General features: G+C 67.1%; 55 protein-coding genes (1 of these 55 running past the window's edge). 32 read left to right on the top strand and 23 right to left on the bottom strand.

All coding sequences use genetic code 11. The annotated features are described in order from the left end of the window. A protein-coding gene (locus QNJ67_16675; protein MDJ0610611.1) for an AsmA family protein crosses the window boundary here: on the top strand, positions 1–91 show its 3' portion. It extends 3,875 nt beyond the left edge of the window; the window shows 91 of its 3,966 coding nt (coding positions 3,876–3,966); its start codon lies off the left edge, out of view; it ends in the stop codon at positions 89–91. 113 nt (positions 92–204) lie between these two features. Here QNJ67_16675 and QNJ67_16670 read toward each other — a convergent pair whose 3' ends face one another. The 10 genes from QNJ67_16670 to QNJ67_16625 form a co-directional block, all read right to left on the bottom strand. Continuing rightward, on the bottom strand, positions 205–795 hold the full coding sequence (locus QNJ67_16670) for a PA14 domain-containing protein (protein MDJ0610610.1): 591 nt from the start codon (positions 793–795) through the stop codon (positions 205–207). Continuing rightward, entirely contained in the window at positions 792–1,502 is a 711-nt protein-coding gene (locus tag QNJ67_16665) for a YqiA/YcfP family alpha/beta fold hydrolase (GenBank protein MDJ0610609.1), read from the bottom strand. Before QNJ67_16665 ends, QNJ67_16670 begins: the two co-directional genes overlap by 4 nt. A 73-nt stretch (positions 1,503–1,575) precedes the next feature. Then, a complete protein-coding gene (locus QNJ67_16660) occupies positions 1,576–2,829 on the bottom strand; it encodes an acyltransferase family protein (protein MDJ0610608.1) in 1,254 nt (417 codons plus the stop codon). 18 nt (positions 2,830–2,847) lie between these two features. Beyond that, positions 2,848–3,708, bottom strand: a complete 861-nt coding sequence (locus QNJ67_16655) for a TAXI family TRAP transporter solute-binding subunit (protein ID MDJ0610607.1) — start codon at positions 3,706–3,708, stop codon at positions 2,848–2,850. A 187-nt stretch (positions 3,709–3,895) separates the two neighbouring features. Then, positions 3,896–4,210, bottom strand: a complete 315-nt coding sequence (locus QNJ67_16650) for a hypothetical protein (GenBank protein ID MDJ0610606.1) — start codon at positions 4,208–4,210, stop codon at positions 3,896–3,898. 88 nt (positions 4,211–4,298) lie between these two features. Continuing rightward, on the bottom strand, positions 4,299–5,162 hold the full coding sequence (locus QNJ67_16645; GenBank protein ID MDJ0610605.1) for a MipA/OmpV family protein: 864 nt from the start codon (positions 5,160–5,162) through the stop codon (positions 4,299–4,301). Positions 5,163–5,350: 188 nt separating this feature from the next. After that, positions 5,351–5,728 (bottom strand): hypothetical protein, encoded by a 378-nt coding sequence (locus QNJ67_16640; GenBank protein MDJ0610604.1) that lies wholly within the window; start codon positions 5,726–5,728, stop codon positions 5,351–5,353. 164 nt (positions 5,729–5,892) lie between these two features. Then, positions 5,893–6,324, bottom strand: a complete 432-nt coding sequence (locus QNJ67_16635; GenBank protein MDJ0610603.1) for a hypothetical protein — start codon at positions 6,322–6,324, stop codon at positions 5,893–5,895. A gap of 7 nt (positions 6,325–6,331) precedes the next feature. Continuing rightward, positions 6,332–8,149: an adenylate/guanylate cyclase domain-containing protein gene (locus QNJ67_16630; GenBank protein ID MDJ0610602.1), complete on the bottom strand. Its 1,818-nt coding sequence runs from the start codon at positions 8,147–8,149 to the stop codon at positions 6,332–6,334. A gap of 114 nt (positions 8,150–8,263) precedes the next feature. After that, positions 8,264–8,740, bottom strand: coding sequence for a DUF3568 family protein (locus QNJ67_16625; GenBank protein ID MDJ0610601.1), 477 nt, complete (start codon positions 8,738–8,740; stop codon positions 8,264–8,266). Between the two features lie 384 nt (positions 8,741–9,124). Here QNJ67_16625 and QNJ67_16620 point away from each other — a divergent pair, with 384 nt between their 5' ends. From QNJ67_16620 to QNJ67_16605, 4 genes are all read left to right on the top strand, one after another. Next, positions 9,125–10,114, top strand: a complete 990-nt coding sequence (locus QNJ67_16620; protein MDJ0610600.1) for a tripartite tricarboxylate transporter substrate-binding protein — start codon at positions 9,125–9,127, stop codon at positions 10,112–10,114. Positions 10,115–10,364: 250 nt separating this feature from the next. Next, complete coding sequence (locus tag QNJ67_16615) at positions 10,365–11,054, top strand: GntR family transcriptional regulator (protein ID MDJ0610599.1); 690 nt, start codon at positions 10,365–10,367, stop codon at positions 11,052–11,054. 31 nt (positions 11,055–11,085) lie between these two features. After that, positions 11,086–12,810 (top strand): thiamine pyrophosphate-binding protein, encoded by a 1,725-nt coding sequence (locus QNJ67_16610; GenBank protein MDJ0610598.1) that lies wholly within the window; start codon positions 11,086–11,088, stop codon positions 12,808–12,810. A 59-nt stretch (positions 12,811–12,869) separates the two neighbouring features. Then, a complete protein-coding gene (locus QNJ67_16605) occupies positions 12,870–13,841 on the top strand; it encodes a D-glycerate dehydrogenase (protein ID MDJ0610597.1) in 972 nt (323 codons plus the stop codon). Positions 13,842–13,950: 109 nt separating this feature from the next. Here QNJ67_16605 and QNJ67_16600 read toward each other — a convergent pair whose 3' ends face one another. Then, the gene (locus QNJ67_16600) at positions 13,951–14,235 is read right to left on the bottom strand and encodes a hypothetical protein (protein MDJ0610596.1); all 285 of its coding nucleotides are present in this window, start codon (positions 14,233–14,235) and stop codon (positions 13,951–13,953) included. A 163-nt stretch (positions 14,236–14,398) separates the two neighbouring features. On the opposite strand from QNJ67_16600, the gene QNJ67_16595 reads away from it, so the two are divergent. The 3 genes from QNJ67_16595 to QNJ67_16585 are packed head-to-tail and all read left to right on the top strand — an operon-like array spanning position 14,399 to position 15,475. Beyond that, the gene (locus QNJ67_16595; protein MDJ0610595.1) at positions 14,399–14,755 is read left to right on the top strand and encodes a hypothetical protein; all 357 of its coding nucleotides are present in this window, start codon (positions 14,399–14,401) and stop codon (positions 14,753–14,755) included. A 10-nt stretch (positions 14,756–14,765) separates the two neighbouring features. Further along, complete coding sequence (locus tag QNJ67_16590; GenBank protein MDJ0610594.1) at positions 14,766–15,224, top strand: TspO/MBR family protein; 459 nt, start codon at positions 14,766–14,768, stop codon at positions 15,222–15,224. Beyond that, positions 15,224–15,475 (top strand): hypothetical protein, encoded by a 252-nt coding sequence (locus tag QNJ67_16585; protein MDJ0610593.1) that lies wholly within the window; start codon positions 15,224–15,226, stop codon positions 15,473–15,475. Before QNJ67_16590 ends, QNJ67_16585 begins: the two co-directional genes overlap by 1 nt. On the opposite strand, the gene QNJ67_16580 is transcribed toward QNJ67_16585, so the two are convergent. From QNJ67_16580 to QNJ67_16560, 5 genes are all read right to left on the bottom strand, one after another. Further along, positions 15,456–16,691 (bottom strand): geranylgeranyl diphosphate reductase, encoded by a 1,236-nt coding sequence (locus tag QNJ67_16580; protein ID MDJ0610592.1) that lies wholly within the window; start codon positions 16,689–16,691, stop codon positions 15,456–15,458. The genes QNJ67_16585 and QNJ67_16580 overlap by 20 nt on opposite strands. 9 nt (positions 16,692–16,700) lie before the next feature. After that, the gene (locus QNJ67_16575; protein ID MDJ0610591.1) at positions 16,701–18,068 is read right to left on the bottom strand and encodes a BCD family MFS transporter; all 1,368 of its coding nucleotides are present in this window, start codon (positions 18,066–18,068) and stop codon (positions 16,701–16,703) included. Beyond that, the gene (gene chlG / locus QNJ67_16570; GenBank protein MDJ0610590.1) at positions 18,065–18,925 is read right to left on the bottom strand and encodes a chlorophyll synthase ChlG; all 861 of its coding nucleotides are present in this window, start codon (positions 18,923–18,925) and stop codon (positions 18,065–18,067) included. The genes QNJ67_16575 and chlG overlap by 4 nt, the downstream gene beginning before the upstream one ends. Positions 18,926–19,086: 161 nt before the next feature. Continuing rightward, positions 19,087–20,532 (bottom strand): transcriptional regulator PpsR, encoded by a 1,446-nt coding sequence (gene ppsR / locus QNJ67_16565; protein MDJ0610589.1) that lies wholly within the window; start codon positions 20,530–20,532, stop codon positions 19,087–19,089. Positions 20,533–20,618: 86 nt separating this feature from the next. Beyond that, a complete protein-coding gene (locus tag QNJ67_16560; protein MDJ0610588.1) occupies positions 20,619–21,539 on the bottom strand; it encodes a cobalamin-dependent protein in 921 nt (306 codons plus the stop codon). A 458-nt stretch (positions 21,540–21,997) separates the two neighbouring features. Here QNJ67_16560 and bchF point away from each other — a divergent pair, with 458 nt between their 5' ends. Beyond that, positions 21,998–22,597, top strand: coding sequence for a 2-vinyl bacteriochlorophyllide hydratase (gene bchF / locus QNJ67_16555; protein MDJ0610587.1), 600 nt, complete (start codon positions 21,998–22,000; stop codon positions 22,595–22,597). 27 nt (positions 22,598–22,624) lie between these two features. Here bchF and QNJ67_16550 read toward each other — a convergent pair whose 3' ends face one another. Both QNJ67_16550 and QNJ67_16545 read right to left on the bottom strand, forming a co-directional pair. Continuing rightward, positions 22,625–24,007: a cytochrome P450 gene (locus QNJ67_16550; protein MDJ0610586.1), complete on the bottom strand. Its 1,383-nt coding sequence runs from the start codon at positions 24,005–24,007 to the stop codon at positions 22,625–22,627. A 4-nt stretch (positions 24,008–24,011) separates the two neighbouring features. After that, positions 24,012–24,692 carry a spheroidene monooxygenase gene (locus tag QNJ67_16545; GenBank protein MDJ0610585.1) on the bottom strand — a complete coding sequence of 227 codons (681 nt, stop codon included), beginning with the start codon at positions 24,690–24,692 and terminating at the stop codon, positions 24,012–24,014. A gap of 204 nt (positions 24,693–24,896) precedes the next feature. Here QNJ67_16545 and bchI point away from each other — a divergent pair, with 204 nt between their 5' ends. The 6 genes from bchI to QNJ67_16515 are packed head-to-tail and all read left to right on the top strand — an operon-like array spanning position 24,897 to position 31,458. Then, positions 24,897–26,000 (top strand): magnesium chelatase ATPase subunit I, encoded by a 1,104-nt coding sequence (gene bchI / locus QNJ67_16540; GenBank protein ID MDJ0610584.1) that lies wholly within the window; start codon positions 24,897–24,899, stop codon positions 25,998–26,000. Positions 26,001–26,002: 2 nt separating this feature from the next. After that, positions 26,003–27,793, top strand: a complete 1,791-nt coding sequence (locus QNJ67_16535) for a magnesium chelatase subunit D (protein MDJ0610583.1) — start codon at positions 26,003–26,005, stop codon at positions 27,791–27,793. Further along, positions 27,790–28,680, top strand: coding sequence for an alpha/beta fold hydrolase (locus tag QNJ67_16530; protein MDJ0610582.1), 891 nt, complete (start codon positions 27,790–27,792; stop codon positions 28,678–28,680). The genes QNJ67_16535 and QNJ67_16530 overlap by 4 nt, the downstream gene beginning before the upstream one ends. Before the next feature lie 46 nt (positions 28,681–28,726). Continuing rightward, on the top strand, positions 28,727–30,259 hold the full coding sequence (locus tag QNJ67_16525; protein ID MDJ0610581.1) for a phytoene desaturase: 1,533 nt from the start codon (positions 28,727–28,729) through the stop codon (positions 30,257–30,259). Further along, on the top strand, positions 30,240–31,289 hold the full coding sequence (locus tag QNJ67_16520; protein MDJ0610580.1) for a phytoene/squalene synthase family protein: 1,050 nt from the start codon (positions 30,240–30,242) through the stop codon (positions 31,287–31,289). The genes QNJ67_16525 and QNJ67_16520 overlap by 20 nt, the downstream gene beginning before the upstream one ends. A gap of 28 nt (positions 31,290–31,317) precedes the next feature. Beyond that, positions 31,318–31,458 (top strand): hypothetical protein, encoded by a 141-nt coding sequence (locus QNJ67_16515; GenBank protein ID MDJ0610579.1) that lies wholly within the window; start codon positions 31,318–31,320, stop codon positions 31,456–31,458. 16 nt (positions 31,459–31,474) lie between these two features. Here the strand turns inward: QNJ67_16515 and QNJ67_16510 are convergent, their stop codons facing one another. Then, complete coding sequence (locus QNJ67_16510) at positions 31,475–32,182, bottom strand: carotenoid 1,2-hydratase (GenBank protein MDJ0610578.1); 708 nt, start codon at positions 32,180–32,182, stop codon at positions 31,475–31,477. A gap of 131 nt (positions 32,183–32,313) precedes the next feature. Further along, positions 32,314–33,879, bottom strand: a complete 1,566-nt coding sequence (gene crtI / locus QNJ67_16505) for a phytoene desaturase family protein (protein MDJ0610577.1) — start codon at positions 33,877–33,879, stop codon at positions 32,314–32,316. Positions 33,880–34,004: 125 nt separating this feature from the next. On the opposite strand from crtI, the gene QNJ67_16500 reads away from it, so the two are divergent. The 14 genes from QNJ67_16500 (at position 34,005) to QNJ67_16435 (ending at position 48,520) form a co-directional block, all read left to right on the top strand. Beyond that, complete coding sequence (locus QNJ67_16500) at positions 34,005–34,874, top strand: polyprenyl synthetase family protein (GenBank protein MDJ0610576.1); 870 nt, start codon at positions 34,005–34,007, stop codon at positions 34,872–34,874. A gap of 11 nt (positions 34,875–34,885) precedes the next feature. Continuing rightward, positions 34,886–36,037 (top strand): methyltransferase, encoded by a 1,152-nt coding sequence (locus tag QNJ67_16495; protein MDJ0610575.1) that lies wholly within the window; start codon positions 34,886–34,888, stop codon positions 36,035–36,037. 120 nt (positions 36,038–36,157) lie between these two features. After that, on the top strand, positions 36,158–37,096 hold the full coding sequence (gene bchC, locus QNJ67_16490) for a chlorophyll synthesis pathway protein BchC (GenBank protein ID MDJ0610574.1): 939 nt from the start codon (positions 36,158–36,160) through the stop codon (positions 37,094–37,096). Next, on the top strand, positions 37,093–38,106 hold the full coding sequence (locus QNJ67_16485; protein MDJ0610573.1) for a chlorophyllide a reductase iron protein subunit X: 1,014 nt from the start codon (positions 37,093–37,095) through the stop codon (positions 38,104–38,106). Before bchC ends, QNJ67_16485 begins: the two co-directional genes overlap by 4 nt. Before the next feature lie 59 nt (positions 38,107–38,165). After that, positions 38,166–39,698 carry a chlorophyllide a reductase subunit Y gene (gene bchY, locus QNJ67_16480; GenBank protein ID MDJ0610572.1) on the top strand — a complete coding sequence of 511 codons (1,533 nt, stop codon included), beginning with the start codon at positions 38,166–38,168 and terminating at the stop codon, positions 39,696–39,698. Then, a complete protein-coding gene (bchZ, locus tag QNJ67_16475; protein MDJ0610571.1) occupies positions 39,692–41,149 on the top strand; it encodes a chlorophyllide a reductase subunit Z in 1,458 nt (485 codons plus the stop codon). Before bchY ends, bchZ begins: the two co-directional genes overlap by 7 nt. Before the next feature lie 136 nt (positions 41,150–41,285). Continuing rightward, on the top strand, positions 41,286–41,498 hold the full coding sequence (pufB, locus tag QNJ67_16470; protein MDJ0610570.1) for a light-harvesting antenna LH1, beta subunit: 213 nt from the start codon (positions 41,286–41,288) through the stop codon (positions 41,496–41,498). A 12-nt stretch (positions 41,499–41,510) separates the two neighbouring features. Beyond that, positions 41,511–41,645, top strand: a complete 135-nt coding sequence (gene pufA / locus QNJ67_16465; GenBank protein MDJ0610569.1) for a light-harvesting antenna LH1, alpha subunit — start codon at positions 41,511–41,513, stop codon at positions 41,643–41,645. A gap of 180 nt (positions 41,646–41,825) precedes the next feature. Beyond that, entirely contained in the window at positions 41,826–42,650 is an 825-nt protein-coding gene (pufL, locus tag QNJ67_16460; GenBank protein ID MDJ0610568.1) for a photosynthetic reaction center subunit L, read from the top strand. 11 nt (positions 42,651–42,661) lie between these two features. Beyond that, the gene (gene pufM, locus QNJ67_16455) at positions 42,662–43,633 is read left to right on the top strand and encodes a photosynthetic reaction center subunit M (protein MDJ0610567.1); all 972 of its coding nucleotides are present in this window, start codon (positions 42,662–42,664) and stop codon (positions 43,631–43,633) included. Positions 43,634–43,635: 2 nt separating this feature from the next. Then, positions 43,636–44,661 carry a photosynthetic reaction center cytochrome PufC gene (gene pufC, locus QNJ67_16450; protein ID MDJ0610566.1) on the top strand — a complete coding sequence of 342 codons (1,026 nt, stop codon included), beginning with the start codon at positions 43,636–43,638 and terminating at the stop codon, positions 44,659–44,661. A 176-nt stretch (positions 44,662–44,837) separates the two neighbouring features. Then, a complete protein-coding gene (locus tag QNJ67_16445; protein ID MDJ0610565.1) occupies positions 44,838–45,365 on the top strand; it encodes a DUF3124 domain-containing protein in 528 nt (175 codons plus the stop codon). 232 nt (positions 45,366–45,597) lie between these two features. Then, positions 45,598–47,121, top strand: coding sequence for a hypothetical protein (locus QNJ67_16440; GenBank protein MDJ0610564.1), 1,524 nt, complete (start codon positions 45,598–45,600; stop codon positions 47,119–47,121). A 397-nt stretch (positions 47,122–47,518) separates the two neighbouring features. Further along, a complete protein-coding gene (locus QNJ67_16435) occupies positions 47,519–48,520 on the top strand; it encodes an MBL fold metallo-hydrolase (GenBank protein ID MDJ0610563.1) in 1,002 nt (333 codons plus the stop codon). A 208-nt stretch (positions 48,521–48,728) separates the two neighbouring features. Here QNJ67_16435 and QNJ67_16430 read toward each other — a convergent pair whose 3' ends face one another. After that, positions 48,729–50,615 (bottom strand): adenylate/guanylate cyclase domain-containing protein, encoded by a 1,887-nt coding sequence (locus tag QNJ67_16430; GenBank protein ID MDJ0610562.1) that lies wholly within the window; start codon positions 50,613–50,615, stop codon positions 48,729–48,731. A gap of 124 nt (positions 50,616–50,739) precedes the next feature. Next, complete coding sequence (locus tag QNJ67_16425) at positions 50,740–51,606, bottom strand: homocysteine S-methyltransferase family protein (GenBank protein MDJ0610561.1); 867 nt, start codon at positions 51,604–51,606, stop codon at positions 50,740–50,742. 216 nt (positions 51,607–51,822) lie between these two features. On the opposite strand from QNJ67_16425, the gene QNJ67_16420 reads away from it, so the two are divergent. From QNJ67_16420 to QNJ67_16410, 3 genes are all read left to right on the top strand, one after another. Next, on the top strand, positions 51,823–52,464 hold the full coding sequence (locus QNJ67_16420; protein MDJ0610560.1) for a glutathione S-transferase family protein: 642 nt from the start codon (positions 51,823–51,825) through the stop codon (positions 52,462–52,464). Between the two features lie 166 nt (positions 52,465–52,630). Continuing rightward, positions 52,631–53,398: a 3-oxoacyl-ACP reductase family protein gene (locus QNJ67_16415; protein MDJ0610559.1), complete on the top strand. Its 768-nt coding sequence runs from the start codon at positions 52,631–52,633 to the stop codon at positions 53,396–53,398. 73 nt (positions 53,399–53,471) lie between these two features. Continuing rightward, positions 53,472–54,464: a CmcJ/NvfI family oxidoreductase gene (locus QNJ67_16410; protein MDJ0610558.1), complete on the top strand. Its 993-nt coding sequence runs from the start codon at positions 53,472–53,474 to the stop codon at positions 54,462–54,464. Between the two features lie 406 nt (positions 54,465–54,870). Here the strand turns inward: QNJ67_16410 and QNJ67_16405 are convergent, their stop codons facing one another. Continuing rightward, a complete protein-coding gene (locus tag QNJ67_16405; protein MDJ0610557.1) occupies positions 54,871–55,899 on the bottom strand; it encodes an IS110 family transposase in 1,029 nt (342 codons plus the stop codon). Positions 55,900–55,988 lie beyond the last annotated feature (89 nt).

Below are 55,988 nucleotides of genomic sequence, written 5' to 3'. Positions count from 1 at the left end.
GCCCTTCTCGAGCCGCCGCCGCGGCGAACAGGACCCCTGTCTCGAACTCGCGAAGGGCTTGCAGCGCGGGGAGGAGGTGGGCACGGAGTGAAGGGCGTCGCTTCCGGCGGGGCGCGACCGGACGATCGCCCGGCCTTTACGATTGAGCCGCGGTCTTCGCTTCGTCCTGCTCGCTCACGTTCGACCGCTAAACAAGCTCTGGTTTCAGTGCCAGAAAGCGCTCGCTGGCACGGGCTCGAACCCTGACGAGCCCGGCGGGCTCCAGTAGAGCTGGATCGTCGACGTGTTCTTCTTCTCGAAGTAGAGAACCTCGATCGGATAGTAGCCGGCCTGGGCGATTTCGACCGGGATCGGGTCGGAAGTCCGGTCCGGGTGAACGTCGGGATCTTCGTAGATCTTTTCGCCCCCCAGGATGACCCGGATCCCGTCGTTCGAGGTCACCTGGAAGCGGTGAGTGCCCGCCTGGTCGAAACGCAGGAATCCCTTGATGTGCGCCCCAACCAGATCCGCGGAGCCGCTGGTCAGAACCTTGCCGGTGCCCGCCTTCGCGTCCAGCAGCGCGATCGGTTCGCCCGGCTTGCCGTCCTTGTACTTCATCCAGGTTTCCAGTTCCCGGATGTGGTTGTACTTGGCGTAGTAGTAGAGCACGGAGAGCCCCGGCTTCAGCGCGCCGCTGTCGGGCTGCGGATCGACCCGGACCGGATTCGCCGACCACGCGAGGCCGCCCTGCACCAGTACCAAGGCCAGTACCGCGAAAGCGAAGTGTAGGAGGCTCCTGCCTGATCTGCTTGTCATTTTTCTGCCCGTCTTTGATCGATGAAGTTTCGGATCTCGGCCATAACCTCCGGCCGGCTCAGATCCAGATTGTGGCCGCCTTCGTCGAATACAACGACTTTGGTGTTGGCGTGGCCCGCGAAGGCCTCGGCGGCGACCCGGTAGTCGAGGATCTCGTCGTCCCTGGAAAGCAGCACCAGGCGCCGCGCCGCCTCGCGCGCCGGCGTTTCCAGGGCGCCGTAGGCGGCAACCGCCGCCTCGGTCACCGTGAACTTCTCCTGCCGTTTCTTGCTGTACTGCTCACCGAGGGCCCGGCGCATGGTCTCCTCGGGCCTGACCGAAGGATTGACCAGGACGGCCCCCTCGAGCTCGAAGCGGTTGACCAGGTAGTCGGCCCAGAAGCCACCGAGCGAGGTGCCGATGACAACGACCGACCGATCGCGGAGCAGGGTCTCGAAAAGCTCGCCGAACTCCTCCACGTTCTCCTTCACGTCGGTGTAGTCGTAGTTAAAGCCGGCCACGGTGCGGTCGGCCGCGAAAGCCTTGTGGATGACCCCGTAGTCGTAATTGGGCATGGCCGACTTGAAACCATGCAGCAGCAGGAGAACCCGGGGCTTGAAAGCCTCGGCCGGCTCGCCTTCCTCTGTATAGAGCGTGAATTCGAAGAAGCCGCCGAGCTCGGCCGCATGGCCGCGTCCGGTGACAAGCGCGAGGAGCGCGGCGGCCATCAAGGCCGCCCGAAAACGCCGGTGTTTTCTCATTGCCTGCACCCTGATCTCTCCGTTCCAGGGCCCCCCGAGGTCATATCTGTTTGTGGATAAGATAGGCCAGGCAGCCAGAGAAGAACAGCGGCGCCAGCAGGAGGATGGGCGGCCCGAAAAAGACCGCGAGGATCGCCAGCCAGAGGTACTTGCGCCAGCCGCTCACCTTGATCATGACGGCCAGCATGGCCGTGAAGGGCATGAGATAGCAGAGGAACCAGAAGGAATCGTTGCTGAAGCTGCGCATGCCGCCCAGTTCCGTGCCGAAGCCCAGCAAGTCGTAGAGAAAGATCTCATTCAGGTAGAGGGCGCTGTTGACGAACGTCCAGACCAGGGTCCCGAGGTCCGACCTCAGCCCATCGTCGGGCGAGATGTACTTCTCGTGCAGGAAGTAGAGCAGGGGGTCCGCCTGGAAGCCGATGTAGTCGATGATCGGAATCACCAGCAGCATAGGGACGACCATGAACCAGAGGCTGCTGTAACGGTTGAAGATGAGCACAAACACGCTGCCCTGCCTCCGTTCCAGAGCGCGCAGCGCGAAGTAGCCCGAGGTCATGAAGAAGAAGGGCACGGCCCAGCGGCGCCAAAGATCGAATCCGGGCAGGCCAGCGTCGCTGAATTGGGCGAAGGTAAAGTGGCCGAAGAAGATCGAGAGCGTGGCGACCATGCGGATCAGGTTCAGCATGTTGCTGAACGAGCGCGTCAGCTTGGCGCCGGGGAGTGGCGGGCTGTCCTCCGCCCCGGGGAACCAGCGCGACAGGTATCTTTCGCCGCCCTTCTGCAGGCGGTCGAAGGCCGGCTTGGCCATGAAGCACAGCTTGCCGCAGACGATGCAGGCCGCCAGAACCGCGAAAAACAGGAAGACTTGGTCGAGGGGGTCGAAGGGATCGTGGTCGGTGATCGCGGTGAAGAAGTAGAGCAGCGGGAAGTGGAAGATGAAGATCGGCAGCGTGTAGCGCACGGTCGCGCGAATGAACTTTGAAAGACGCTCGTTCTTCGCGTCGCTGACGAAGATGTACTTGGACATGACCAGGAAGACGAAGAGAAAAACGATGTGACCGTACTGGATGGCCCAGCGCTTGCTCATACCCAGGTATTGACGATAGTCGTAACTGGCGAGCGTCTTCGACCAGTCGTACAGCTCGTCGCCGACCCGAAAGTAGTTGAACAGGATGTAGAAGAAGAATGTGCCGCCGACAATGGCGAGCGCAAGCCCGGGAGAAGGCCCCTGCGCCGCGGAGCCCCGTGGCAAGGCATCGGCGGTGCTGCTTGATCCGGGTCCAATCACCGTCACGGAAGTCCGCTCCTCGCTTCAGTTCTCCATGCGCTCCCACAGCAGCGGCTTCACCTCGGTGACCGCCTTCCTCAAGGTCGCGTAGGGCTTTGGGTTGGCCTTGGCCCAGGCCTTGGCAATCACCAGGGTCGCCCAGACGCCAAGGGTCTCGACCGCGGGGTCTTCCAAACCGGTCTGCAGGTTCGCGTAGGTGCCTTCCGGGATAACCGCCGAACGGTAGATCCGGTTTTCGACCAACTCGGCGTCGCGCAGCTCGTACAGGTCGAAGGAGACGAGCCTGAGATCCTCGCCCCGCGCGTCGGCATCGCGCATGAACGGCGCTTTCGGATTGACCACGGTTGCCATGCAATCGGCCGGCCCGCCGGCCAGGAGCTCTTCGAGCGCTTGTCTGCCGCCGAGCGGTCGCGTGGCGATCCTCTCGAGGTCCTCGTCCAGGTCGGAAAGCGCGCGCCAGGTCGTCGCGCTCCCGCTGCCCGGCTCGCCGGTCAGCACCACCGTCCCTTCCGGTTCGTTCATCATGTCCCCCACGTCCTCGAAGCCCGATCCGCGGCGACAGATCAAGTGCAGCAACTCCTCAAAGAGAAGCAATGGCGGCGCGATCACCAAGCGCCTGACTCCGCCCTCCATGGAGTAAACCATGAGCGCGTCGAACTGCACTATGGCCGCGTCGCAATCTCGCTCCGCCATGCGCTTGAGATTGTTCATGGAGCCTTTGGTGCCGAGGAACTCCAGCCGTAGGCTGGCGTCCTTGACCGACTGTTTGACGCGCTCGGCGATGAAGCGGGAGCCGTCAGCCTCTTGCGTGTTGCACAAGGTCAGCTTGGTGTCTTCAGCCCATGCGGTGGGCGCGGCCGGAATCAGCAGGACCATCCAAACCATCAGCAAGGACCAGCCTCCCAACAAGCCGTGTCTCCGCTGTCTTAGCTCTAACAGAGTTGTGACCATGATGCTTGTGGCTTCAACCGAACTCTACGCGAGGATAAGGGTGTGAGCCGTGAGTGCGACTTCCCTGGCACTCGCTGCGATCCGGCTCATAGCCGTGCCGTTTCTTCTACCGCGGCGGCAGCTAGCGGAAGCGTATGTTGACATTGGAGCCGTTGTGCAGACCCCTGAACTTTAAGCTGCGTCCTCGGGCGTCGTAAATCACGATGTTGCCTCTGCCGCGAGTGTCGGCGCAAACGCTTACCGAGGTCGTGGCGTTGTCGTCGAGGACGGCTTCAAACACTCTGATTCTGCAAGTCGGATCGTAGGCAATGATGTAAAGGGTCTGTTGGCTGCGGTTGAAGATATCGATCCGCATCAGCTGTTCTTTGGCGTTCGCGGCGGTCACCGCCGACACCACGAGGCCGAAGGCGGACAAGACGTACAGCAGATATTTCACCACTGACCTCCTGTTCCCGCACACCCGTCACGGTCCCCGCCGCGCCTCGGCCCTGGTCTGCCTTTGATTGGCCCCCGGGGACCCGCCGCTAGAAGGTGAAGCTGACCAGAATCCCGCCGAACAACTGGTGTTCGGAGCCTTCGTCGTCGGTGACCGGGCTGTCCTTCGCGTCGTCGAGCAGCAGCGTGTAGCTGCCCAGCAGCCCGACATTCCAGCTCTGCGTGATTGCGTAATTCACCCCGAGGCTAAGGCCCCAATCCTTGAAGCCAGCATCGGCGTCGAATTCGTCGAGCCCGCTCCGCCTCGCGTCGTCGGAGTCGATGCCGAAATAGGTTTCCATGTAGCCGCTGGTCGCAAAGGTCGAGAAGGTCCGGCTGGTGAAACGGAAATCGCCTAAGGGGTACACGAAATCGATGCCCGGCTGCAGGAGCCAGCCGTCGTGCTCGTCCGTCACGTCGGCGGCGAACTGGAAATTGGCGCCGAGCGTTGGGCCCTTCGCGCCCTGGAATTCGTGCACGTAGCCGACGAAGGCGCCCATCTCGAACGCCGGATCGACGTCTTCCAGGTCGTCGACCCGGTCGTTGTCGACATCGTCGCGCTCCATCCGGAAGTTCGCCAGCGGTCCGGCTTCGATCCGGCCCCCCGAGATCAGGTCGTTCGGCACCGCGTTGCCGCGTATCTGCAAGGCGCGCAGGGTGGAGCCGCTGACGCTGACGTTGTAGCCTCTGCCCCAATCCGCCCGCAGCAGGGGGATCGGGACGACTTCGTAGTCGTCCGAGCCTTCATAATCTGGCGCCCCGCCGACTCCCGCGCCCAACGTCCATTTGACCCCGCCGTCGGAGTCGTCCTGCGCGGCCGCCATTCCCGGCGCTGCAACGGCGACCAGGGCGACGAACGCGCAGGCGCGAACGGCCGCTAGGCCGGAATCCTTGTTTTCTCTTTTCGAGACCATGACCTCGACTCCCTCATAGAGACTACTCAGGTTTTTTCTGACCGGCGGAGGTGCCGCAGGCGACCGTGCCCCACATTCGCGCTGACAACCCCAGGTCTACCGCGTCGCCGTTTCAGTTTTTGGTCCCTGTCAGACTACGAACGGCGACGCTCGCACCTTGTGTGGCAACCGAAGGCTTGTCAACCGTGCTAACGCCGATGCCGCCGCACGTGCCTGTAGAACACCTGGGTCTCGCCCTCGCCCTCGTCGGCCTGGAACTGGAAAGACGCGCCGTGGCTGTCGTGGCAGTCGCCATTGTCCATGGCGACTTCCTTCTCCCCGTCCACGATCAGCCGCCCCCGCCGGCCGACGACGCAGACCCTATAGGTCGTCCCGTCCTCGAGGTCGGCGAAGGTATAGGTCTCTCCCGCATTCACGTCGAAGCTGCCGTGCGGACCGAGACCCGCGCGCATCGCGGCGCCGGATGGATAGCTGGTCTGTGCCAGCGCCAGCGCCGATGGCAAGATCGCCGCGGCGAGAACGCACGAGGCTGAAAGCAACGCGCGGCGCAAAAGATTCGAAGACATCGTGACCTCTCCCTGGCTTCGTCAACTCCCGGACACGCCCTTAGCAGGCGCGCCCTGATCCCTCTTTGACGGAGATCAACCGCCCTCTCCCGCCACTCGAGCGCAACAGCATTTCAGCAAGTTTGTATGAAAGTTTGAAGGCGGGTCTCGGGGCGCCCCTGTGCTTATTGGAAGCGACTGATGAATTCCTCGGGCGGCTCGAGGACATTGCGGCCGTTGCGGTCGATAACCTGGCATTCGCACACGGCCTCGTTCCGACTTTTTCCGCGCTGGCAGCGGTCGAGCGCGTTGCTCGCGAGGCGCCCTACGGAAATGCTGCCCACGCCGCCTCGACCGCGCGTGGCGACGGCGAGGAAGCGGACCCGAGGCTCGTCGGGCGTAGAGTTCTGCCAGTCGAAGCAGCCGGCCAGCGCTTTCGGGACCTGGTATTGCGGATAGCGGGGATGGGCGCGCATGAGGCTGTCGTGCACGCGGTCTGCGATGGAACTCGAGGCCCCCGCGTCCTGGGCGCCCAGCGAAGCGAAGAGGATGCCGGCCGCGACCAGCGAAGAGAGTGCTCGGCCGGTCGACGGGACGCGCGTCGTTGCTTCGGTCATGGGCGCGTCATGACGGCGGGACTATCCGGAAGACCTGGATCGGCTCGGTCTTGCCCTTGACCGTGAAGGCGCCCGCCGCTTCGTGCTGGATGTCGATCGAGAGAGCGCCGATCACGCTCTCGCTGGCCAGGATCACGATCTCGGCGTCGGGCGCGACCTCTTTGCCCAGCCCCTCCATGCGCTGGGCCGTATTCACCGTATCACCGACCACCGTGTAGTTCATCCGTTCGGGCGCCCCGATGTTGCCGACGATGGCTGGCCCGCTGTGCAGGCCGAGGCGCATCCTGACCGGCGGGAGGCCCTGGCTCCGGCGCAGGGCATTGTTGTCCTCGACCGCGCGCGCCATGGCGCACACGGCCCGTACGGCCCGGTCCGCCTGATCGGGCTGGCGGTCCGGCGCACCCCAGAAGGCCATGAGGGCGTCGCCAATGAACTTGTCGATCGTTCCTTCCTCGCGTTCGACGCAGGCGGCAAGAAGGGCGAAGTGATCGTTCAGAAGGTCGGCGGTCTGTCGTGCCGTCATGGCCTCCGAGGCGGCGGTGAAGCTGACCAGATCGGTGAATAGGATAGTCAAGGCGCGTTCTTCCGACGCGATCTCCGCTTCGCCACGACGGATCAGGCGGCGTACCAGCGAGCGCGGAACGTAGGTCTGGAACCAGCCCAGGGCGCCGAGCATGGCGTTGAACGAACGTGCCTGGGTATCGAGCTCGGCGATCACGCTGCGCGGCAGCGGCTTCACCTCGGAGATTTCCAGCTCGGCAATGTGCGCGGCTCCCGCGCTCGCCGTCTTGATCGGCCGGGAGATCGCGCGGCCCAGCACGATTGCGAGACCGACGCTGAGCAGCAACATGGCGAGGCCGATGAAAGCGCCGTGCTGGACCGCGCGAAAGGCGGCCTCCGCTGATTCTGCGTCTTGGTGGCTGCCGATGATCAGAGGGCTCTCGCCGTAGCCCTCGACCTCGGTGTGGGCGAAGACGTAGCGCTCGCCGGCGATCGCCGTTTGCCTCAGCGTCAGGTCAGGCAGGCTCAGTTCGATCTCGAGCGGATGGGTTTCTGCCGACCAAAATTGCCTGAGAACCAGGTCGCCGACGCGATCGATGCCGACCGTCGGCGACTCCTTGGACAGTTCCGGATGGTTAGAGGTCAGATTGGGATGGGCGATCACCTGATCCCTGTCGGCGAGGACAAAGATGGTGTTGTCGTCGGTCTCGCTGACCTCAAGTGTAAGGTCCGAGAGCTGGTTCAGCGACACCCCGGCCAGGACCACGCCGAGGAACGCGCCGTCGCGCCGAACCGGCCGGACGAAGTTGATGTAGGATTTCCGGGACTGCTCGCTGAACAGGACTTCGTTCCAGAAGCCCGCTGCACGCTGCCGGGCGGCTTCCAGCGTTCGCTCCTTGAAGGCCGGTTCGCTCGTCGGGGTGGTGTCCACCCGCCAGCCCTCGGGCCCGTTTCGGTAGGCCCTGACGGATTTCTTGTCGGCGGAGAAGTAGATGAGCCCCGTCACGTGGGGAGTGGCGGCGAGGGCGCCCAGGAGCAGGCGTCCGATCTCCCGGTCATCGGCCAGGTCGACTGCGCCGGCCGCGAGCAGGTCGGCCGTCCAGTTGACCTGTTCCACCACGGGGTCGAGGTGGTCGCGCAGCTCGTCGACGACGAAGCGGCCGGACTCGGCAGCCGACTCGCCGACCAGGTTGATGGTGTTCTGCTTGGTGGTGATGTAGCTGATCGCCAGCACGGACCCGAGCGCGAGAACGATCAGGGCGACGATGGAGGTCACGACCGTAAGGGTGATTGGCAGCCGGCCCCTGCCGGGGAGGATCCTCATCAGCATCACCATGGCCGAAGAATCGGGTGTCCGATCTTAGGAGGCGGCTGCGGCTCTGGAAACCCCACTACCGGGGCGGTCGGCGGGGAGCTGGCCTGGCGCGGTAGCGCCGGGCTATTCGGTCCGAGGGGCCCGGGGAACCTTCGCGTCCGACCAGTCGACCAGGAAGGCATCGGCCTCCTCGAGTTCCTCGATGATCTGCCGCCCCAGTAGGGCGCCGAGGCCGGAATTGCGGCTCGATCCGAAGAACACGCGAATCTGGGTCACGGTCTCGGTGCGGCGTTCTATGCGGAGCGTTATGAGAGCGTCCCGCTCATCCATAAAGCGCAGCCGGGTGCTGTCCTCGCCGATCTGCTCTTCCGTAAGCTCGAGCGACAGCACCTCACCGGCGCGCAGCGCCGCCTCAACCACGTCGTCGTAGCGCGCCATCCAGAAGCTGTCGCCCCGGCCCGAGCCCAGGTTCTCGACCACGACCGGCGAAGCGCCCACGGCGGAGGGCGCGATGGCGGCTGCCGCTACACAGCCGCCGGTCAGGGCCGAGGCCGTCAATAGCGCGGCAGCGGTTAGAAGCCTGGAGCGCCGTGGAGTCATGCCGTCCTGTCCGTCCCTCTTTCCGCGCGGCCAGCCGACCACCGTGAGACACAGAGCTCTTGCCGTCGCAGTGCGCGCTGCCGCAACAACCCGCCTTCCCGGAGGCGGTGCATCATTCCACAGAGGGCGACCGCGCGCCAAGCAGAGACCTGGCGGTTGACAGGCGCTAGGAAAATCCCCTACCTACTGGTATACCAAATGCCATGGGCCCTGCGGCTACGCGCGCAGGATGCAGTCGGTCCGGCTGGACGTCATGGGGCGCTTAACCAAACATCAAGGTTTTCTTTACCATGGCCTCTCGCTAGACTCGGACTATGGGTTGAATACCCGAACAGACTCTCAGCCCTCGGCGAAACATATCGAAATCGATCAGGGAGGATCGAAATGACGCCAATCGGAAGACGACTCTTTAGTTTCGGGCTCGTTGCAGGCCTCGGTTTGAGCTTCACGGTCGGTGCGCAGGACGCGCTGGCCGCTTGGGAGCCGAAGAAGCCTGTCGAGTTCGTCATCATGGCAGGCAAGGGCGGCGGCGCCGACAAGATGGCCCGGCTCATGCAGACGGTCATCGAGAAGAACGGCTGGTCCGCCAAGCCGCTGACGCCGATCAACAAGCCCGGCGGCTCGGGCGCGGAAGCGCTGGTGCATCTGCAGCAGAAGTCCAAGTCGGATCCCAACCACACCATCATGGTGACCTTGAACAGCTTCTACACGACGCCGCTGCGTCAGCCGAAGCTGGGCATCGACATCATGACCTTCACGCCGATCGCCCGGATGGCCGAGGATACCTTCCTCCTGTGGGTGCATAAGGACTCGGGGATCAAGTCGGTCGAGGACTTCGTCGCCGCGGCCAAGGCCAAGGGCGGTGACTGGGTCATGGCGGGCACCGGCAAGCTGCAGGAAGATCAGCTTCTGACCGACTTCCTCAACGCGGCCTACGGCCTCGACATGAAGTACGTGCCGTACAAGGGCGGCGGCAAGGTGGCCAAGCAGCTGGCAGGCCAGCACGCCAACTCCACGGTCAACAATCCCTCGGAGCAGGAAGGCTTCTACGCGGCGGGCGACACCGTGCCGCTGGCGGCCTTCACCAACGACCGCCTGGACATGTTCCCCGACGCCCCGACCTTCAAGGAGCTCGGCAAGGACTTCGTTTACTACATGCAGCGGAGCGTCGTTGGCGCGCCGGGCATGAGCGAAGAGGCGGCCGCGTACTACCAGGATCTCTTCGCCAAGGTGTTCAATTCGCCGGAGTGGCAGGAATACCGCAAGAAGAAGAGCCTCTACGGCGACTTCCTCACCGGTAAGGATCTGGTCAGCTACTGGGAAAACGAGCGCAATATCCACGAGGCTATGCTGAAGAAGATGGGCGCGATCTAAAGCCACGCCTATTCAGCACCCTTACTTTTAGGTAAAGGGCCGCCATCGGTGATGGCGGCCCTTTTCCTTTCCTTGCTTCCCGAACCCCTGATCTGCCTCGCGCGGCGCTCGTCTCCCGTTATAGGAAAGTAGGCCTAAAATCCGTCGTCGTTTTGCGCTTTGCGGTTTCTGGTATCTGGTATACAATAAACCAGAACGTCGGGGAGGGGTCGCGAAGCGGCCTCCATGAACGGCAGTCGAGGGACAGGGAATGCCTCCGGCCGAACTAGCCATAGCGCCGATCCAGCAGGACGCGAGCCTCAAGGACAAGATCTACGACTCCTTGAAGCAGGCGATCACAACGATGAACATCTACGCCGAGGACGCGAACCTTCGGCTGGACGAGCGCGAGCTGTCCGAGCGCCTGGAGATCAGCCGGACACCGATCCGCGAGGCCCTGGCGAGGCTGGAGCAAGAGGGTCTGGTGCGCATCGTGCCGCGACGCGGCGTGTTCATCGTGCGCAAGACAAAGCGAGAAATCCTCGAGATGATCACGGTCTGGGCCGCTCTCGAGAGCATGGCCGCGCGGCTCGCCACCGAGCGCGCCAGCGACGAGGAGATCGCTGACCTAAGGCGCATGTTCACGACCTTCGCGGGTAAGCAGATCCAGGCGCAGATCGACGAATACTCGGAAAGCAACATCAGCTTCCACCAGACCATTCTCGGCCTCGCCAAGTGCGACCTGCTAAAGGCCACGGCCGACAATCTCTTCGTCCACATGCGCTCGATCCGGGCGCGGACCATCGCGGAGGATGATCGCGCCAAGCGCTCGATCGTCGATCACCTGCACATCATCGAGGCCCTCGAGAAGCGCGACCCCGACCTGGCCGAGCGGCTGGTCCGCGAGCACACGCTCAATCTGGCGGATCACGTCGGGCGTCACGTGGACTATCTCGACTGAGCCTCACACCTGGTAAGGAGAGCTTGAGCCCATGTCGGATACAGCGAGCGATACCCTGGCGCGGAAGGATCGTTCCGGCGATGTTTTTTCTGGCGGTCATCTTGTTGCGAAGTCGCTTAAGAACGAGGGCGTGGACACAGTTTTCACGCTTTGCGGCGGGCACATCATCGACATTTACGACGGCTGCATCGACGAGGGGATCCGGATTGTCGACGTTCGCCACGAGCAGGTGGCGGCGCACGCTGCGGACGGCTACGCGCGTCAGACCGGCAAGCTTGGCTGCGTTGTGACGACGGCGGGTCCCGGCTGCACCAACGCGGTGACCGGGATTGCGACGGCGTTCCGCTCTGAGACGCCGGTTCTTCACATTGGCGGCCAGGGGGCGCTGACGCAGCACAAGATGGGCTCGCTGCAGGATCTGCCGCACGTCGACATGATGGCGCCGATCACCAAGTTCTCGGCCGGCATCCGCTCGACCGAGCGGATCGCGGACATGGTCTCGATGGCGGCGCGGGAGTGCTTCAACGGGGCGCCGGGTCCGGCCTACCTGGAGATCCCGCGCGACGTTCTGGACCGGGAGGTGCCGGCCGACCAGGCGGTGATCCCTCAGGCCGGGCGCTACCGGGCGTCGGTCAAGTCGATCGGCGACCCGGCGGACATCGAGAAGCTGGCCGACCTTCTGGTGGCGGCCGAGCGGCCGTGCGTCCTGCTCGGCACCCAGGTTTGGAACTGCCGCGGCCACGAGGCGGCGATCGGGCTGGTGCGGGCGCTCGACATCCCGGCCTACTTCAACGGCTCGGGCCGGGGCCTGCTGCCGCCGGGCGATCCCCACCACTTCCACCGGACCCGGCGCCTGGCGTTCGACAAGGCCGACGTGATCGTGATCGTCGGCACGCCGTTCGACTTCCGCATGGGCTACGGCAAGCGGCTGCGGGCCGACGCCACGGTGGTGCAGATCGACCAGGACTACCGCACGGTGGGCAAGAACCGGGACGTGTCGCTGGGGCTGGTCGGCGATCCCGGGGCGATCCTCAAGGCGGTGCACGACGCGGCCACGGGGCGCACCGACAAGGGCGGGGCGAAGCGCAAGGCGTGGCTGCAGGAGCTGCGCGCGGCCGAGGGCAAGGCGACCGACAAGCTGATGCCGCTGTTCCTGTCCGACCGGTCGCCGATCCACCCCTACCGGGTGGCCTGGGAGATCAACGAGTTCCTGACCGAGGACACGGTCTACATCGGCGACGGCGGCGACGTGGTGACGATCTCGGCCCAGGCGGTGCAGCCGCGCGCGCCCGGCAACTGGATGGACCCGGGGGCGCTGGGCTCGCTCGGGGTCGGCACCGGCTTCGCCATGGCGGCCAAGCTGGCCCACCCCCAGAAGGAGGTGCTGTGCTACTACGGCGACGGCTCCTTCGGCATGACCGCCTTCGACATGGAGACCGCCAACCGCTTCGGCGCGCCCTACATCGCCGTGATCGGCAACAACTCCCACATGAACCAGATCCGCTACGGCCAGATCGCCAAGTACGGCGAGCAGCGCGGCAACGTCGGCAACCAGCTGGGCGACATTCCCTTCGGCAAGTTCGCCGAGATGCTCGGCGGCCACGGCGAGGAGGTGCGCGACCCCAACGACATCGGACCCGCCCTGCGCCGCGCCAGAGAAGCCGTCAACCGAGACGGAAGATCCGCCGTCGTCAACATTTGGGTCGACCCCAACGAGTACGCGCCGGGCACAAAAGCACAGACAATGTACAAGTAGGTGCCGCAAGGCGCCGAGCGTCAGCCACGAACGCTGAACAACGAAAAGCGAGGAGAGCCATGAGCAAGCCCAAAGTCATCGTCACCCGGCGATGGCCGGAAGCCGTCGAGACGCAGCTGAGAGAGCACTTCGACGTCCAGTTGAACGAAGACGACCGCCCCCTGAGCAAGCAGGCGCTGAAGGACGCGTTGGGTTCCGCAGACGCGCTGTTTCCGACGGTCACGGACCCGATCGACGCGGAAGTGCTCTCCGCCGAACCGCTCCAGGCCCGGCTGATCGGCAACTACGGCGTCGGCTTCAACAACATCGATACCCAGGCGGCCAAGGCCCGCGGCCTGGTGGTCACCAACACGCCCGAGGTGCTGACCGACGCGACGGCGGACCTCGCGATTACCCTGATGCTCGCCGCGGCGCGGCGGATCGGCGAAGGCGAACGCCATGTGCGCAGCCGTAGCTGGACGGGCTGGCGCCCGACCCACATGCTGGGCACCCAGGTGACGGGCAAGACCCTGGGCCTGATCGGCTTTGGCAGGATCGGCCAGGCGGTCGCGCGGCGCGCCAGGTTCGGCTTCGATATGCGGGTGCTGTTCTTCGATCCCTATCCGCCCAACGACGAGACGGTGCGGGCGCTGCAGGCAGAACGCCGCGACAGCGTCGAAGCCATCCTGGAGGAATCCGACTTCGTCTCCCTGCATTGCCCGGCGACGCCCGAGAACCGCCACCTGATCAACGCCGAGCGGCTTCAGACGATGAAACCCGAGGGCCTGCTCATCAACACGGCACGCGGCGACGTCGTGGACGAGGCCGCCCTGGACCACGCCCTCGGGACGGGCGTTATCGCCGGCGCCGGCCTTGACGTCTTCGAGCGTGAGCCCGACGTGGTCGACGGCCTGCTGAGCCGCGAGAACGTCGTGCTATTGCCGCACCTTGGCAGCGCGACCCGGGAGACCCGGGTCGCCATGGGCCTGAAGGTCCTGGAGAACGCGGTCGCGTTCTTCAAGGGCGAGGAGCCGCCCAACCGGGTCGCCTGACCGAGGAATCGGGCCGGCGCGGGCCGTCTGCCACCGGCCGGCCCGCTTGGTCCCGCCTGCTCGCTGACAGCTTAACCGAGGCGGGCGACGCGCGCGCCTATGCGCCCGGCTACTTGAAGCGCGACCAGGCGCGCGTGAAGCCGTCCGCGATGTCAGTCCAGGCCTTCTCGAAGCTTTCCCTTTGCTTCTCCCAGTCCTCGGCCTGGCTCTTGGCGAAGGCCTGGAACTGCTCTTCCGCGACCGCGGCGTGCTGCTTCATCTCCGCGAGCTGTTCCTGATAGTTCGCCTGGGCCTCTGCCGTGGCCTCCTTGATCTGCTGCTCGGTCTTCTGGATCTGCTCGTTCCACTCGTCGAGCTTCCCTTTGAGCATCTCAATGTACTGATCGCGGTCCATGATGGTGAATCTCCTCCCCTGGCCTTGTTCGTTCCGAACAACAGGATACCCTGCCCCGGGGGTTGTTCCAGGCGAAAAATTCCTTCCAGGCCTGGGATCGGCCGGAAAGGCGGAGGCTCCCCGAAAAAAACCGATTGTCTTGATGCGACGTAGGAGAGAGGTCATGTCCGATCGCCAACCAACGCAGAACCAGGCCGGCCCGCAGCGGCTCAGCGGCAGATCGTCCATGCTGGCGCCGTTCCTGCGCGGCGGCGGGATCGTCGTCCTGCTGTTATGGAGCCTGCTCTCCTTCGCGCCGATCTTCACACTGATCTACGGCGACACGACGACCGCATCGGCGATCGTCAACTGGCTCTTCGCGCTCACCGGCATCGCGGCCCTGGGGCCGGCCTACTGCGTGCTGCTGCTGCTGGCGGCGCCGAAAGCCCGGCACCTGTTCTATCCCCAGGGCACCCGCGCGTGGTCGGCCTTGGCGGTCTACGCCGCCGTCTGGATCGTTCTCTACACCTTCCTCCGCTGAGGAACAGCCCATGTCGATCGCCGTCTTCCTCCTCGCCGTCGTCCTGGCCGCCTCTTCGGGGGCAATCTTCAAGCCCGGCGACTGGTATCGGAAGATGACGAAACCGTCCTGGACCCCGCCAGACTGGGTCTTCGGCGCTGGCTGGAGCGTGCTCTACATCGCGATCGCCATCGCGGGCTGGCGGGTCTGGGAGCGGGCCGACGGGGACGCCGTCGTGCTGCCCATGGCTGTCTACGCAATCCAGCTCGCACTCAACGCGGGCTGGTCGGCGATCTTTTTCGGTCTGAAACGGCCGGACTGGGCCTTCGCCGAGGTCGCCGCCCTCTGGACGGCGATCGTCGCCAATATCGCCGTGTTCTATCCGGTCGATCCGCTCGCGGCCTTCCTTCTGCTGCCCTACCTCGCCTGGGTCACCTTTGCGGCGGCGCTCAACCTAGCGGTCTGGCGCCTGAACAGCGGCCACGGCTGATGGCCCGCCGAACGCGGCCGCTTCGCCGGCCCGGGCTCGTTGCGTGGGGCCTCGGCCTCACGCTCCTGGGCGGCGCGGCGACCCTGGCCATCTCCCTGGGCTTCGACCCGGCGGACGCGGCGGCGACCACCCACAATGTCATGATGCTAGCGTTCGGAACGGCGCAGCTCGGGCTCGCCCTGCTGGCCCTGAGGGTGTTCCAGAGCCTCTACCGGCGCGCCGCCGTTCTGGCTACCCGCCGTCGCCGGTAGCCGGCCGCCGGTTTGCGCCTCCAGTGGGGGCCACCAGTCCGCAGAGATGGGCCAGATCCTTGAAGAAGATCCGCACGTGAGCCAGCGGCCGGGCCCGGACGAGGCGCTTGTTCATGTAGGCCTCCCAGGTCAGGCGCTGCACGTCGGGATCGCGGCAGATCGACACGAAGCGCTCCCGGCGCCGATCGTCGGTGTACCAGAACTTCTGCATCATCCCGAGGATCCAGAACACGCGTCCGTGCGCCTTCATGAACCTCTGGCGCGCCCGGGCCAGGGCACGGGCCTCGCCGGTCGCCAGAAACTCGCCGGCCGCCTCGGCCGCCAGACGCCCGCCGACCATGGCGTAGTAGATCCCCTCGCCCGAGGCCGGCGCGACCACACCGGCCGCATCGCCGGCCAGGATCACGTCCTTGCCGTTGTCCCATTTCTTCAGCGGCTTCAGTGGGATCGGCGCCCCCTCGCGGCGCAGGGTCTCTGTCGAGTCCAGGCCTGAGGCCTGCCTGAGCGCGCCGACCGCGCCGCGCAGCGAGAAGCCCTTCTGCGCCGAGCCGACGCCGACGCTCGCCGTGTCGCCGTGGGGAAACACCCAGGCGTAGAAGTCCGGCGACAGCCGGCCCTGGTAGTACACGTCGCAGCGCCGGCCGTCGAAGCGCAGGCCGTCGGACGGCGGCGACTTGATGACCTCGTGGTAGGCGAAGACGCAGGGCACGTCGTCGGCGCCCGCGACCGACTGCCGGGCCACGGTCGAGCGGGCGCCGTCGGCCCCGATCACGACGCGCGCGCGGACGCTCTCCAGCTGCCCCTTCTTGAGGCCCTCGCCGGGCACCCTAAAGACGACGGTGGGATCCTCGCCGTCGTTCCGCAGGATCGAGACGAAGCTGCCGGTCCTTCGCTCCGCCCCGGCCGCCGCGGCGCGCCGCCGCAGGTACTCGTCGAAGACGTCGCGGTCGACCATGCCCACGAAGCCGCCCTCGATCGGCATGTCGACCTCACGGTCGGACGGCGAGATCATGCGCGCCGATCGCGCCCGGGCGACCAGCAGCGAGTCCGGGATGTCGAAATCTTGGATCAGCCGTGGCGGAATCGCGCCGCCGCAGGGCTTGATCCGCCCCGCCCGGTCGAGCAGCAGGACATCGTGACCCGACCGGGCCAAGTCCATGGCCGCCGTCGCACCCGCCGGACCGCCGCCAACAACCACCGCGTCGTAGCACCGCATGGCTCGCTCCTATCTTCCACCGATTTCCGCCAGGCCGGGCTCTGGCACCGGCGCCGGCCGCGCCGCCGGCTCGCCCGCCGGCTGGGTTACCTGCGTCGCCAGGTAGGCGGCGAGCAGGAAGAGCAGTCCCTCGGCCATGAAGACCACGCCATAGGCGAGAGCCGGCTGGTCGAACAGCGCCCGCGTCACGTCGATCGCGACCGTTCCGGCGAACCCGCCAAGCCCGAAGGCGATCGCCTGGGCCGCCCCCCAGAGGCCCATGCGCGTGCCCTCGCGGGACCGCCGCCCCTCGCTGACCAGCCCCATCATCGAGCCGATCGCCGCGACCGCGAAGGCGCCGTTGGCCACGCCGAGGGCGAAGACCGCCGCTTCCAGCGGGAAGCCGATCCCGACGAAGCCGCCGGACGCGAGGGTGAAGAGCGCCGCCGCCGACAGGACGCAGCCGGCCATGGCCCAGGCCCGCAGCGAGCCGAAGCGCCGCCCGCGGCACGCCCGGCCGAGCACGGCGATCAGGATCATGCCGAGCAGCACGCCGCCATGCTGCACGCCGGCGAGCTGGGTCGATTCCCCGGGCGTCTTGCCGAAGACCGCCCCGGCGAAGGGTTCCAGGATGAGGTCCTGGGCGCTGTAGGCCAGCATGGAGACGAAGATGAAGACGGAGAAGCGGCGCGCCGTCGGCTCGGCCCAAACCTGGGCGAGCGCCTCTCTGAACGAGGGTTGCGGCTCCGCGGCCACGGGTTCCGCCGGGCGCGGCGCCGCGCCGGCGCAGGCCTCGATGCCCCAGACCGCGGCCACGGTAAGCGCGAAGGCGCTACCGGCGACGACGGCGGCGACCAGGATCAGCCGGCTCAGGGAGAAGGGATCGAGAAAGTGCCCGGCCACGCCGGCCGTCACGATCATGCCGGAGATCATCATCAGCCAGACGATGGTCGCCGCCGGGGCGCGGCGCTCCGGGTCTACCAGCTTGGCGAGCAGCACCAGTAGCGAGGTGCCCGACGCCCCGACCCCGCCGCCGATCAAAGCGAAGGCGACGGTCGCCAGCACAACGCCGAGCGCCAGGGAGACCGACATGGCGGCGGTAGCGGCGGCCGCCAGAACCCCGCCGAGGGCGAGCACGGCCATACCGCCGACGATCCAGGGCGTGCGCCGGCCGCCGATGTCGGATCCGTAGCCCCAGCGCGGGCGGAGCACCTGGATCGCGTAGTGAAATGCGACCAGCGCCCCCGGCAACATGGCGGGCAGCGCCAGCTCGACCACCATGACCCGGTTCATCGTCGAGGTCGTCAGCACGACGATCGCGCCGAGCGCGCTCTGCGCCAGTCCAAGCCGGACGATCTGCAGCCAGGACAGCGAAACCCTCGGAGCCTTGACCGTCATGCCGATGCTCCCAGCAGAGCCAGCGCGCTGACCAGCATGCCGAGCACGTAGAGCGTGGTGCCCGTGGCGTTGTACCAGGGCGCCTGCGCCTTAGGGTCCTTAAGCAGGCGGCCCATCAGGGCGACCTGCACGGCGAGCAGCAGGGCGACACCGATTGCGTAGAGGCTGTGCCCCCAGGCGAAGAGAAAGCCGATCACCGCGAACTGGGGAACGATCATGACGCTGCAGGCGAGCCGGGCCGCCCGGTCGACGCCGAGCTGCACCGGCAAAGAGCGGACCCCGGTGCGCCGGTCCCCGCCGACCGACTTGAAGTCGTTCAGGGTCATGATGCCGTGGGCCCCGATACTGTAGAGCCCGGCGAGCACGAGGATGCGCCAGTCCGGCAGCGCGGCGGCCATGACTGCGGCGCCGGTGAACCAGGGCAGGCCCTCGTAGCAGACCGCCACCGCGGTGTTGCCCCACCAGCCGTTTCGCTTCAGGCGCAGCGGCGGCGCGCTGTAGGCCCAGGCCAGCGCGAGGCCGACCACGGCCGCGGCGAAGCCCCAGGGCCCGAGCAGGGTGGCGACCAGGAGCGACACGACCGTCCAGAAGATGGCAATGTAGAGACCCCAGCGCCCGGGAATGCGGCCGGAGGGAATCGGTCGTTCGGGCTGGTTGATCGCGTCCACGTGGCGGTCGAACCAGTCGTTGACCGCCTGGCTGGTGCCGCAGACCAGCGGGCCGGCGAGCAGGACGCCGGCGAAGAGAAGCAGCCAGCGGTCATCGGCCGGCAATCCGGAGGACACCACCCCGCAGCCATAGGCCCACATAGGCGCAAACCAGGTGATTGGCTTGAGCAGCTCGAGGACGGATGTCATCGCCGGTCTCATGGCTGTATACTAAGCTTGACACAAGAAATCGTCAATCTTAATTGACAGCCTCACTCCCGACGCCGATCAGGGCGAGCGGCCAGATCCTCTCTTTATGGCGTTGGGTAGGCCTTGCGGCCGCGGCGTGGCCGGCGTGGCGCCCGCCGGCGCTAACTGCGGCGGTCGCTGTTGTTGTTGTCGGGCTGCAGATCGCCGAGGCCGTAGCGGTGCAATTTGGCGTAGAGACTCTGCCGACTGAGGCCGAGGAGCTCCGCCGCCGAGGCCCGGTTGTCGCCGCTCAGCTCGAGCGCCGCCTCGATCGACAGGCGCTCGATCATGTCGGTCGTTTCGCGCACGAGATCCTTCAGCGAGACATGACCGACCAGCTCGGTCAGCTGCTCGACCGACTTGGGCAAGGGATGACGTCCCGCGTCCTCCTTGAACTGACGGCTGCCGATCGCCCGGATCGAGAACCCAAGACAGGATTCCTCGCCGTTCATGACGGAGACCCCGGAGACCTCGACCTCTTCCTTGGAACCCAGCTCGCCCTGCACCGTGGTCACGAAGAGCCGCACGACGCCGTGCTCGCGCAGGTTCGCCGTCAGCACGCCGAGGTCGATCTCGAGGCGGCCGAGCCAGCGCCCGAGCGACTGGCCCATGGCATGGTCTTCGGTCGCCAGTTGGGCCAGGTCGAGAAAGGCCGGGTTCGCGGTCAGGATGCGGCCCTTGAGATCGGTGACGACGAAGGCATCCGGCATGATCTCGATCACGTCCAGAAGCCTGGACCTGGTCTTCGGCACGCCCGCGCCCTCTTCCAGGGACGCCAGACGCACCAGGAGATGGGCCTTGTTGCCCTGCCGGAACAGAGAGGCGGAGATGCGGTACTGCTGATCGGCCAGGCGCAACTGGGCGGTCTCCGTGGCCGCTTGGCCGCGGGCGCTGGCGAAGAGGTCGACGATGACCTCCCTATCTTCGCTGTCGAAGTCGTCCGGAAACTTCTGTCCGATCAGCTCGCCGGCGGTTGCCCGGAGCAGTTGGATCGCCGCAGGGTTGGCATCGACGATCCGCCGCGTCGCGGCGTCGACGATCAGGACCGCTTCGGCTGCCAACTGGAACAGCACCCGATATCTGGTCTCTGTGTGTCGCAGGCGCATGTACTCCCGCTCCATTGCTTGTTGTGCTTCGACGACCTGCTGCTGGAGCGAGGCGACCGTGCGCAGCTCCCTGCCCAGCACCAGAACCTGGCCCTTCTTGCCGATCTCGACCGCCACGTAGGTGATCGGCAAGTCCGGCCCATCGGCCACCGGGTGGTTCAGCTGCCGCCAGCGCGGCGCTTCGCCTTTCCTGGCATCTTCAAGCAAGGAGGCGATCTTCGGCTGGCTCTCCACCGTCGCGGTCTGGGACCACTTCTGCCCCCGCCAGTCCTCCACCCCTTGCGTCAGAAGCTCCGAGTGCGCGCAAGCCAAGTCCACGACCGACTCGTCGCGACCGATCACCAGCGCGACATCGGCCGCGGCCATGACCAGGGCCGCGGCGGTGCCCGTATCGAGGTCCCCGAAGACGCGCTTCGGCGACTTGAACTCGCTGGGCTGCTGATCGGAGATAAAGTCTTCCATGGCTACGGCGATCGCGAGAGTTCACCTGGCTGATCAAAAAAAGCTAACATTCCTCTGCTGCACTCCGTTTTTCAGATCGCTACGCCCTAGGCCAGCGGCCTCACGGCGGCACCGACCAGTTCGCGGGCACGATGAACGGCATGGCGCCCGTCGGCCGCGACACCGTCGGCGCCATGCCTGACGGCCAGTTCGTCGTTCCCGGACAGGGCCCGGCCGCCGGCGAGAACGCGGAGGTGCTCGTTGCGTGAGACCCGGCGCGCGCCGCCGATCAGAGATCCGAGCCGGCTCAGGCTGCTGTCCAGGCTCACGGACACGCCGAGCACGTCGAACCAGTCGTCGGCCACCATGTCGAACACCGCATCCACGCCTTCGGGCGGGCCGCCCCAGACTTCCCAGCCGTCGCGGCGGAAGAACTCGGCGACCATGTACATGCCGAAGGTGTGCTGCTCGCCGGGAAAGGTCACCAGCAGGGCCTTGCCCGCCGGCGCGGGGCAATCGGCGTCGGCCCCGAACGCCGGGCTGAGCGCGCGCAGAAGCTGCTGCAGGCGGGAAAGCCCGAGCGTGACTGAGGTAAAGTCGAGGCGGTCCTCGACCCAGAGGTCGCCGAGGTGGCGGGCCGTCGGCGCCATCAGTGAGAGGAAAACCGTCTCGAGCGACGCGCCGCGCTCACGCATGTCGACGACGAAGCGATGGGCGCTTGCCAGGTCCCGCTTCACGACGACCGCCGCGAAGGTCTTGACGTCCTCCGCCGTGGGCTCCGCCGGACCGTCCGCCGCCACACGCTTGCCCGTCAGCTCGGCCTTGTGGGCCAGCATCAGACGGGGCACGATCTCCGTTTCAATGGTCCGCGCCAGCCCGGCAAAACGTGAAGCCGGCTCGAACCCCTCTTGGTCCGCGCCAGCTTGGTCCGCGCTGGCGGCGCTGTCCTCCCCTTCCTCGCATAGGTTATAAAGTTCGTACGCTTCCAAGATGTCGCTGGTCCCGAGCAGTTGTCGCAAGACTGCCATCAAGCCCTCCCAGACCTCCGGTTTTTCCCTGTTTGATTTATCTTGCCTATACGCTGCCTCGCCGCGTTCGCTACCCTGGGTTACATACCGCGGGAAAAGGGGAGTTGTGATCCGCGAGAGCGACTCCCCTCAGGACTTTGACCGCTGCGCCAGAGAGCGCTGGATTGATCGGTCTCCTTTGGGTTAATTGAACAGCATGCCCGCAGAGAGTGTCAAGAAAGTTAGATAGTGTCTAGTTATTTTGACACATTGATGTTGAAAGAAATTGACAGTTCGCGGGAAAAGCCTCTAGACTTCTCAGCGTAGGGAGGCCTCTGCGGCGCCACGATCACCTTCAAACACTGCGATGAAGGGGCTTTTCCTCGGGCCGACGCGTCGACCGAAGCCGACTCCGACGGATCCGAACCCGCCGCACCCTCCCACGGAACCCGCCGTGTCAGGCGAAGGGAGGTTGACCGATGATCCGCACCTTGGACCTAAACTCGACCATCGACAAATGCCTGGCGCGGTTCGATGCCTGCCCCTTCTCCGCCCTGGCGGGAGACTGCCGCACGCAGAGCCAGGCCCGGCCCGCGCGCAGGGACACGGCGCTCTATACGCCGGACCAGCGCCGGCGCCGCGACGAGACGCCCTGGACGCTGGTGCAGGGTATCCTGGCGCCGCTCCAGTTCGTTGTCTTCCTGATCAGCCTGGTTCTGGTCCTTCGCTTCATGATCACCGGCGTGGGCTTCGAAGCCGCCACGGTGTCGATCGTCGTCAAGACCCTGATCCTCTACACCATCATGGTCACCGGCGCGATCTGGGAGCGCGTCGTGTTCGGCCAGTACCTTTTCGCCCCCGCGTTCTTCTGGGAAGACGTGGTCAGCATGCTGGTGATCGCCCTCCATACGGCCTACCTCTACGTTCTGATCGAGGGCACGGTCGCGGCCGAAGGGCAGATGCTGCTCGCGCTGGCGGCCTACGCCGCCTACGTCGCAAACGCGTCCCAATTCTTCCTGAAGCTCCGCGCCGCCAGGCGCGAGGGCTCGGCCGGAGCCCCGGCGTATCGCACCGCGTGACCATCCTTCGCTTCCCGCCCCTGCCCGTCAGAGTCGCCGCAGCCTGACCTGGATACCCTCGGCGGTGCGCGTCGTCAGGCGGGTGACAGGCCGCACGTCTTCGACATTCACGGTCTCGATATCGTAGCGCCACATGAGCCGCGCCAGGATCAGGGTGGCTTCCAGCGTCGCGAAGGCGGCTCCTACGCAGACCCGGCGACCCAGCCCGAACGGCAGATAAGCGTTCGGGGTCAGCTCCCGCTCCCGCTCCGGTAGGAACCGCTCGGGATCGAAACGTTCCGGATCGCGCCAGAGATCCCGATGGCGATGCATGATCCAGGGCGAGATCATGACCATGGCGCCGCGCGGCACGGGGATATCGCCGATTCGCCCCGGCTCCAGAGCCACCCGCGGGATGAAGGCGAGCGGCGGATAGAGGCGCAGCGTTTCCCGGAACACGCCGCGGACGTAGACGAGCTTCTTTGCCGCCTCGAAGCCGATCGGGTCCGGTCCCGAGACGGCGGCGATCTCCGAACGCATCCGCTCGACCGCTTGCGGACACTGGGACAGGATGAAAAAGGCCCAGGCCAGCGCGCCCGCGGTGGTTTCGTGCCCGGCCAGGAAGAACACGCCGATCTGATCGATCAGTTCCTCGCGCGTAAACGGCTGGCCGCTGTCCGCATCGCGCGCCGCGATGACTTCGTCCGCGATGTCGCCGCCGTGCGTGCCGCCGCCCTCGAGCCGCGCTTCGATCAGAGCGCCGACGTAGCGCCGGATCTGCTGTGCCGCCTCGACCGCGGCCGGCGGCTGGCGCACCTCTGCCCAGGGCCGCCCGAGCCAGAGCCTGAGGATCTGCACGTTGGCCACCGAGTCCTGAAAGCGGGCGAAGGCCTCGAAGATCTCCCGCGCCGCCCGACTCCGCAGCGACTCGGAGAAGACCGTCCGGCTCATCACGTCGGCGGTCAGGTGGCTCATCGCCTCTTCCAAGGAGAAGACCTCGCCGCTCCGAGCCAAGCCGTCCAGGTGCGTTTCATAATCGTCGACGCTGGCTTGCATGCTCCGGAAGGCGCGGTTGACATGCATATGGCTGAAGGCCGATTCGATCATGCCACGGTGGCGCCGCCACTTCTCGCCGGTCGAGACGAAGACCCCGTCGCCGACCAGGGGCGCCAGCGCCCCTACCATCAGGTCGTTCTTCGGATAGGCCTCGGCCTGCTCGGTGAGCAGACCGCGAACCAGCGCCGGGTCGTTGACCAGGACGATCTTGCGCCGGGTCCGGCCGATCACCGAGACCCGGGACCGGTAGGCCTCCTCGGGCATCAGGCTGAGCAGGTCCCGCCCCCGGCTGAGCATGCCCCTGAAGAGCGCGCGCACCGGCGTCGTCGGCACCGGCGCCGGCGGCCGGTAGAGCTCGCCCCCGACGGCCGTCATGGGCTCAGGGCAGCTCGGCCGCGAAGGCGGCCTGGTTCGCCGTGCCGGGGACCGGCCGGGTCGTTTCGGCAAGCGGCGCGGCCCCTTCCCAGCGGCCCTCGGCGTGCAGAACCCGGAAGCGCACGAAGAGCTCCTCGCTGAACCAACCGGCCCGCCGCACCTCGGCAATGGCGCCGCGGTGGAAGCCGCTGTAGGCGAAGGCTTCCATGGCTTCGACACGGCTCCAGATCGAGAAGGTCACCTGGTGGAACCAGGGGATTTCGCCCAGCCCCATCTTGAACAGGAGATCGTCCTGGCGGCGGATCGTCGCGCTGATATCGGGGACCTGGCGCCAGAAAGCCGGAACGTGGCGCGGCTTCACCGATGCGCGCGTCAGCACGGCGATGGGCTCCCCGTCATCAGGCGGCGGCACGAGGTCGAAGGGCGCAACCCCGTCCCAGCAGCCCCGGCTCTGGGTCGCCCCCAGGAAGACCGTCCAGGTCTCGCAGGCATGGGCGCGGTAGCGGCAGTAGACCCTGCTCTCGTTGATCGCCGCACGGGCCGCCGCGAGCGATGGCCAGACAGCCAGGATCGCGTAGACGGAAAAGTTGGGATAGGGGTGAAAGCCCTCCCGGGTTCCCGTCCCGAGGAGCTTGTGAAACCCGATCCCGGGCACGGCGGCCAGCGGACCGCGCGCGAACTGCATCTGGGACAGCGCCCAAAGCCGGTTCTCCAATCCATCGAAACGAAAAAAGGAGAGAGACGCCGCTTTCATGTTCCTACCGGCCGAAAAACAGGCTATACACGTTGAGTGTCAATTAAACCCGACACTCGATGGCCTGTCACGCCTTATCGCAGGTCGCGCGACGATCCCCCGGATCGTCGTTCGGGATCAAGGAGGAGGCATTCTATGAAGCACGGCTCGCAAGTCGGGACTTCGCCTTCAGCGCGGCGGGGCCGGTCGCAGGTCAAGGCGCTGGGCGAGGAAGGCCGGCCCTCGGGCCCCTTCCCCTTCTCGGCGATCGTCGGGCAGGACCAGGTCAAGCTGGCGCTGCTGGTCGCGGCGGTCGACTCCACGATCGGCGGCGTGTTGATCTTCGGCGACCGGGGCACCGGCAAATCCACGGCGGTTCGCGGACTCGCGTCCCTGCTGCCCAAGATGCGGGCCGTGGCCGGCTGTCCCTACGGCTGCCCGCCGGATACCACCGCCGGCCACTGCGAGGCCTGCCGCGAGGCGGCCCCGGAAAACCTCAAATCCCGGCCAACCCCCGTCCCTGTGGTCGATCTGCCGCTCGGCGCCACCGAGGACCGTATCGTCGGCGCGCTCGACCTCGAACGGGCCCTGACGCTGGGCGAGAAGGCTTTCGAGCCCGGCCTGCTCGCGAAGGCCAACCGCGGCTTCCTCTACATCGACGAGGTCAATTTGCTGGAAGACCATCTGGTAGACCTGCTGCTCGACGTCGCGGCCTCCGGCGAAAACCTGGTCGAGCGCGAGGGGCTTAGCGTGCGCCACCCGGCGCGCTTCGTCCTGATCGGCAGCGGCAATCCCGAGGAAGGCGAGCTGCGCCCGCAGCTCCTCGACCGATTCGGCCTCTCGGTCGAGGTCGAGACGCCCGGCGACGTCGCCACGCGGGTCGAGATCGTGCGCCGCCGCGACAGCTTCGAGCGCGACCCCGAGGGCTTCGCCCGGCAGTGGAAGCCGGAGGACGAGAAGATGCGCCGCCGGGTCGCCGCGGCCCGCCGGCGCCTTGACCAGGTCGCGGTCCCGGACCCTATCTACGAGCAATGCGCCGAGCTGTGCATCGCCCTCGGCACCGACGGCCTGCGCGGCGAACTGACCCTGATCCGCGCGGCCCGCGCGGCGGCGGCCCTGAAGGGAAAGAAGGTGGTCGGCGAAGGCCACGTCCGGGAGGTGGCCGCCCCGGCGCTGCGCCACCGGCTGCGGCGCGATCCGCTCGACGAAGCCGGATCGGGCGTCCGGGTCGAACGCGCGGTCGCCGAGGTCTTCGGGTAGCCATGACCGACGGGCCGCAAGCGGGCGGTCTCTCGGACGCGGCCTCGCTGGCGGCGGCGCTGCTCGCGATCGATCCCGTCGGCCTGGGAGGCCTCTCGTTGCGGGCACGGCACGGCGCCGAGCGGTCCAACTACCTCGCGCGACTCCGCCGCATGCTGCCGCACGGCACGCCGGAACGGCGCCTGCCGATGACCATCGCGGACGAAGGCCTGATGGGCGGGCTGGACCTGGCGGCGACGCTCAACGCCGGCCGTCCGGTCGTGCAGCGGGGTCTGCTGGCGGACTGCGACGGCGGCATCCTCACGGTCCCCATGGCGGAACGCCTGCCGGCCACGCTCGCGGCCAAGCTCGCGCTCACCATGGACAAGGGCGCCGTCGTGCTGGAGCGCGACGGCCTGGCGGCGCGCCACCCGAGCGCATTCGGCCTGATCCTGCTGGACGAGGGGATCGAGCCCGACGAAGGACCACCGGCCTGCCTCCTGGACCGGATCGCCTTTCATGTCGCGCCGGCGGAATGGCCTTCCGAGCGGGACTCGACCGCCCCGACGCCGCACGACATCGCCAGCGCCCGTCAGCGGCTGTCCTTCATAGAGGTCGGGGACCCCGTTATCGAAGCGCTCTGCGAAGCGGCCGCCGCCCTCGGCATCGGCTCGGTGCGCGCACCGCGCCTCGCGCTCGCGGCTGCCCGGGCGGCAGCGGCGCTGTTCGGCCGCGACCGGATCGGCGAGGAGGACGCCGCGCTCGCCGCGCGCCTCGTGCTCGCGCCGCGCGCGGCCGCCCTGCCGCCCGAGGCGGAGCCGCCCGCGGAGAGCCAAGCGCAAGACCCCGAGGAAACGGCGGACGGCCCGGAACAGGAGAGCCCGCAGAGCGACGACGGCAGCGGACGCGCCGTACCGGAGAACCTCGTGGTCGCCGCGGCCCGGGCAGCGATCCCACCCGACCTGCTGGCCCGGCTCGGCGCCGGCCAGACGGCGGCCCGCGGCGGTACCGGACGGGGCCGCGCCGGCCCGAGAAGAAGCGCCGCCGGCCGCGGCCGACCGGTCGGCGCGCGGCGCGGCAGCCCGCGCGCGGGGCAGCGCCTCAGTCTGGTCGAAACCCTGCGCGCCGCAGCGCCCTGGCAGACGATCCGGCGGCGGGCCTCGGAGAGCGGCGCGGCGGCGGCCCGCGCGCCGATCCTCGTCCGCCCCGACGATTTCCGCATTGTGCGGACCAAGGACCACCCCAGGGCGACGACGATCTTCGTGGTCGACGCCTCGGGCTCGGCGGCGCTGAACCGCCTGGCCGAGGCCAAGGGCGCGGTCGAATTACTGCTCGCCGACTGCTACATCCGCCGCGACAGTGTCGCGCTGATTGCCTTCAGCGGAAGGGACGCCGAACTGCTGCTGCCGCCGACCCGATCCCTGGCCCGGGCCAAGCGCTGCCTTTCCGGCTTTCCGGCCGGCGGCGGCACGCCCTTGGCCGCCGCGATCGAGTCGGCAGCGGCGCTCGCCCACGGCGAGGCGCGCAAGGGGCAGACCCCGGCGATCGTGTTCCTGACCGACGGCCGGGGCAATGTCGCCAGAGACGGCGCGACCGGCCCGGAGCCCGCCCGAGGCGACGCGCTCGCCGCCGCCCGCGACCTCGCGGCGCAGGGCACAGCCAGCCTGCTGATCGACATCTCGCCCCGGGCGCGGCCCCAGGGGAGGACGCTGGCCGATGCCATGGACGGGCGTTACATCGCCCTGCCGCACGCCGACGCGGCGAGCCTTTCGGGCGCGATCCAAACCGCCTCGGGCCGGGCCGTCGGGCGGTGATCCTGCGGCGGAGTTGGCTGCGCTGGGAAGAAGACGGCGCAGACTGGCCCAACCGATCCCATAGCGCCTTCGTCGCGGCCGCCGGGCTGACGTGGCATGTCCAGAGCCTCGGCGAGGGACCGGCCATGCTGCTGATCCACGGAACCGGGGCCTCGACCCATTCCTGGCGCGATCTCATGCCGGCACTGAGCGGTTCCTTCCGGGTCGTGGCGCCCGACCTGCCCGGGCACGGCTTCACCGAACTGCCGGCCTTCTACCGTCTCTCGCTGAACGGCATGGCCGAGTCCCTAGCGGGTCTGCTGCGCACGCTCGATTTCGCCCCGCGGGTCGTGGTCGGCCATTCCGCCGGCGCCGCGATCGCCGCGCGCCTCTGCCTGGACGGCAAGATGGACCCCGCGCTCCTGATCAGCCTGAACGGCGCGTGGCTTCCCTTCCCCGGCTCAGCGGGCCTGCTCTTCCCGGCCCTGGCCAAGACCCTGTTTCTGAACCCCTTGGCGTCCCGCTTCTTCGCCGCCCAGGCCGGCAAGACCGCGGTCGAGCGGCTGATCCGCCAAACCGGATCGAGCCTGGACGAGCGCGGCATCGAGCTCTATCAGCGCCTCCTGCGCAGCTCGACCCACGTCTCGGGCGCGCTCGGCATGATGGCGCACTGGAACCTGGAGCCGCTGGCCCGCGAGCTGCCGAGGCTGGCCCCCAAGCTGCTGCTGATCGCCGGCGAAACCGACCGGGCGACCCCGCCGGAGGACGCCGAGAAGATCCGCGCAAAGGTGCCCGGTGCGGAGGTCGATTGTCTCGCCGGACTGGGGCACCTGGCACACGAAGAGGCGCCCGATCTGGTCGCCGAGCGGATCGTCGCCGCGGCCAGGGTCGCAGGGGTCCTGGACTGAAATGCGCGGTTGCGCAAATCCAATTTACACATTTTAATGTCTAGTTATGTTGACACATCTGGAGCGGCCTCGAACCGCACGCGCCCAGGGTGACAGCCGGCCCCACGCCGTGGTCATCGGCAGCGGGTTCGGGGGCCTGGCGGCGGCCGTCAGACTCGGCGCCAAGGGCTACAGGGTCACGGTCCTGGAGAAGCTCGACGCGCCGGGCGGGCGGGCCTACGTCTACCGGCAGGACGGCTTCACCTTCGACGCCGGCCCCACGATCGTCACGGCGCCCTGGCTGCTGGAGGAATTGTGGGCGCTCTGCGGCCGGGACTTCCACGCGGATATCGAGCTGAAATCGCTCTCGCCGTTCTACGACATCCGATTCGACGACGGCTCGGTCTTCACCTACAGCGGCGACCCCGAGTCGATGCGCGAGCAGATCGCGAAGTTCAACCCGGACGACGTGCCACGCTTCGACCGCTTCATGCGGCACAGCAAAGAAATCTACGATTACGGCTTCGGCGTGCTCGCCGACGTGCCCTTCTCGTCCTTCGCCACGATGCTGAAGGCCGTGCCCAAGATCCTTCTGCTGCGCGGGCACCGCACGGTCTACGGCCTAGTGTCCAGCTACATCCGCGACCCCCGGCTGAGAATCGCGATCAGCCTTCACCCGCTCCTGATCGGCGGGAACCCCTTCTCCGTGACCGCCATGTACTGCCTGATCAATCACATGGAGCGGGAGTTTGGCGTCCACTTCGCGATGGGCGGGACCGGCGAACTGATCAAAGGCCTGGTCGGCCTCATCATGGGTCAGGGCAACGAGATCCGCTACCAGAGCGAAGTCCGGCGCATCACGCTCGCCGACGGGCGGGCGTCGGGCGTCGAGCTCATGGACGGGAGCAAGATCGCCGCCGACCTGGTGGTCTCCAACGCCGATGCGCCCTGGACCTACAACCAGCTCCTGCCGTCAAACCGGCGCAAGCGCTGGACGCCGGGCAAGATCCGGCGCACCCGCTACTCCATGGGACTTTTCGTCTGGTACTTCGGAACCGACCGCAAGTATCCCGACATCAAGCACCACAGCATGGTCCTGGGCCCGCGCTACCACGGCCTGCTCAGAGACATCTTCCACCGCAAACGGCTGGCCGAGGATTTCAGCATCTACCTTCACCGGCCGACCGCGACCGATCCCGCCCTCGCCCCGCCCGGCTGCGACACCTTCTACGCGCTCTCGCCGGTGCCGCACCTGGAAAGCGGCGTCGATTGGGAGTCCCGGGCCGAGAGCTACCGGCAGGCGATCGCAGAGCGGCTCGAATCGACGGTCATGCCGGGGCTTCGCCGCAGCATCGTATCCTCGCGGGTCATGACGCCGCAGGACTTCGAGTCGCGCCTGAACTCGTACCACGGGGCCGGTTTCGGCCCCGAGCCGGTGCTGTGGCAGAGCGCCTGGTTCCGGCCGCACAACACCAGCGAGGAGGTCCCGGGCCTCTATCTGGTCGGCGCGAGCACGCATCCCGGGGCCGGGATTCCCGGCGTAATCGCCTCGGCCCGCGTTCTGGACAAGGTGGTGCCCCATGCAAGCGAACTGGTTTGACTGGCGGCACGCCAGTCCCGAAGACCGCAAGGCCTGCCGGCGGCTGATCCGGCAGGGCTCCAAGAGCTTCTTCGCGGCCTCCCTGCTGCTGCCGGCCGAGCTGCGGGATCCGGCCTACGCGATCTACGCTTTCTGCCGGCTCGCCGACGACAGGGTCGACCTGGCGACCGGCAGCGCCGACCCGATCATTCTGCTCGAACGGCGGCTCGAGGCGATCTATGCCGGGTTACCCCGCGATCTTCCCTGCGACCGCGCCCTGGCCGACGTGGTGGTCCGCCACCAGATCCCGCGCGCCCTGTTCGACGCCCTGCTGCAAGGACTCGCGTGGGACCGGGCCGGGCGATCCTACGAGACGGTCGAGGAGCTCCACGCCTATGCCGCCCGGGTCGCCAGCGCGGTCGGCGCCATCATGACCTGCCTGATGGGACGCCGGTCGCCGGCCACCCTTGCCCGCGCTTGCGATCTCGGCGTAGCGATGCAGCTCACCAACATCGCCCGTGACGTCGGCGAAGACGCCCGCGCCGGCCGGCTCTATCTGCCGCGCGTCTGGCTCCGCCAGGCCGGCATCGATCCCGAGGCCTTCCTGGCCGATCCCGAGCCCGGCCCGGAGCTGGCCGCCGTGGTCGCGCGCCTGCTGGCGCACGCCGACGGCCTCTACCGGCAGGCCGGGGCTGGCATTGCCGACCTGCCCTGGGCCTGCCGCCCAGCGATCAACGCCGCACGCCTGCTCTATCGCAGCATCGGCGAGGCGGTCGTCGCGAACCGCCACGACTCCGTTTCGACACGGGCGGTCGTGAAGACGCCCCGCAAGCTCGGCCTGGTCCTGCGCGCGACTGTGGAGGCGCCCTTCCTCGCCAACCGCCAGGCAGCCCCGCCGCTCGAGGCAACGCAGTTCCTGGTCGACGCGGTTCGAGACCAGGCCCCCGACGGTGCCGAGGGCTTCGACTCCCGCACCGAGTGGGTGATCGACCTGTTCCGCCAGCTGAAGGAACGGGACCGCGGGCGCGACACCCAGGCGAGCGCCGCCTGAGGCGGCAGCAGCGCGAGCGGAACGGGCCGTGAGCCTGGACCTGATCATGGCCTTGAAGGCGCTGGTAATCCTCGGCGGGATCGCCGCCTTCGCCCTGAACGAAATCCGGCTCGCGAAGCGGGATCGGCACAACGAAGAAACCGAGGGCGACAGCGGGAACCGCGACTGAGTCGGGTTTCTCGGCCTCAGCCCCGGCGCCGCGGCATGCGGAACGGCAAGAGCATCTGCACCAGCCGGCTGTCGAAACGATCCAGGCAGAGGCTCTCGTGCATGGCCTCGACGCGCTCGCCCGCCAGGCCGACCGACAGACGCGAGCGGCTGTAGAAGGGCGTGTCCTCGAGCGTCTCGACCACGCGGGCGCCGCCCTCGGCCCGGGTCTGCCGCCCGACCCGCCAGAGCGTGCCGGGCAGGCGAACCGGCGGCGGCGCCTCGAAGTTCCGGATGGCGCCGGAGCGGTCCACTTCCAGCGCCAGCAGGTCGCCGGTCCCGTCCCGCCGCAGGGGCTCGTAGAGCAAGGCCGTGGACTCTCCCGGCAGGTGGGCGCGGGACCAGTTCCAGCGCTGGAAGCCGCGTTCGAGCGGTTCGCTGCCCTCGTTGCTGTCCAGATAGCCATCCCCCTGCCAGCGCAGAGCGGGCTGATCCAGCTCGACGCTGACCCGCGCCGCGGGGGCGATCGGCCACCAGCGGTGCCGACCGGACCGGTCGAGCTCGAAACAGCGATCGGTGATGGCCTTCGGCGACAGTCGCACCCGGCCCTTGATCCGGCGCGGCCAGGGCACGGCGACCTCGTCGAGATCGAGGGTCAGGCCGTCGTTCTCCCAACGCGCCTCGCTTGGGCCGACCCGAAAGGCCGCGGGCTCGGCCGCGAGCGCCGCACGGGACCGTTCGGTCATGGCCCAGCGCCGGTGCGACCGGCCGTAGAGCGCGAGGTTGACCGCGACGTGATTGCGCGGGTCCGCGCCGCCGCGCCGCCGCGCCGCCGCGTAGTAGGGCGAGAAGACGCTGCCGATGAAGAGGATGATGGTCAGTCCGTGGCGGCCGTCGTCGCTGAAGGCATCGAGGTACCACCAGACATAGCCATCCGGCTCGACCTGGGCGTCGAAACGCGGTCCGCGGCCAAGCTCTCCGCCGCCATAAGGCCGGACAAGGTCGCCATGGGCACGCCCGGCGCCGGATGGACGCTGCCACCCGCCAGATAGAGCCCCGCGATCGCCGTCCGGCAGCCCGGCCGCCCGAGGGACGCCCTCCAGCCGTGCGAGGCCCGGCCGTAGAGCGCCCCGCCCGTCCCCGGAAACAGCCGGTGAAAGTCCCGCGGGGTCACCAGCACGCTGGCTTCGGGGCGGCGTTCGATCGTCAGGCCGCAGCGCTCCAGCAGGCCGTGGGTTCGCCTTTCGCATGCTTCGATTTCCTCCCGCTTGAGGTCTTTCCCGTCGCCGATGGCCGGCGCATTGACCAGGCAGAGCAGACGTTCCGCAGCCGTCGTCGCGGGCGCCGGCAGGTCCTGGCGGTCCTGGGCGCAGATATAGACCGTGGGCTCGTCCGGCAGCCGCCGGTCCTTGAAGAGTGTCCGGAACTCGCTCGGATAGTCCCTGGAGAAAAAGACGTTGTGGCGCAGCAGGGGAAAGCCGGAGGTCTGCGCCTCGAGCAGCCAGGTCATGGCCGAGAGCGAGCGCTGCCCGGGGGCGACTGGAGGCACCGCCTCGGCCGCCGCCGCGCCGAGCAGACGGGCGGCGACCGCGGCGCTGTCGGCGTTGACCACCACGGCATCGGCCACGAGCTGCTCGCCGCTTTCCAGGCGAAGACCCTTGACCGACCCGCCCGACACGAGGATCTCGCTGACCCCGGCACCGTAGCGGATGGTCCCGCCCCGCGCCGCAATCAGCCGGGCGAAGGCCAGCGCGACGGCGTGCATGCCGCCCTCCACGTACCAGACGCCGTCCTGCTCGACATGGGGCACCAGGATCAAGGTGGCCGGCGCCTGGAAGGGCGACGAGCCGCAGTAGGTCGCGTAGCGGGCGAAGAGCTGGCGCAGCCTCGGGTCGCGGAAGTACCGGCCCAGGGCGCGCCACATTGTGTTGAAGGGCTGCATGCGCCGCAACGCCGAGAAGCCGCCCAGTCCGAAGGCACCGATCAGGCCCGGCAGGCTCGGCCCGGGCCGGCAGAGAAACGGGTCCTTCAGAAGCCCGAACATCTCCGCCGATTCGGCGCAGAAGCGCCGATAGTTGCGCGCCTCCGCCGGCCCGGCGAAAGCCGCGATGGCGTCCTCCGAGCGGGCCTCGTCGGCGAAGAGATCGAGCGTGCTGCCGTCCTGCCAGGCGTGGCGCGCCAGGGTTTCCGCGCGATGCAGGTCGACGTGCGCCTCGAAGCTCTCGCCGATCGCGTCGAACAGCCGTTCGAAGACCCACTTCATCGTGAAGACGGTGGGGCCGGCGTCGAGCTGGCTCGTGCCGACGGCGACCCGGCGCATCTTGCCGCCCGGGCCCGCCGCGCGCTCCAGGACGGTCACATCGAACCCCTGGGCGGCGAGGCGCAGGGCCGCGGCCAGACCGCCCATGCCAGCGCCGATCACTGCAACTTTCTCAGCGGTCATCCACCGATTCCCGACTGTCATGCAAACTTGACATTGATAATGTACATTACTTGTGACAATCTGCCATGACAATTTGCCGAAACAGGCGAATCGCTCGAAGCGACGAGACAGCGGGAGGCGTTTTCATGATTGCCGAGAATCGTATCGAACGAAGTCTCTCTTCGGTCCTGGCCCGCGCCGGCGGGAACGGCGCGCCGCCCCATCTCGCCACGGCGATGCGCTACGCCGTGTTTCCCGGCGGCGCACGGATCCGCCCGAAGCTTTGCCTGGCGGTCGCAGCGAGCTGCGGCGACGACGATCCGGAGACCGCCATGACGGCGGCGATCGCCATCGAGCTGCTGCACTGCGCTTCCCTGGTCCACGACGATCTTCCCTGTTTCGACGACGCCGACCTGCGGCGCGGCCGCCCCTCGGTACACCGGGCCTTCGGCGAGGCGATCGCGGTGCTGGCCGGGGACGCCCTGATCGTCCTGGCCTTCGAGACGCTCTCGCACCGGATCACGCGGGCGCCCGAACGGGTCGCCAGCCTGCTGCGCATCGTCGCCGCCTCGGTCGGCATGCCCTTCGGCATCATCGCCGGCCAGGCCTGGGAATCCGAGCCGGAAGCGATCCTCGCCGACTATCAGCGGGCCAAGACCGGCTCGCTCTTCGCCGCCGCCACGGAGGCGGGCGCGGTCTCGGCGGGCGGCGACGCCACGCTGTGGCGCCTGCTCGGCGAGCGCCTGGGCGAAGCCTATCAGGTCGCCGACGACCTGCAGGACGTCCTCGGCGATCCCGACAAGCTCGGAAAGCCGACCGGCCAGGACGCGACCTTCAACCGACCCAACGCGGTCGCCTACCACGGTGTCGAAGGCGCGACCAGGCACCTCAAGCAGCTGGTCCAGGACGCGGTCGACACGATCCCCCCGAGCCCGGGCACGCTCGCGCTGCGCAAGCTGATCGAAGCCGAATCGAAACGCTTCCTGCCGGCCGAGCTCGCGCTCAACGCGTCCTGACCGATCCGGTCATGGTCGCGACGGATACCGACGGGATCGCGGCTGCCCCCTCCCTCACCCTGATGGACCGGCTCCGCGAGGCGGCGGCGCGGCTGGCCGCCTCGCCCCGCGCGCGGAGTTGGGTCGCCCGCTTCGCGCCGACACGTCCGATCGCGCAGCATCAGGCGCTCGCCCTCTTCGACCTCTGCGCAGGCTTCGTCTATTCCCAGGTGCTTCAGGCCTTCGTCCAGGCGGAGCTGCATGAAAGGCTCCAGGCCGGCCCGCGATCAGCAGCCGAGCTGGCCCGGGCCACGGGCCTCCCCGCGGATGCGATGGAGCGGCTCCTGAAAGCGGCCGCTTCCCTCGGTCTGGCAGGTCGGCGCAGCGGCGGGCGTTACGGGCTCTCGCTGCGCGGCGCGGCGCTGGCCGGCAATCCCGGCGTGGTCGCCATGATCCGCCACCACGCCCTGCTCTACGCCGATCTCGAAGACCCCCTGGCGCTGCTGCGCGACGGCGGCGGAAACACCAGGACCCATCGCTTCTGGTCCTATCTCGCGGCGGACCGGCAAGAGGCGCTGACAGCAGATTCCGCCGCACGCTACAGCGCCCTGATGGCGGCTTCGCAGACCATGATCGCCGACGCCGTGGCGACGGCCTTCCCGTTCCGCGACTACGCCAGCATTCTCGACGTCGGCGGCGGGACCGGCAGGTTCCTGGAGCGCGTCGCGCCCCACGCGCCGCACTCCAGGCTCGCGCTGTTCGATCTGCCGCCGGTGGCCGAGGAGGCCGCGGCCCGACTGGCGCGGGCCGGTCTCGAGCAGCGCATCGTGACCCACGGGGGCGACTTCACCGCGGCCCCCCTGCCCGCCGGCCACGACCTCATCACCCTGGTCCGGGTGGTCTACGACCACGAGGACGAGAAGGTGCTGGCGCTGCTGAAGGCCTGCCGCGCGGCGCTCGGTCCGGAGGGCGCGCTGCTGGTCGCCGAGCCCATGGCCGCCCCGGGCTCCGGCGCCAGGATCGCGGACTCCTACTTCAACTTCTACCTGCTGGCGATGGGTTCCGGCAGAACCAGGAGCCCCGAGGAGCACGCCGCCCTGCTGCGTCGTGCCGGCTTCACGCGCATCCGCGAGGCGCGGAGCGACATGCCCGTCCTGACACGGATGGTGCTCGCCAGGCCCTGAAACCGGCGCCCTGGGTGTTCAATTACCTTGACAATTACTAGTGTAAATTTAGACTGACAATCGACCGCCTCAGCATCCGATGCCTGTGGCGGTCCAAGACGAACTTCGACAGGGTCAGCGATGGAAACCACCGCCGTCGTCCTCCAGAAACCGGGCCACCTGAGCCTGGCCGCGCTGCCGCTGACGGCGCCTTCGGCGGAAGACGTGGTGGTCGACATCAAGTGGAGCGGCATCAGCACCGGAACCGAGCGGCTTTTGTGGTCCGGCCGTATGCCCGACTTCCCGGGCATGGGCTATCCGCTGGTCCCCGGCTACGAGTCGGTGGGCGAGGTGGCGGAAGCCGGAGCTAAGTCCGGCCGCCGGGCGGGCGACACGGTCTTCGTCCCCGGGGCGCAGTGCTACGGCGCGGTGCGCGGCCTGTTCGGCGGCGCCTCGAGCCGGGTCGTCACGCCGGGCCAGCGGACCGTCGCCGTCGACCCGGCGCTGGCCGAGGACGGCGTGCTCCTCGCGCTGGCGGCGACGGCCCGCCACGCCATTGCCGGCGGAGACCGCCTGCCCGACCTGATCGTCGGCCACGGCGTGCTCGGCCGGCTGCTCGCCCGATTGACCTTGTCGCTGGGCGGCGCCGCGCCCACGGTGTGGGAGACCGAGCCCAAGCGCCTCGCCGGCGGCCTCGGCTACCCCGTCTGCCTTCCCGAGCAGGACGAGCGCCGGGACTACACCTCGGTTTACGACGCCAGCGGGAACGCGGCGTTGATCGACGATCTGATCCAGCGGCTCGCCCTCGGCGGCGAGATCGTGTTGGCCGGGTTCTACGAGCAGCGGCCCTCGTTCGACTTCCCGCCCGCCTTCATGCGCGAGGCGCGGCTACGCGTCGCCGCCGAATGGCGGCCCGAGGACATGACCGCGGTGCGCGGCCTGGTCGATGACGGACGCTTGTCCCTGGCCGGGCTGGTGACCCACCGCGAGACCTTCGAGAACGCCGCTGAGGCCTATCCCGTGGCCTTCGGCGAGCCGGACTGCCTGAAAATGATTCTGGACTGGAGGGGGGCCGCATGAGCCAACAGAACCTCGCCGCGGCGGCAGAGGAGAGCCGGACCAAGGCGTTGCGCGCCGAGGCCGCGACCGAGCCGGACCCGGTTCCCGCCGGCGCCGCCAGCAAGGACACCCAGATCATCGCGATCTACGGCAAGGGCGGCATCGGCAAGAGCTTCACCCTGTCGAACCTCAGCTACATGATGGCCCAGCAGGGCAAGAAGGTCCTGCTGATCGGCTGCGACCCGAAGAGCGACACCACGTCGATGCTGTTCGGCGGGCGCAGCGTGCCGACCATCATCGAGACCTCGAGCCGCAAGAAGGAAGCCGGCGAGGAGGTCGCGATCGGCGATGTCTGCTTCGTGCGCGAGGGCGTCTACGCCATGGAGCTTGGCGGCCCCGAGGTCGGCCGCGGCTGCGGCGGCCGGGGCATCATTCACGGCTTCGAGCTGCTGGAGAAGCTGGGGTTCCACGACTGGGACTTCGACTACGTGCTGCTCGACTTCCTGGGCGACGTGGTCTGCGGCGGCTTCGGCCTGCCGATCGCGCGAGACATGTGCCAGAAAGTCATCGTCGTCGGCTCCAACGACCTGCAGTCACTCTACGTCGCCAACAACGTCTGCTCCGCGGTCGAGTACTTCCGCAAGCTGGGCGGCAACGTCGGCGTTGCCGGCATGGTGATCAACAAGGACGACGGGACCGGCGAGGCCCAGGCCTTCGCCCAGGCGGTCGACATCCCGGTGCTCTCCGCCATTCCGGCCGACGAGGACATCCGGCGCAAGAGCGCGAACTACGAGATCATCGGCAAGCCGGGCGGCGATTGGGGCCCGATCTTCGAGGACCTGGCCGTCAACGTCGCGGAGGCCCCGCCCCTGCAGCCGGCGCCGCTTAGCCAGGACGACCTGCTCGGCCTGTTCTCCAGCGAGGAGACCGGCCGCGACGTCGAGCTGCAACCGGCCAAGCTGGAAGACATGTGCGCGTCGCCCAGCGTGCTCAAGAAAGAGTCCCTCGAAGTCGTCTACGACACGGCTTGAGGCAGGCGAACGACAAGAAGAGAGGCGAAGAGATCGAGAGATCCATGACAGACGGTCTGATGCAGCAGGAAGCAAGGGACGAGAGCCCCGCCGGCGAGTCCGACGGGCTCGGCTGCCACGCCGGCGCCGACGAGATGCGCGCGGCGGCCGAAAAGGCCGGCAAGAGCGAGATTCTCGACCGCTACGCCGAGGACTACCCCCTCGGCCCCCACGACAAGCCGCAGTCCATGTGCCCCGCCTTCGGGTCGCTCAGGGTCGGCTTGCGCATGCGGCGCACCGCCTCGGTGCTGTGCGGCTCGGCCTGCTGTGTCTACGGCCTGACCTTCACCTCGCACTTTTACGGCGCCCGCCGGACCGTGGGCTACGTGCCCTTCAACTCCGAGACCCTGGTCACCGGCAAGCTCTACGAGGATATCCGCGACGCGGTCCACGAGCTGGCCGATCCCGAGCACTACGACGTCGTGGTCGTGACCAACCTCTGCGTCCCGACGGCCTCGGGCGTTCCGCTGAAGATGCTGCCGAAGGAGATCAACGGGGTGCGCATCGTCGGCATCGACGTGCCGGGCTTCGGCGTGCCGACCCACGCCGAGGCCAAGGACGTCCTGGCCGGCGCCATGCTCAACTACGCCCGCACGGAAGCGGAACAGGGCCCGGTCCAGGCGCCCAAGGGCGGCGTCAGCGACAAGCCGACGATCACGCTGCTGGGCGAGATGTTCCCCGCCGATCCGGTCGGCATCGGCCAGTTGCTGGCGCCGATGGGCCTCGCCGCCGGCCCCGTCGTGCCGACCCGGGAGTGGCGCGAGCTCTACGCCGCGCTCGACTGCGCCGCGGTGGCGGCGCTCCACCCCTTCTACACCAGCGCCTGCAGGGAATTCGAGGCGGCCGGACGGACCATCGTCGGCTCCGCGCCGGTCGGCCACGACGGCACCGCGCTCTGGCTGGACGCCATCGGCAACGCCTGCGGGATCGCCAAGCGCCAGATCGCCGCGGCCAAGAACGCCGCCCTGCCCGCCATCGCGGGCGCCCTCGCCGCGGCGCCGATCAAGGCCCGGGTCACGCTGTCCGGCTACGAGGGCTCGGAACTGCTGGTCGCCCGGCTCCTGGTCGAATCCGGCGCCGAGGTCAACTACGTCGGCACCGCTTGCCCGCGCACGCCGTGGAACGAAGCGGACCGGCAGTGGCTCGAGGCCCACGGCGTCGAGGTCACGTTCCGCGCCTCGCTGGAACAGGACCTGGCGGCGGTCGCCGCGTTCAAGCCCGACGTGGCCGTCGGCACTACGCCCGTGGTGCAGAAGGCCAAGGAGCTGGCGATCCCGGCGCTCTACTTCACCAACCTGATCTCGGCGCGCCCCCTGATGGGCGTCGCCGGCGCCGGCGTGCTCGGCCAGCTGATCAACGGCGCGGTCGCCAACCAGGGCCGCTTCGACCGGATGAAGGCCTTCTTCGAGGACGTCGGCATGGGCGACACGGCCGGCATCTGGGAAGACGTGCCGGCCGACCGGAGCGCCTACCGGGAGCGGAACGCGGCCCAGCGCGCCAAGGCGGCCAAGGCGCGCCAGAGCGACAAGGTCGAGGGGGCGGTCGGATGCTGATCCTGGACCACGACCGCGCCGGCGGCTACTGGGGCTCGGTCTACGTCTTCACGGCGATCAAGGGCTTGCAGGTGATCATCGACGGGCCGGTCGGCTGCGAGAACCTGCCGGTCACCTCGGTGCTGCACTACACCGACGCCCTGCCGCCCCACGAGCTGCCCATCGTCGTGACCGGCCTAGCCGAGGAGGAGCTGGGGCAGACCGGCACCGAGAACGCCATGCGCCGGGCGCACACCGCGCTCGATCCAGACCTGCCGGCGGTCGTGGTGACCGGATCGATCGCCGAGATGATCGGCGGCGGCGTAACGCCCGAGGGCACCGGCATCCACCGCTTCCTGCCGCGCACGATCGACGAGGACCAGTGGCAAAGCGCGGACCGCGCGCTCTTCTGGCTCTGGTCCGAGTACGGCGCCAAGAAAGGCCGCATGCCCAAGGCGAAGAAGCGGCCCGAGGGCGCCAAGCCGCGGGTCAACATCATCGGGCCGAGCTACGGCATGTTCAACATGCCCTCGGACCTGGCCGAGATCCGCCGCCTGGTCGAGGGCATCGGCGCCGAGATCAACCTGGTCTTTCCGCTCGGCAGCCACCTGAGCGAAGTCGCCCGCCTGGTCGACGCCGACGTCAACGTCTGCCTCTACCGGGAGTTCGGCCGCATGCTCTGCGAGGCGCTCGGGAAGCCCTACCTGCAGGCGCCGATCGGCCTCGACTCCACGACCCGCTTCCTGCGCAGCCTGGGCGAACTGCTGGGGCTCGACCCGGAGCCCTTCATCCAGCGCGAGAAGCACACCACGATCAAGCCGGTCTGGGACCTCTGGCGCTCGGTGACCCAGGACTTCTTCGGCACCGCCAGCTTCGGCATCGCCGCCGGCGAGACCTACGCGCGGGGGGTGCGCAACTTCCTGGAAGGCGATCTCGGCCTGCCCTGCAGCTTCGCCTTCGCCCGTCAGGCCGGGAGCAAGACGGACAACGAGGCGGTGCGCAAGGCGGTCCAAGAGAAGACGCCACTGGTGCTGTTCGGCAGCTACAACGAGCGCATGTACCTGGCCGAGACCGGCGGCCGGGCGGTCTACATACCGGCCTCCTTCCCCGGCACCATGATCCGGCGCCATACGGGCACGCCCTTCATGGGCTACGCCGGCGCGACCTACCTGGTGCAGGAAGTCTGCAACGCGCTGTTCGACGCGCTGTTTCACATCCTCCCGCTGGGCAGCGACCTGGACAAGGCCGAGGCGACCCCGGCCCGCGTGCACCGCGAGCTGCCGTGGGACGCCGAGGCCCAGGCCGCGCTGAGCCGGCTGCTCGAGGCCCATCCGGTGCTGACGCGCATCTCGGCGGCCAAGCGGCTGCGCGACGCGGCCGAGCGCTGGGCGCGCATCGGCGGCCTGGACACGGTGACCACCGCTTGCCTGGACCGGGCCCGCCTCTCGCTGGTCGAGGGGACGGCAGCATGACACGACCCGACAAGAGAATTCGCCCGCGGTCCGCGGGCGTCCGATCCGCCGCGAAGGGCTCGCCCTTCCGGAGGCCCTGGCCGCGTAGGGTTTATGCGGCAACGGCCGAAAGGCCACTTTGTAAGGAGGTAAAGTGATGGCTGACGAGTCTCTGTCAGGCCTTACCCCCAACGAAGCCAAGGAGTTCCACCGGTACTACATGCAAGGCCTCGTGCTGTTCACGGCGATCGCCATTTTCGCCCATTTCCTCGTTTGGATTTGGCGGCCTTGGTTCCACCCGGAAAAGATGTCCTCGGCTTCGGACGTGCTGCCTAGCGCGACGACCACCCTGATGTCCCTAATTGGATAGGAGGAGAGAACAATGTGGCGAATCTGGCTCGTGTTCGACCCTCGCAGAGTGTTGGTCGTGCAAGGCGTGTTCCTCTTTTCGCTTGCGGCAATGATCCACTTCATCCTGTTGAGCACCGAAAGGTTCAACTGGCTGATGAATCCGTAAGCGCGAAAAGGGAGCGCAAGAGAACCGCGGTCCGGGTGCCGTCTCACCGGATCGCATCCTGGTACCGCGGTTTCTCTGGTAACGGTCAGCGGGCGGAGCCGACTCAACCTGAGAAGGCTTCCCCGCTGCACCGCAGGTTTAGGGAACGAGATCGGAGGCCCCTCCGGGGAGATACCAACCATGGCCATGCTCGACTTCGAAAAGAAGTACCGCGTTCGCGGCGGCACTCTGGTCGGCGGTGACCTGTTCGACTTCTGGATCGGGCCCTTCTATGTCGGCTTCTTCGGCGTCTTGGGCCTGTTCTTCACGGTGCTCGGCACAGTGCTGATCATCTACGGGGCGTCGATGGGCCCGACCTGGAATGTCTGGCGGATCAACATCGCGCCGCCCGACCTGTCCTATGGACTGGCGCTGGCGCCGCTGGCCGAGGGCGGCCTCTGGCAGGTGATCACGATCTGCGCGATCGGCTCCTTCGGCTGCTGGGCCCTGCGCGAGGTCGAGATCTCGCGCAAGCTGGGCATGGGCCTCCACGTGCCCTTCGCCTTCTCGGTCGCGATCTTCGCCTACGTCACCCTGGTGGTCATCCGCCCAGTGCTGCTCGGCGCCTGGGGCCACGGCTTCCCCTACGGCATCCTGAGCCACCTCGACTGGGTCTCGAACGTCGGCTACCAGTACCTGCACTTCCACTACAACCCGGCGCATATGATCGCCGTGACGTTCTTCTTCACGACCTGCCTCGCGCTCGCGCTCCACGGCGGTCTCATTCTCTCGTCGACCAACCCGGCCGACGGCGAGCCGGTCAAGACCGCCGAACACGAAAACAGCTTCTTCCGCGACTCGATCGGCTACTCGATCGGCACCTTGGGCATCCACCGCCTCGGCCTCTTCCTGGCGCTTTCGTCGGGCTTCTGGAGCGCGGTCTGCATCGTGATCAGCGGGCCCTTCTGGACCGCGGGCTGGCCGTCCTGGTGGAACTGGTGGCTGGACCTGCCGATCTGGAGCTAAGGAAAAAAGCCATGCCGGAATATCAGAACATCTTCACCACCGTGCAGGTCCACGGCGCACCCGACCTCGGGGTCGACATGAACACCGGCGCCTGGAAGCGCGGCAGACAGACCTGGGGCTCGTACCTGGCCGGCAAGTTCGGCGACGCGCAGATCGGGCCGCTCTACCTCGGCGGCCTGGGAGTCGCCTCGATCATGTGCGGCACGATCGCCTTCGTCACCATCGGGCTCAACATGCTGGCCTCGGTCGGCTGGGACCCGGTCCAGTTCGTGCGCCAGCTGTTCTGGCTCTCGCTCGACCCGCCGGCACCGGAGTACGGCCTCTCCTTCCCGCCCATGCGGGAAGGCGGCTGGTTCCTGGTCACCGGCGCGTTCCTGACCGCCTCGGTCCTGCTCTGGTGGGCGCGCCTCTACACCCGAGCGAAGGCGCTCGGCATGGGCACCCACATCCCCTGGGCCTTCGCCTCGGCGATCTGGCTGTTCCTCGTGCTCGGCCTGATCCGGCCGATCCTGATGGGCAGCTGGGCCGAGGCCGTGCCCTACGGCATCTTCCCGCACCTCGACTGGACCGCGGCCTTCTCGATCCGCTACGGCAACCTCTTCTACAACCCCTTCCACATGCTCTCGATCGTGTTCCTCTACGGCTCGGCCCTGCTGTTCGCTATGCACGGGGCGACGATCCTGGCGGTCAGCCGCTACGGTGGCGACCGTGAGATCGAGCAGATCGTCGACCGCGGCACGGCCTCGGAGCGCGCGGCCCTGTTCTGGCGCTGGACCATGGGCTTCAACGCGACCATGGAATCGATCCACCGCTGGGCCTGGTGGTTCGCCGTGCTCACCACGCTGACCGGCGGGATCGGCATCCTCTTGACCGGCACCGTCGTGGACAACTGGTACCTCTGGGGCGTCAAGCACGGTATTGCCCCGGCCTACCCCGACGTCTGGGGCGACATGGCCGATCCGGCCGCAACGGGAGGGAACTGATCATGAAGGACCTCTGGATCGTCGCCATCCCCTTCGTCTTCGTGCTGGTGCTGGCGGCCAACGCGAACTGGGACTTGCCGCCGATCGACTCGACGCAGACCGGCTTCCGCGGCGTCGGCATGGTGCATGTCGAGAACCCGCGGACCGCCGCGAAGCTGGCCGAGCGAAACCAGCCGCCCGAGTCCTACGGCCCGGTCGAGCCGGGCGGCCCGCCGGCGCGCGAGGTCTACGAGAACGTCAAGGTCCTGGGCGATCTCTCCGAGGACCAGTTCAACCACCTGATGGCCTCGATCACGCAGTGGGTCTCGCCGGAGCAGGGCTGCGAGTACTGCCACAACCTCGAGAACCTCGCCTCCGACGAGGTCTACACGAAGCTGGTCTCCCGCCGCATGATCCAGATGACGCAGGCGATCAACAGCGAATGGGACGCGCACGTCGGTGGGGCGGGAGTCAACTGCTACACCTGCCACCGGGGCCTGAACGTGCCGGAATACATCTGGTTCAACGAGGACCACCAGCCGGCGGCCACCGGCGGCTTCGCGGCCAACCGGAACAACCAGAACCTGGCCGTGCCCATCACCGGCTCTTCATCGCTGCCCTACGACGCCCTGCAGCGCCTTCTGACCAAGGACGACGTGGAGATCCGCATCGCCGGCCTCAACGCCCTGCCCTACTTCGGCGAGGAGGGCGTCGCGATCCAGGACACCGAGGTCACCTACTCGCTGATGATCCACATGTCGGAGAGCCTGGGCGTCAACTGCACCTACTGCCACAACAGCCGCGCCTTCTGGGACTGGGAGCAGAGCAGCCCGGCGCGCATGACCGCCTGGCACGGCATCGAGATGGTGCAGAACATCAACGAGGCATATCTCATTCCGCTCCGCCCGACCTATCCCGACTACCGGCTCGGACCCAAGGGCGATGCGCCCAAGGCGATGTGCTCGACCTGCCACCAGGGCATCGCCAAGCCGCTCTACGGCGCCAACGCCCTGGAGGACCATCCCGAACTGGGGCAGCCCTTGCAGTGAGGTGACTTAGAAGTTCACATCTTGCCCCCCAACTTGTCCAAGGGGGTCCCGTTCGGGGCCTCCTTGTTTTTCTTTCGATTCGCCGCCGGGGGACTCGGGTGTTGACGCCGGTCCCGCCCCTCATGCACAAATCGGAGACCGCCGCCAAGGCACACGCTCCCGCCCGGAGATCCGCCATGCGCCTCGCTTTCCTTGCCGGGCTTCTCGTCCTGCTCGCCGCCTGCGAGCCGGAAACCGAGCCCGAGAACGAGCGGTGGCGGCCTGTCGACTTCAAGGAGCAGTTTCTCACGCCCGACGGAGAACCCGAGCTGACGAGCTCGAGATCCCTCTACGTGCCGGTCTATTCGAGCGTACTGACCGGGCAAGGCGCGCCGGCGACGGAATTGGCGGCCACCCTGGCGATCCGCAACACCGATCCGGACAGCACGATCTTCGTGACCCAGGTCGCCTACTACAACACCGCCGGAGACCTGATCCAGGTCTTCTTGGACGAGACCAAGGGCCTGGCGCCCCTTGCTTCCGCGTTGCTCGTGATCGACGTCGCCGACCGGCGCGGCGGGACCGGCGCAAACTTCATCGTGAAGTGGGGCGCCGAAGGCCCGGTCAACGATCCGATCGTCGAGACGATCATGATCGGCGGCTCTGGCCCCCGAGGCTTCTCCTTCTCCAGCCCTGCCAAAACGATCGAGACCCCGGCGCAATAGTGGCGCCCGCCCCCGGTGGCCTTCACCGAATGACATCAACTTGTTAGAGCAGATTCACCGGGTTTGATGGATCGCCTCCGGCGATTCAGTCAAACCCGGATCTGCTCTAGCGCCGGATCGGCCGGCTGCGCTAACGAAGGCTTCAAACTATTGGGGAATCTTGCTTTCCGGGAGTTTTCCCGATCACGACACCAGCGGATGAGGCGGAGAATTGGGCCGATCCGGTCTAGCCTTGGCGGGCGCGCACGGTCTCGCGGCCGCGGTCGTGCTGGCACCGCTGTTTCTGGTGCCGGTGCCGCCCCTGGCCGACTACCTGACGACGGTCGCCCGCATGTGGGTGCTGGCCAACGCCGACGGGGATCCCACCCTCGCGGCCAACTACGCGGTCTTCTGGGGCTACTTCCCCTATATGGCGACAGACCTGCTGCTGGCGCCGGTGATGCGCTGGCTGCCGCCCTTGGAGGCCGGGCGCCTGTTCCTCGCCGTCGTCGCGATCACGGCCGCCGCGGGGCCGATCCTGCTGAACCGGGTGCTGACCGGCCGCTTCGCCTGGTGGCCGCTGGCGGCCTGGCTGCTGGTCTACCACCACGTCTTCTTCTGGGGCTTCCTCAACTACCTGCTGGCGGCGTCCTTCGCCATGCTGGCCTTCGCCGCCTGGCTGGCGAGCGAGCGCTGGCCCGCCGTCCTGCGCTGGGCCGCCTTCTGTACGGCCACGGCCCTCCTGGTGACCTTTCACCTCTTCGCCTGGGGCGCCTACGGCCTGATGATCGCCGGCTATGAATGGCACAAGCTCCGCCAGGCAGGCCTCGACGTCCGGCGTCTGGCGCTCGCCTTCAGCCCCTTCGCCGTCTCTCTGCTACCGTGGCTGCTGCTGCCCTCGCCGACTCCGGGACAGGCCGACCTCGTGCTGCCCATCCACCACACCGACTACGGCGGTTTCCGCGACCGTCTCGAGGCCCTGCTGGCGCCGGTCTCGTTTCACCAGCTGTCCGGAGACTTCGTGCTGGCGATCACCTGCGCCCTCTTCTTCTACTGGGCGGTCCGCAGCGGCCGCCTGTCGGTCGACCCGCGGCTGATCGCCCCGCTGGTGCTCCTGACCGTGGCGGCGCTGGCCATGCCGCAGATCCTCTTCGATATCTGGGGCACCCATCTCAGGCTGCCGACCCTGATCCTGCCGCTGCTGGTCGGCGCGGCCAGCCTGAGCCTGCCGGGCCGCCGCGCGGCCGGCCTGCTCCTGGCCGCGGGCGCGGCCGTGCTGCTGATCCGGACCGGGGACATGGCGCTCGAGTGGCGGCGATGCCAGGGGCCCTTCGCCGAAGTCCGGGCCGCCCTGGCGGAGATCCCGAGCGGCGTCCGTCTCGCCTCGGTGATCGAACCCGATGAAGGCGCGCCGCCCTGCTTCACCCGGGCGGTCTTCGACAACATCTCGGCCTTCGCGGTGCTCGACCGCCGCGCCTTCGACGCCACGATGTTCGAGACCTCGACGGTCTTCCCGGCGGCGCGTCACCGCGACCTCAACGAGGCCTTCGATCACCTCAGCCTGAACCGGCGGATGCGCCTCGAGGATCCGCGCCTGGCGCCTCTCCTCGACCGGCCCGACTACCTCCTGCACCTCCATTTCGGCAGCGGACCGGCGCGTCCGCCCGCCATCCTGGAGGCCCTGCGCAACGGCGGGTACTTTACGCTCTACCGGGTTGAGCGCGACACGCCGGCCGCGCCGGTGCCGGGCACCGCGGCCTTGCCCTCCAAGAGCTGAGGCCGGGTCCATAGCGGACGTTCCGTGGGCGCGCCACGAAAGCCCTTCCCGCCGGTCGACGAGATATTGATGATGCGCCCCCCGCGCCCCTGCTCCACCATTTGGCGGGCGGCTCGCTGGAGTCCATAAAGAGCCGCTTGACCATCAATGGGCGTCATGAGCTGCGCTTTGGTACGTCCGTTCAGCGAAGTATAGGGGTCGAAGAGCGACCGCGTGTCCGCGGCGCTTCCGTTCCAGTGTATGGGCCTTGTGAAGCCGGTATTACCACTCAACCCGCATAGCTGCCTTCGGATCTGGGCAGTGGATTTGGTCGCGTCCTGGGAATATCCTTTCCGGTGGTCGGCTTTGGTTCCCTGATGGGCAGGGGACCCAGCGTGCCAATTTCTGGGGGCCGGCGATGTGTGCGCAGTTGTTGCGGAACGAGGCACCAGAACTCGCGGCTCTGGATGGTGCCGATGTCTTCGTTTTGGTCGACAATGTCAGCGATGGCCTCTCGTCTGTGCCCGAGGGCGTCACGACCGAACTGGATAACTTGATCGCGGAAGAATTCACTGGCGACGGCTTGTGTTTCGCGTGCTTCGGAATTTCCTTGATTGTGGCCGGTAGAATCGGGGATCAGGTGCGTACTGTCTTGTTCGACGGCGGCCCGAACGGCTACGCGGTCGAACACAATGCGCCTCGGTTGGGAATCGATATGGGCATGATCGAGGCCGTTGTTCTATCCCACGGGCATATCGACCATGCTGGCGGCCTTCCGGCGGCAATCAGAATGATCTCTGCGGCCAACGGCGGGAACCGGGTGCCGGTGCATGTCAATCCGGAGATGTTTTCGCACCGTGGCGAACGCCTCGACGACGGCAGCGTGCATCTGCTCGAGGACATTCCAACCGTCGAGGCCCTCGAAGAAGCTGGCGGTCAAGTGGAGAACAACGTCGAGGCGCGCCTCCTGCTGGACGGTACGTTCTACTTGAGCGGTGAGATTCCCAGGACGACATCCTATGAAAAGGGCCTTCCAGCTCAGGTGAGGCGCAATCCAGCCGGCACGGATTGGGAACCCGATCCCTGGGTTATGGACGAGCGCTACCTGGCCCTCAACGTGCGCGACAAGGGTATCATGGTCTTTACGGCCTGTTCCCACGCCGGACTCATCAACGTCTTGAGGAACGCGCGCGACACCTTTGCGCCGACACCGCTTTACGGCGTCATGGGTGGATTTCATCTGGCGGGAAAAACCTTCGAAGCGATCATTCCGGAAACAGTGCGCGACCTCGAGGAGTTCGATCTGAAGGTCATCGTGCCCGGGCATTGCACCGGTTGGCGTGCGGTCCATCGCATGGTCGACACCTTCGGGGAGTCGGTGGTTCTGCCGTCCGCCGTTGGTCGCCGACACCAATATTGAAAGCACATTCCTCTGAGACTGAAGCTGTCTGATTGACCGCGCCGGAAGAGACCCTGGGGCCGAAAAGCGGACACGGCCGCATCAAATTCTAAGGCCGGGGCCGGACTGGACGCGCCCCCTTCATCCGCTGTCACACCCACACATCAGCAACCGCACCAGCAGGTGAGCAGAGGCAGCGTTTTGCTTCCTCCGGAGCAGCACTACGAGGCTACTCCGGCAGTCCCGCCTTGCGCAGGGCCTCTCGATAGTGGTTCATGTCGACCGTATTCACGAAGGGCTTCCGACTGCTCAGGCTATCCACCGTGGCATCGGGAACGAGTTTCAGGGTTTCCTTCACCTCGACACGGGCCTCTTCCAGCCGGCCCAGTTGTGCGTAGCTGGCGGCCAGCACCGCGCGACTGTCCGGCGTGTGATGATTCACGTTCCTGATAGCCGAGATCGCCTCCTCGTAGCTCCGTGCCGTAAACGCCGCGTTGCCCAAGACCCGATCGTACCATTCCGGATGATGGGGATTGAGGCGCATCGCCTTCCTGATCAGTCTCACGCCCTCCTGGGCGTCGATGCCCAGATAGGCCAGGTTCAGTCCCCAGTTCGCCAGGATGTCGGCATTGTTCGGATTGAGGGCGAGGGCCTTGTCGTACTCGGCTCTCGTACGTTCGTGCTCGCCTCTATAAATGTGGGCTTCGGCAACAGCCCAGTGGGCCTCGGCGTCGGAAGCGTCGAGGGCAACCGCCGTTCTTGCCGCCTCCAAGGCCTGCTCGAGCGACCTGGCCGGCGCGTCGCTCCATCCGAAGAGGTATTCCTGGAAGTGGGTCCAGGCCAAGGCGACGTAAGGCCGGGCAAACTTCGGATCCAACTCGATCGCTCGGTTGAGGAACTCGTGCGCGAGCAGAGTGTCCTCGCGGGTGTAGCGATGCTTGTGCTGGACGCCGAGCAGGTAGCTCTCGTAGGCGCCCAGGTCCGAGGTCGGCTTGCGCCTGGCAAGCTTTGTGGCGGCCTCCGCCAGCTCTCCTTCGTTGCCGCCCAGTCTGGCGACGATCGCCTGGGTCACCTCGTCCTGCACGGCGAAGATGTCGGACCGGTCGCGGTCATAGCGCTCGGCCCACAAGTGCTTTCCGGTCAGGGCGTCGACCAGCTGCGCCGTGATCCTTATCCGGTCGGCCGAACCCTGCACGCTGCCCTCCAGCACGTATCGAACCCCCAGGTCTTCGGCCACTTGCTGCACCTTCACGGGCTTGCCCTTGTAGGTGAACACCGAGTTGCGGGCGATGACGAAGAGATCGCTGAAACGCGACAGTTCGGTGATGATGTTCTCCGTGAGCGCGTCGACGAAAAGGTCCTGCTCGGCGTCGCCGCCCAGGTTGTCGAACGGCAGCACGGCGACGGAGGGCTTGTCGGGCAGCGGGAAGGCCATGCGCGTGACCGAGGCAGGCTCCACAGCGGGCGCCCATGGTTGCCACCAGAGCCCGCCGGCGCCGGCGAGGACAGCGGCTACGGCCGCCGCCGCGGCCCACCGCCATGGCCTTCTGCCCGGCCGCTTCGGCGCCACCGCGCCACTTGCGGCCGCGGGGTCGAGCAGGACGCGATAGGCCCGGACCGGCTCGGGGATGTTCTTGACCTCCTGCTCGCCGAGATCCTCGAGGCCCAGCGGCAGCTTGTTCCTGACCTCGTCGTAGACCTTGCCGGAAATGCAGATCCCCCCGGGCTCGGCCAGACCTTCCAGCCGCACCGTGACGTTGACGTCGTTGCCGTAGATGTCGTCCTCGTCGACGATGATGTCGCCGATGTTGATCCCGATCCGGAAGTCGATCCGCCGATCCTCCGGAACCGCAGCGTTCCGCTCCACCATGGCGCGCTGGACGTCGACCGCGAAACCGACCGCTTCGACGACGCTGGCGAACTCCATGAGGGCGCCGTCGCCGGTCAGCTTCACGGTGCGGCCGTGATACTCGGCCGTCTTGGGGTCGAGCAGCTCCTTGCGATGGGCCTTGAGTTGCGCGTGGGTCCCCGCCTCGTCGACCGCCATGAGCCGGCTGTAGCCGACGACGTCAGCGGACAGGATCGTGGTCAGCCGCCGCTCTTCGTTCGGTTCCACGGGGGAACCTCCTCACCCATGGGAACGCGCTACACCTCAGAGATTAGAACCAAATGCCCGCGCGACGGAAGCACGCAGTTTTAGGAGCCGTCGGAGAGGCTAACGCGCGCCGGCCTTGGCCGTCTCAGCAGAGCCCCTTCAAACCCTTGATGTGATCGACGCCCAGACCGCAGCATCCGCCGATTACCTGCACGCCGCGGTCCAGCCAGGACCTGACATGGGCGGCGTAGTCTTCGGGCGATACCGTCGCATCGTAGACGCAGACGTCGCCGTGCCACCGGGCGGAATGGGCATAGACGCCGAGCGGGCCCGACCAATGGCCGGCCGCGACGTCGAGACAGGCGTCGATATGCTCCACTTCCGTATGCATGATGCTGACCAGCGGCACGTTCCTGTCCTTGATCGCGTCCAGCGCCTCGGCAAGCGAGCCGCCGCGCAGCAGCGCCATCACGCCGGAGGCGTCGGGTTCGCAGGACAGGCCGACCCAGACCGGCAGGCCGCTCGCCTGGCTGGCCTCGAGCGTGACCAGCAGGCTGTCGATATCGACCATCATTTCCAGCATCAGCAGGTCGGCGCCGGCCTCGGCCATGATCGAAGCCTGTTCCTCGGCGCCGCCGCGCAGGTCCTCGGGCGCGGACCAGTTTCCCGCCCAGGACCAGTAGGAGAGTCCGCCGGCGACCAGAACGTCGGGCGTCTGCATGCGCTCGCGCGCCTCGATTGCCAACTCCACGCCGCGGCGGTTGAGCGCCTCGAAGCGGTCCTCGACACCGGCATCGCGCAGGGCGTGCCGGTGCGTCGCGAAGGTGTTCGCGATGACGATCTCGGCGCCCTCACGGATGTAGTCTTCGTGAACCGAGCGCAGGACATCCGGATGGCTGAGCGCGCCGCCGCCGTTCCAGGCGTTCTCCAGCTGCGGCACGCCGCGCCGCTCGATCTCCGTGCCCGTCGCGCCATCGATCAGGATCCTTTCGCCCCGCGCGATTCGCGCCATCAATCGATCGTATCGGCCCACGTCCGGCTCCCCCTTCACCCCCGGCTACCCCGCGGGCACGATATGCGAGGTCGGACGCGCGTGAAAGGTCAGACGACCGATACTCGCCGGGAACACCTGTTAGCCCGGCCTAAGCATGCTAAATACGAGCGGAGCTCGAAATTTCACAAGATCCCGCTGCCAAAATTGGAACCCGCAGCGGTTAGGGAGGAAACCATGGAGCTTTTCGCTGATCCGATCACCGTGAACTGCCGCAAGGTGCTCGCCGGCATGACGATGCTGGGCGCCGACTACACCCTGACCAAGATCGACTACTTCAAAGGCGAGCAGAAATCGCCTGAGTATGTCGCGGTCAATCCGATGGCGACGATACCGGCGATGCGGGATGGCGACCTGGTGCTGACTGAATCGAACTCGATTCTCCAGTACGTCGCTGACAAGCTTGGCAAAGCCGACGCCTATCCGTCAGATCTGACGACCCGCGCCGACATCAACCGCTGGCTCCTGTGGGAGTGCGGCCAGTGGTTCCCGAGCTGCTATGTCTACCTGGTCGAGAACTGCGTGAAGCCGCTCCTGGGCGCCGAGACCGATCAGTCGGTGCTGGACGGCGAGGCCGACAACTTCCACAAGTTAGCTGGCATCCTCGACGCACGGTTGGCGAACAGTACTTATATCTGCGGTGAAACGCCGACCATCGCCGATGTCGCGGTCGCGGCCCCGATGCATCTTCACGGCTGGATGAAGCTGCCGCTCGAGAACCACCCCAACATCCGCCGCTGGATCGCCGATATTGAGGCCCAGCCTTGGTGGAAGGCGACCCATGTCGGCGAAGGCTTTATTGCAGCAGAGGCGGCCTGAATCTGTGGTTACCTGCGAAGGTTGATCGACCGGCGCGTGTGTTTGCGCCGCACCTGAACCACGCGGTGGCCAGCGTGCAGGCGACCGCCGCTGTGGATCAATGCAAACCGCCCGTAACATCTAGGACGGGTGAAGGAAGTGTTTCGTCCTTCTGCCGGAGGAACTAATGACCGAAAGGGACCTATCGGGACGGATCGCCCTTGTCACTGGCGGGTCCCGCGGCATTGGCCGAGCAATCTGCCGCCGGCTGGCACAGGCCGGGGCCTGGGTTGCGGTGAACTACACATCCAACGAGGACGCGGCGACGGAGACCCTCGCAGCGATCGTCGATCAGGGTGGCGATGGCAGCATCTTCAAGGCCGATGTGTCGTCGTACGACCATACCGATGCGATGTTCAGCGAAATCGAGACGGCAAAGGGGCCCGTCGATCTGTTGGTGACGAATGCCGGTATCGCGTCATTTCAGGACAATATCGACATGTCGATCGACCTTTGGCGGCGCATCCTTGCAGTGAACCTCGACGGCACATTCCATTGTGTCTGGCGCGCAAAGCAGGCGATGCTGGAGCGCGGCGAAGGACGCATCGTCTGCATCTCCTCGATCAACGGAGTCGCGCCCTCCACCATCAGGCCGGATAGGCTGATCGCCTACGGGACATCGAAGTCCGCAGTGATCGGCTTCTCTCGGAACTGCGCGATGGCCCTCGGGCCGTCCATTCGGGTCAACTGCGTGGCTCCGGGGCTGATTGACACAGACATGACCAGCGAAATGAGCGACGAAGTGCGCCAGCGCATCATCGCAAGCACGCCCGCGCGCCGGAGCGGGAAGCCCGAGGACATCGCCGAGCTGACCTACTTCTTGCTGAGCGACGCGGCGAGTTTTATCACCGGGCAGACCTATGTCGCTTCGGGCGGGTTGGTCACGCTGCCATGACGGCGACGGGCGTCGGACTGACGAACTGGTCAACCCCAGACGCGCGTTCGGAGATCTGAAACGGAGGAACGAGATGACATCGACCGACTTCGCCCCCGGAGGCGCGCGCATCGGGTCCTTCATGTACATGAACGATGCTGCCGAGAGCTCGCTGGTGCGCAACGGCAAGGTGCTGACACGTCGGGACAAGGACGGCAGCGATGACGAATGGAAGGGCGTAGATCTCGAGGCGCACGAGATGCCGGTCCAGGATGCCCGCCTCCTCGCCGGCAACGAGCGGCCGACGCTCGAGCGCAACGGGTTCGAGCTGCTGAACCGTCCCTTGCCGGGCGCCGGCATCAAGTTCCTCGACAACGATCAGGTGCTTCGGGCGTACTATCCCCATTGCGAGCAGATCGTTCTCGAGGCTTGCGGCGCCGCGGTCGTGCGTGCCTTTGACCACAACGTACGCTCGGCCAGAGGCAAGAAAGACAGCAACCGGATCGAGGGCGGCCAGCAGGTACAAGGCCCGGCGCATGTGGTGCATGGCGACTACACGCTTACCAGCGCGCCACAGCGTTTGAGGGATCTTGCCAAGTCGCCAAAGGAAAACGATACCCTGCGCGCGATCCTGGCAGAGGGCGAGACGCTGTTGGACCGCAAGGTCGCCGAGAGAGCGATCGACTCGGGCCGCTTCGCGATCATCAACCTTTGGCGCAATATCGCCGACGAAGCGGTGGCGACCAATCCGTTGGCGCTGTGCGATGCCACCCGAGTCAGCCCCGAGGACCTGGTGGTCTTCGAGATCCACTATTCCGATCGCGTCGGCGAGAATTATTTCGCAAAGCAATCGGACCGGCACCGGTGGTTTTTCTATCCAGCGATGTCTCGGGACGAGGCGCTGCTAATCAAGCAGTGGGACTCGAAGGGGCAACTTGCACGCTCAAAGGGGACCGAAGCAGATGCGGGTGACGGCAATGAGCCGTGCACGTTCAGCTTTCACACCGCCTTCGAGGATCCTGCCACTCCGCCCAATGCTCCTGACCGCTGGAGCATCGAGGTCAGGTGCATAGTGCTTTACGACTGATCTCGAAGTGACGTGAACAGGGCGCGTCACCTGGCACCCATCTTCACCTGAACGGCGCCTCTTCCCCATAGCTAGGACATCCTTGGAGCGATAGTACGACAGGCACGCAGCGATACCATCGGCACGACCGGAGTGCGTCATCTGTGGACGGCGCGATATTGGCAAGGGTTTTCTCGATGTCGGTGCAGGGTTGGTCGGGTGCGGTCATCTGTCCGGCCTGTTGACGCGGTGCGTATGACCGCTGGCCCTCATGCTTTCCGCGGATCGGGTCCCTCATCATTTTTGCGCATTCAACTGATGCGTTGACCCAAACGGGCTCTCCCGATCCCCAGTTCGACCGTTTCTGCATGACGTCGTCAGCCCTTCCCAATTTGGTTGGCGTAGGCTCCGGCCTACACCGATGGCCCTATGCGGCCCTCAGGGCAGGCTCCTTGTAGCGTTCGCCACGCGCCATGATCACCCAGGCGATGCGGGCGATCTTGTTGGCCAGCGCCACCGCCGCGAGCTTGATCGGGCGGTGCTCGACCAAGCGGGCCAGCCAAGGTCGCTTCTTGAAGCCAGTCTTCTTGGCATAGCGGATCACCGCCATGGCTCCGGTCACCAACATCCATCTGAGATAGCGGTTGCCCTGCTTGGAGATCGGTCCGAGCCGGCGTTTGCCGCCAGTGGAATCCTCCTTCGGCACCAGCCCGATCCAGGCCGCCATGCTGCGCCCGGAAGAGAAGATCAACGGATCGGTTATACTCGACGTCAGCGCCGTGGCTACGAGGGGGCCGATACCCGGCACTTCCGCCAGGCGACGGCTCGTCTCGTTCGAGCGATGCCAGGCATTCAAGCTGCGCTCGAGCAGCGTAATTTCCGCCTGCACCGCCTGGTATTGGCCGGCCAACGCAATCAAAGCCTGTCGAGCGACCACGGAGATCTGCTCGTCGTCCTCACTCAGCACAATCGCCAGGAGCTTCTCCACGCCTTGGCGTCCCCGCCGCGCGGTGATCCCGAATTCGGCCATGTGACCACGGATCGCATTGCTCAGCATGGTGCGCTGGCGCACGAACAGCTGTCGCGTCTTATGCAGCATCAAGACGCTCTGCTGCTCCTTCGTCTTGGTCGCCACGAACCGCATGGTCGGACGCGTCACCGCCTCGCAGATCGCCTCCGCATCGGCCGCATCGTTCTTGTTACGCTTCACGTAGGCCTTTACATAGCTCGCCGGCATCAGCCGAACCTCATGGCCCAAGGCCTGCAGCTCGCGCGACCAGTGATGGGACGTGGCGCAGGCCTCAATACCGACCAGGCAAGGCGACTGCTTCTCAAAGAAAGGCATCACCTGGCTGCGCCTCAGCTGCTTGCGGATGACAACTTCGCCGGTCTCATCGACGCCGTGAACCTGAAACACGTTCTTCGCGATATCCAGGCCAATCGTGCTAATCTTCATCTCGGACGGCTCCCCTTTTAAGTGGTTTCCAACACCTACCACTTTGGCACACAGATGCCGTGTGGGGCGCCGTCCACAGCATCATTTTT

The sequence above is a fragment of the Kiloniellales bacterium genome (assembly GCA_030064845.1).
Classification (GTDB): Bacteria; Pseudomonadota; Alphaproteobacteria; order Kiloniellales; family JAKSDN01; genus JASJEC01.
The sequence above is the reverse complement of the archived record's forward strand: the minus strand, read 5'-3'. Positions and strand labels throughout refer to the sequence as shown.

Bases quoted from the DNA above. Each gene is read 5' to 3' on its own strand.
- QNJ67_16670 (MDJ0610610.1), bottom strand. From the start codon at position 795: ATGACAAGCAGATCAGGCAGGAGCCTCCTACACTTCGCTTTCGCGGTA.
- QNJ67_16665 (MDJ0610609.1), bottom strand. From the start codon at position 1,502: ATGGCCGCCGCGCTCCTCGCGCTTGTCACCGGACGCGGCCATGCGGCC.
- QNJ67_16655 (MDJ0610607.1), bottom strand. From the start codon at position 3,708: ATGGTTTGGATGGTCCTGCTGATTCCGGCCGCGCCCACCGCATGGGCT.
- QNJ67_16645 (MDJ0610605.1), bottom strand. From the start codon at position 5,162: ATGGTCTCGAAAAGAGAAAACAAGGATTCCGGCCTAGCGGCCGTTCGC.
- QNJ67_16640 (MDJ0610604.1), bottom strand. From the start codon at position 5,728: ATGTCTTCGAATCTTTTGCGCCGCGCGTTGCTTTCAGCCTCGTGCGTT.
- QNJ67_16635 (MDJ0610603.1), bottom strand. From the start codon at position 6,324: ATGACCGAAGCAACGACGCGCGTCCCGTCGACCGGCCGAGCACTCTCT.
- QNJ67_16630 (MDJ0610602.1), bottom strand. From the start codon at position 8,149: ATGAGGATCCTCCCCGGCAGGGGCCGGCTGCCAATCACCCTTACGGTC.
- QNJ67_16625 (MDJ0610601.1), bottom strand. From the start codon at position 8,740: ATGACTCCACGGCGCTCCAGGCTTCTAACCGCTGCCGCGCTATTGACG.
- QNJ67_16620 (MDJ0610600.1), top strand. From the start codon at position 9,125: ATGACGCCAATCGGAAGACGACTCTTTAGTTTCGGGCTCGTTGCAGGC.
- QNJ67_16615 (MDJ0610599.1), top strand. From the start codon at position 10,365: ATGCCTCCGGCCGAACTAGCCATAGCGCCGATCCAGCAGGACGCGAGC.
- QNJ67_16610 (MDJ0610598.1), top strand. From the start codon at position 11,086: ATGTCGGATACAGCGAGCGATACCCTGGCGCGGAAGGATCGTTCCGGC.
- QNJ67_16605 (MDJ0610597.1), top strand. From the start codon at position 12,870: ATGAGCAAGCCCAAAGTCATCGTCACCCGGCGATGGCCGGAAGCCGTC.
- QNJ67_16600 (MDJ0610596.1), bottom strand. From the start codon at position 14,235: ATGGACCGCGATCAGTACATTGAGATGCTCAAAGGGAAGCTCGACGAG.
- QNJ67_16595 (MDJ0610595.1), top strand. From the start codon at position 14,399: ATGTCCGATCGCCAACCAACGCAGAACCAGGCCGGCCCGCAGCGGCTC.
- QNJ67_16590 (MDJ0610594.1), top strand. From the start codon at position 14,766: ATGTCGATCGCCGTCTTCCTCCTCGCCGTCGTCCTGGCCGCCTCTTCG.
- QNJ67_16585 (MDJ0610593.1), top strand. From the start codon at position 15,224: ATGGCCCGCCGAACGCGGCCGCTTCGCCGGCCCGGGCTCGTTGCGTGG.
- QNJ67_16580 (MDJ0610592.1), bottom strand. From the start codon at position 16,691: ATGCGGTGCTACGACGCGGTGGTTGTTGGCGGCGGTCCGGCGGGTGCG.
- QNJ67_16575 (MDJ0610591.1), bottom strand. From the start codon at position 18,068: ATGACGGTCAAGGCTCCGAGGGTTTCGCTGTCCTGGCTGCAGATCGTC.
- chlG (MDJ0610590.1), bottom strand. From the start codon at position 18,925: ATGACATCCGTCCTCGAGCTGCTCAAGCCAATCACCTGGTTTGCGCCT.
- ppsR (MDJ0610589.1), bottom strand. From the start codon at position 20,532: ATGGAAGACTTTATCTCCGATCAGCAGCCCAGCGAGTTCAAGTCGCCG.
- QNJ67_16560 (MDJ0610588.1), bottom strand. From the start codon at position 21,539: ATGGCAGTCTTGCGACAACTGCTCGGGACCAGCGACATCTTGGAAGCG.
- bchF (MDJ0610587.1), top strand. From the start codon at position 21,998: ATGATCCGCACCTTGGACCTAAACTCGACCATCGACAAATGCCTGGCG.
- QNJ67_16550 (MDJ0610586.1), bottom strand. From the start codon at position 24,007: ATGACGGCCGTCGGGGGCGAGCTCTACCGGCCGCCGGCGCCGGTGCCG.
- QNJ67_16545 (MDJ0610585.1), bottom strand. From the start codon at position 24,692: ATGCAGTTCGCGCGCGGTCCGCTGGCCGCCGTGCCCGGGATCGGGTTT.
- bchI (MDJ0610584.1), top strand. From the start codon at position 24,897: ATGAAGCACGGCTCGCAAGTCGGGACTTCGCCTTCAGCGCGGCGGGGC.
- QNJ67_16535 (MDJ0610583.1), top strand. From the start codon at position 26,003: ATGACCGACGGGCCGCAAGCGGGCGGTCTCTCGGACGCGGCCTCGCTG.
- QNJ67_16525 (MDJ0610581.1), top strand. From the start codon at position 28,727: ATGTTGACACATCTGGAGCGGCCTCGAACCGCACGCGCCCAGGGTGAC.
- QNJ67_16520 (MDJ0610580.1), top strand. From the start codon at position 30,240: ATGCAAGCGAACTGGTTTGACTGGCGGCACGCCAGTCCCGAAGACCGC.
- QNJ67_16510 (MDJ0610578.1), bottom strand. From the start codon at position 32,182: ATGACCGAACGGTCCCGTGCGGCGCTCGCGGCCGAGCCCGCGGCCTTT.
- crtI (MDJ0610577.1), bottom strand. From the start codon at position 33,879: ATGACCGCTGAGAAAGTTGCAGTGATCGGCGCTGGCATGGGCGGTCTG.
- QNJ67_16500 (MDJ0610576.1), top strand. From the start codon at position 34,005: ATGATTGCCGAGAATCGTATCGAACGAAGTCTCTCTTCGGTCCTGGCC.
- QNJ67_16495 (MDJ0610575.1), top strand. From the start codon at position 34,886: ATGGTCGCGACGGATACCGACGGGATCGCGGCTGCCCCCTCCCTCACC.
- bchC (MDJ0610574.1), top strand. From the start codon at position 36,158: ATGGAAACCACCGCCGTCGTCCTCCAGAAACCGGGCCACCTGAGCCTG.
- QNJ67_16485 (MDJ0610573.1), top strand. From the start codon at position 37,093: ATGAGCCAACAGAACCTCGCCGCGGCGGCAGAGGAGAGCCGGACCAAG.
- bchY (MDJ0610572.1), top strand. From the start codon at position 38,166: ATGCAGCAGGAAGCAAGGGACGAGAGCCCCGCCGGCGAGTCCGACGGG.
- bchZ (MDJ0610571.1), top strand. From the start codon at position 39,692: ATGCTGATCCTGGACCACGACCGCGCCGGCGGCTACTGGGGCTCGGTC.
- pufB (MDJ0610570.1), top strand. From the start codon at position 41,286: ATGGCTGACGAGTCTCTGTCAGGCCTTACCCCCAACGAAGCCAAGGAG.
- pufA (MDJ0610569.1), top strand. From the start codon at position 41,511: ATGTGGCGAATCTGGCTCGTGTTCGACCCTCGCAGAGTGTTGGTCGTG.
- pufL (MDJ0610568.1), top strand. From the start codon at position 41,826: ATGGCCATGCTCGACTTCGAAAAGAAGTACCGCGTTCGCGGCGGCACT.
- pufM (MDJ0610567.1), top strand. From the start codon at position 42,662: ATGCCGGAATATCAGAACATCTTCACCACCGTGCAGGTCCACGGCGCA.
- pufC (MDJ0610566.1), top strand. From the start codon at position 43,636: ATGAAGGACCTCTGGATCGTCGCCATCCCCTTCGTCTTCGTGCTGGTG.
- QNJ67_16445 (MDJ0610565.1), top strand. From the start codon at position 44,838: ATGCGCCTCGCTTTCCTTGCCGGGCTTCTCGTCCTGCTCGCCGCCTGC.
- QNJ67_16435 (MDJ0610563.1), top strand. From the start codon at position 47,519: ATGTGTGCGCAGTTGTTGCGGAACGAGGCACCAGAACTCGCGGCTCTG.
- QNJ67_16425 (MDJ0610561.1), bottom strand. From the start codon at position 51,606: ATGGCGCGAATCGCGCGGGGCGAAAGGATCCTGATCGATGGCGCGACG.
- QNJ67_16420 (MDJ0610560.1), top strand. From the start codon at position 51,823: ATGGAGCTTTTCGCTGATCCGATCACCGTGAACTGCCGCAAGGTGCTC.
- QNJ67_16415 (MDJ0610559.1), top strand. From the start codon at position 52,631: ATGACCGAAAGGGACCTATCGGGACGGATCGCCCTTGTCACTGGCGGG.
- QNJ67_16410 (MDJ0610558.1), top strand. From the start codon at position 53,472: ATGACATCGACCGACTTCGCCCCCGGAGGCGCGCGCATCGGGTCCTTC.
- QNJ67_16405 (MDJ0610557.1), bottom strand. From the start codon at position 55,899: ATGAAGATTAGCACGATTGGCCTGGATATCGCGAAGAACGTGTTTCAG.